Origin of the sequence: Pseudomonas sp. NPDC079086 (assembly GCF_044542155.1) — a bacterium.
Lineage (GTDB): Bacteria > Pseudomonadota > Gammaproteobacteria > Pseudomonadales > Pseudomonadaceae > Aquipseudomonas.
The window spans coordinates 115,344-172,515 of the sequence record NZ_JBITTY010000001.1; the positions used below are offsets into that span (position 1 = coordinate 115,344).

Genomic DNA, 57,172 nt, shown 5'->3' on the forward strand with positions numbered 1-57,172 from the left:
CCACTTTCGGTACGGTGAAGAAGCGAATGATTACGTGCGGCAGACCAGCAGTACCGATCATCAGCGACAGAGTAAACAGCACCATGTTCAGCTTGTTACTGACATCAGCTGTGTAGTCGGTAAAGCCCAGCTCACGTACAACTTCATTGAGCTTCTGCAGCAGCGGAAGACCTGACTCGACATGGTCGCCGAACATACCGAACATCGGAATCGGGTTGCCTGTCAGCTGCAAGGAGATGAAGACCGCAGGGATGGTGTAAGCAATGATCAGCACAACGTACTGAGCCACCTGGGTGTAGGTGATGCCTTTCATGCCGCCGAATACGGCATAGATGAACACCACGCCAGCCGCGATCCAGATACCGGTGGAGTTCTCTACTTCGAGGAAGCGCGAGAATGCCACACCAGCACCGGCCATCTGGCCGATTACATAGGTCACGCAGATGATGATCAGGCAGACCACTGCAGCCAGACGAGCACCATTGCTGTAGAAACGGTCACCGATGAAATCCGGCACAGTGAACTTGCCGAACTTACGCAGGTAAGGCGCCAGCAGCATGGCCAGCAGCACATAGCCGCCAGTCCAACCCATCAGGAAGGTTGAGTTGGCATAACCACCGGCAGCGAGCAGGCCCGCCATGGAGATGAAGGAAGCCGCAGACATCCAGTCAGCCGCAGTGGCCATACCGTTAGTAACGGGGTGTACACCACCGCCGGCGACGTAGAACTCTTTGGTCGAGCCGGCACGGGCCCAAAAGGCGATGCCGAAGTAGAGCGCGAAGGAGGCGCCCACAAACAGCATGTTGATTACAAACTGGCTCATGGGTTATTCCTCGACACCGAATTGTTTATCGAGTTTGTTCATTCTCCACGCGTAGAAGAAAATGATCCCGACAAAGGTGATGATCGAACCTTGCTGGGCGAACCAGAATCCAAGGTCGGCACCGCCAACAGGGATACCTGCCAGCAGAGGTCGAAGAAGTATGGCGAAACCGTAAGACACTAATGCCCAGACAACCAGGCACCAGGTGATCAGCCGGACATTCGCTTTCCAGTACGCAGCAGCGTTAGCTTTATCAGAAGTCATAAACTCCTCCGGTTATTGTTATTCTCATGCACCTTCAAGCTAGCAGCAGGTCACTAGGTCCGACAGATAGACATTGGTATTAGCAGCCTTAAAACACCCCGAAAACCAATGTTTATCTATCAATAACAGCTAGTTAGCATGAAACCGAACAAAGCTAACGCCGGCCATAGAACGGCATCGCAGCTGCGACCCGCCAAACGCCCTCGAAAAACACCTGTACGGCGACTCTTAAGCCCGCCTTTATCCAGAGCGCGCAAGCACTTCGCCAACCACCGCAGGCTTGCCCGTTGCGCGCTTACCCTGCTGACATGCCGCAGAGGCAAACAAGCGGGCAATCCGCCGCGCCAACAAGTGCCCGGCGCGCGACTCTTCGCGCAAGCCGACATGCCCGCTCATCGCGCATACCACAGACGAAAGAAGCCAAACGCCAACAGCAGCCCCACCTGGCCCAGCGCTGTGCACAGGCTGAGGAAGGACTGTACCGAGCGGTTCTGTGCGGCGTTGGCCAGGCCAGTCAAGCTCTCCCAGAACGCCTCCGGCAACAGCACCAGGCTCATCTGCGCCAGGGGTTGGCCGGTCAGCTGCAGGCCTTTGATCAGGTCAAACTGGCCACAGAACATCAGGCCCAGCAGCACCATAAAGGCCACCGCCAAACCCAGGGCGAAACAAGCAGAGAACTGCATAAATAAACGCATCATGTTCAACTCCCAAGCGGGTAAAAAAGCGGCGCAGGCTTGGCCCGCGCCGCTATTCGTCAAAGGTCGCTGGCCTGGCTGGCCAATGGCAGGCGACCGACGCCGTACCAGTCGAGTTTGCGGGTCAGCACCATCACTCCGGCGAGCACACCGAACACCAGCACCGAGCCCATCAGTAGTGCGTAATCCTCGGCCCCAAGCAGGCCGAATAACATGCCGTAAAGCAGCGCCAGCAGAGCGCCGAAACCTGCCCCGCGCAGGGCGCTGTGCAGCACATAACTGACGTAGAAACCAATCAGCAGCACACAGGCGGTAGCCGCAATGCCATAGGCCAGGGCAAAGCTCAGGTGCTCGGACAGCGACAGCAGCAGCAGGTAGAACAGCGCCAGCGACATGCCCACCAGGGCGTATTGCACCGGGTGCACGGCCATACGTTTGAGCACTTCAAAGAGGAAGAACACGGCGAAGGTCAGGCCGATAAACAGCAGCGCATATTTGATCGCACGCTCGGTCTTCAGGTACTGGTCCACCGGGTCGACAAAGCTCACTCCGAAGTTGCGTGCCGTCAGCGCATTGCAGCTATCGCCCCGCACACAATCAGCCAGCGCTTCCTCCAGATTGGTGGCGAAGAAGCTGGTCTGCCACTGCGCCTTGAAACCCTTGTCAGACACATCACGACTGCTCGGCAGGTATTCACCGACAAAACTTGGATGCGGCCAGGTGGACGTCAGCTCAACACGGCTATCACGGCCCACCGGGGTGATGCTCAGCTGCTCGGTGCCCTGCAGTTTCAGGTCGAAGGCAAACTCCAGAGTTTGCCCGCCCTGACTATCCAACACCGGCAGCGGCGCATGCACACCGGCACCGAAACGCTCCTCGGCGCTGCCTGGAGCGAAGCTCAGGTTGCTGCCGTTGAAGCGCAGCTGCAGGTCATTGCTGATACCGCGGATGTCGCTGATACCGACCGAGAGAAACGGCCGATCAAACTGATACAGGCCCAGATCATCGCCCAGCCCCAGACGGGCCGGCAGCTTGAATGCGCCACTGATCTGGTTGTCGCTGCGGTACAGCAGCGCCTTGTAGATGCCGCGTGAACGTTCCTCGGTGCTGACCTGGCCATTGAGCACAAAGCGCTCCGGCAGGAAGTACAGCCGACCACGACTCTTCTGCTCTTCCAGGTAGCGCTCGCCGGTTTTGGCGTGGGTTTTCCACTGGTTCCAGACCTTGGTGTAAGGCATTACCAGAATCGGCCCGGTGAGCTGCTGACGGTAGCTGGAACTGCGCGCGATGTCCTGCAGCACCTCGGCACGCTGATACTGCCGCTCGTCCACTAGCCCGTCGATCATCGACAGCGGGACCAGCAATAACAAAATCAGCAGGGCAATAGCGCCCAGCTTGAAACCCAGAATGCGGCTCATGGTGCAACTCTCCGATACGGTTTAGGTAGGCAGAGTCTGGGCGGCGCAGGTGGTGGCTTTATGGAGGGCAGATGGAGAGTGTGTGGAGATCAATCCACAGAAAGCACCCGTGATTGAGCACTCACAGCAGCGCGACCGTTCGTCAACTCCACTGGAAGCCAGAGTTTTCTGCACTAAAGTGCTAACTCACTTATTGCTCACAAGGCGACCGGTAAGCGGCTTCACCAAGATTTATCCAATCTGAAAAGGGACTGTCATGAATAAGCGCCAATGGATTTGCGCGGCCAGCGCACTATTAATGCTCGGTAGCAGCAACGTTTTCGCCCACGGCTATATCAAACAACCTGAAGCACGTGGCTATCTGTGCAAGCTCGGTGAAAACAGCCAATGCGGCGCAGTGCAATGGGAACCGCAAAGCCTGGAAGGCTACTCCGGCTTCCCACAAAACGGCCCCGCCGATGGCCAGATCGCCAGTGCCGGCCTGGCGCAATTCTCCCCCCTCAATGAACAGACCGTCAGCCGTTGGGCCAAGCGCCCAATCACTGCTGGCCCAACGAACTTCACCTGGCGTTTTACCGCCAACCACTCCACACGCAACTGGCGCTACTACATCACCCGCCCCGACTGGTTGGCCAATCAGCCGTTAAACCGCGCAGCATTTGAGCTGGTACCGTTCTGCGTGGTCGATGGTGGCATGCAACAGCCGCCACAGGAGGTCACCCATAACTGCGATGTACCGCCGCGCGAGGGCTACCAGGTGATCCTCGGGGTGTGGGAAGTGGGCGACACGCCGATGAGTTTCTACAACGTGATGGATGTGATGTTCGGTGATGTCACCACCCCGCCCGATCCGTCCGTCTGGCAAGCCAAGGGCATGCTCTACCCCTCGGTAGATCTGCAAGTCGGTGACCAGGCAATGACCCGAGTCTTCGATGCCAGCGGCGAACGCAATGACTTGCAGACGCGACTGCAAGTTGAAACCAGCGAGCAGGGCCAACGCAACCAGTGGACCTACCTGCTGGCCAGCCGGATCAACCAGCAACAGAGCCAACTCAAGGCTGGCCAGCGCGGCAGCGACGGCGCAATCCAGCCGGTATACGGCCAGAACAGCCTGTTCGCCCGCGCCGACAGTGGCATCCAGCGCATTGAGGTGCAGATCGACAAAGCCACGGCGCCGAACCACGATCTGCTGGTCGATGGCCTGCAGCCCAGCTATAGCATCCGTAACGGTCAGCTGCGCCTCGAATTCAACGTCACCGCCGTCGGCGCGCTGCAGATCAGCAGCTACGTCTACGACCACGGCGGCAATGCCAAAGGCTTTGCCGCTACCGAACTGGACAACAACAGCCAGCCCTTGAACATCAATGTCGAGAGCCCTGTGCCTGGTCATCACCAACTGGTTGTCAGTGGCAAGGTCGCCGGCAGCGAGCAGGTACTGCAGAAAACCTTCGATATGATGTTTGTCGCAGATGACGGTAGCGCCAGCTACGACTTCACCTTCCCAGACGGCCTGCGCAGTTACACAGCCGGCACCCGGGTGCTGCAACCCAAGACGGGACAGCTGTATCAGTGTCGTCCCTTTCCGCAGAGTGGCTATTGCACGCAATGGTCAGCCGCCTCGACCCAGTTCGAGCCCGGCATCGGTAGCCATTGGCAAGACGCCTGGATAGCCGACTGAGATAAGCGCCGCGCCCGCCGAGCTGTTTGGCCGGCGCGGACACCCCATCCCCCTGAACACACGTACGATACAGGCGCATGCACTGCGCCTTGGCGTATGTCTTTGTGGAGCCGCAGGTATGCCCAGGCACTGACGTATAGGCACTCACCCCCGCGTTGCGCGCAACACAACACTGACCCCGAGCCGGTATAGCGGCGCCCGGAGGCAGCTACCAAACGGTGCGCTTCACTACCCTTCTCGACAGCTGAATGGGCGGCACGCTATCGATTTAAATATTTGATTTTATTGATTATTTTTAATTAAAAAGCGACGAATGGCCTTGGCTTTTCAACACAGTCTCCTAGGGTTTTGGCAGCTGCACTACGCGGCACACAATTGGGAGATAACCATGCAAGGATTCCAACGCACCACTGCCTTACTGCTGTTGCTCAGCGCAGGTTGGGCCTACGCCCAGGCCGACGAAAAACCCAGCTTCTCGGCCCAGGCGCAGATCGCCGTCGATGATCAGCAGTCACCGCGCTACATCATCAAATACAAGGAGCTGACGCCCTCGCCGATGAGCCAGGCCAACCAGCCGCAACCTCTAAGTGCAGGCAAGTTCGAAAGCCTCGCCGCGCAGCGCCTGCTCAGCCAGGTGCAGGTACAACCGCTGATGCACTTGGACAGCCAGGCCGCAAGCGTGGCGTACCTGAGTCCGACGCAACTCAAACAACTGCAAGCAAACCCGGCAGTCGACTATATCGAGCTCGACCCACGCCGCTACCTGATGGCCGAACAGGTGCCCTATGGCATCCCGATGGTGCAGGCCGACCTGCTACCGGACAACGCCATTTCCAATATGAAGGTGTGCATCGTCGACTCCGGTTACGACCTCGGCCATCAGGATCTGCCATCAGCCGGCATCACCGGTAATGACGGCTATGGCAACGTCGACAGCGGCAACTGGTACGAAGATGGAGATGGCCACGGCACTCACGTTGCCGGCACCATCGCCGCACTGGGTGGTAACGATCTAGGCGTGGTCGGCGTCAGCCCATCGGGCAACCTCGGCCTGCATATCGTCAAAGTATTCAATAACAGTGGCAGCTGGGCCTATGGCTCTGATCTGGTAATGGCCATCCAGCAGTGCCGCGCGGCGGGCTCGACGGTGATCAGCATGAGCCTGGGCGGTGGCGCCTCGTCGGTAACCGAGCGTAATGCCATGGATGCGGCTTACCAGAACGGTGTGCTGGTCGTCGCAGCTGCCGGCAACAGTGGTAATAGCACCCTTTCCTACCCGGCCTCCTACGACTCGGTCGTATCGGTTGCGGCGGTCGACAGCAGCGGTAATCGTGCCTCGTTTTCGCAATACAACAATCAGGTCGAAGTCGCCGCTCCCGGGGTTGGCGTGCGCTCCACCCTGCCTGGCAACAACTATGCGAACTACAACGGCACCTCGATGGCTACACCGCATGTGTCAGCGGTCTACGCCTTGGTGTGGAGTCAGCACCGTCAATGCACCCCTGCGCAGATTCGCAAGGTGGTCAATAGCACCGCCGAAGACCGTGGCACGCCAGGCCGCGATCCCTATTACGGCTACGGCATCGTCAAAGCCAAGCGGGCCAGCGACCTGATCGCCCAACGCGGCTGTGATGCCACGGGGGATGGCAATGGCGAGGAACAGACCTACCCCAACCTCTCCGGCGCGCGGGACGCCTGGGTACGTTACAACGTGGTCGTACCAAGCGGCGCCCAGCGTCTGACTGTGCGGATCAGTGGCGGTAGCGGTGATGCCGACCTTTACACCCGCCTGGGCAGCCAACCCAGCACCAGCCAATGGACCTGCCGGCCCTACCTCGACGGCAATCAGGAAACCTGCACCCAGGAAAATCCTGCAGCCGGCACCTGGCATATCGGTATACGGGGCTATTCCAGCTTCTCCGGTGTGACCCTCTACTGGCGCTACGAGTAATTCGCCCGGCCCCGAGGCAGGCAACTGCCCGGGGCCTCTCGCCCTGTACAACTATCAATGCCTCAGCCAGGCGCGCAGGGAGCAGCGCTGAAAAGATCACAAGATTGCGCAAATCATCCAGGCGCAAATGGACAGTATTTACAGAAATGCGTAGCGTGCCGCTGATCGCCAATTAAGGATGAACGGCCATGACCCAGCACACCCCCTACGCCACCCCGCAAGCCAGCGTCGCCGATGCAGAATCACTGGTTTCCGACGAGCAGATCGCCGCACTCCCCATCTCGGATAAATGGAAGCAGCGCTTTAGCGCGATCCACCATGCCGGCGGCATCAGGATGCCCAAGTTCAAGGAGCTTCCCGCCGAGGAGCGGCGCAAGGCCTTCAGCTTCAACTTTCTGGCGTTCTTCTTCGGGCCGATCTACTACGCCACCAAGGGCATGTGGAAAAAGGGCCTGGCACTATTTCTGGTCTGCGCAGTGGTGGTGATCATCCTCGGCATCGGCCTGGATTACCTCGGTTACAGCAAGATCGCCAACGCCCTGGGCTACGGCATTAGTGCGGTCTTCGCCACGCGCGCCAATATCGATTACTACAAGAAGATGCTGCTGAACGATAACGGCTGGTGGTAAGCGCCCTACTCAACAGCATCAGGAGAATGACGTGACGGAATATGTCGCTGAGGTGATCTGGCAACGCGGTGAGCAGGACTTTCTCGGCAACCTTTACAGCCGCAAACATCTGCTGCGTTTTGATGGCGGCCTGGAAATTGCTGGCTCGTCCTCACCGCATGTGGTGCCACTGCCGATGTCGGATGCAAGCGCTGTCGATCCTGAGGAGGCCTTTGTCGCCTCACTCGCCAGCTGCCACATGCTGTGGTTTCTCTCCATCGCCGCCAAGCGTCGCTTCTGCGTCGATGACTACCGTGACAATGCCAGTGGGCTGATGCAGGCGAATGCTGCCGGCAAGCTGTTTATCGCCCAGGTAACCCTGCGCCCTGCGGTCAGCTTCTCTGGCGAACGCCTACCCAGCCGCGAACAGATTGAGCAGATGCACCACCAGGCCCATGAAGAGTGCTTTATCGCCAACTCGGTGAAGTCCGAAGTGCGCTGCGAACCACGTTTTAGCGAGTAACACCACGCAGGCTGCAGCGACTACAACGCGAAAATGCGGTTTAACCATAACGGTTGATGCGAGGGGATAAGGCGTGAATCTAACTGCATACGGCTGCCCCGATGGACAGCCACTGTTCTACTTCCATGGCGTGCCGGGCGCAGCGGTTGAGGCGGCGATGCTGCATCAGGCCGCCTTGGCGCACGGCATCAAGCTGCTGGTGGTGGAGCGTAATCTGACTGGCGAACTCGGCAGCGCGGCTTATCTGCAGCAACTGGCGCAACAGATCAGTGATCGCGCGGCGGGCCAGCCGATTCACCTGCTCGGTTTTTCTATCGGCGCCTGCCTGGCGTTGCGTGTCGCCGCGCTGCTGGGTGAGCGAGTGGCGGAGATCTACCTGTTATCGGCGGCCGCACCGCTGGAAATCCCCAGCAATACCGTCGGCATGGGCGCGGGGCGTTATACCTTCCTCTGGGCGCAGCATTATCCAAGGCTATTCCGGGCCTTTGCCTGGTATCAGGCGCTGCTGGCCAAAGTCAGCCCGCGCCTACTACTAAAGCTGCTGTTCGCCGGAGCAGGCGGTAAAGACTCCGAGTTGCTCTCTCAACCTGATACCCAGGCATGGCTGGCGGATATTCAGCGAGCATGTTTCAGGCATGGAGTGAGTCGTTATGTGCGCGACGTAAAATTCTATGTCGAGCCCTGGGCCACGGAGTTGGACAAGGTCACGGCGACGGTGAGCTTATGGCATGGCGAGGCAGATAACTGGGCGCCCATGGCCATGTCTACTTACCTGCAGGAGCATCTGCGTATGGCCAACGCAGTGACCCGTTGCGCCGAGCAAGCGCATTACTCCTGCCTGCTGGAGAATGCCGAAACGCTGATGGCAACGGTGCAACTCAATCTCTCTGCAACCCGAGTAGCCGAGTAATAACGCCCTAGAGCGCTCGCCTCTACTGACAACGCCCCAAGGATGGCCCCATGAAAAAGCTCGCACTGCCGCTGATCACCCTGCTGGCATTCAGCGCCTACACCCTCTACGTGATGCTGCATGCGGAGCAGTCACTGCTGCAATTTGGCCTGCAGTTGATGTCCAGTCCCGACACCGCCCAGGTGGTAGTCGACCTGTATATCCTCGCGGCGCTGGCCTGCATCTGGATGTACTGCGATGGCCGCGCACGCGGCAAGTCGTTGGTTTACCTGCTGCCGTTCTTTGCCCTGACGGCGCTGTTTGTCTCTGTCGGGCCACTGCTGTATCTGGTGCTCAAGGCCATGGATACAGGCAGTGCCTCAACGGCAGCCTAATGGTGAGGAGCAGCCCGGAGAGCCGGGCTGCTCGACACTTAAAAGCTCAGATTGAAATTACCGGTGCCGAAGATGCCGACCAGACCAATCACGATCAGATAAATCGCCACGATATAGTTCAGCAAACGCGGCATCACCAGAATTAGAACGCCGGCGATCAGCGAAATCAGTGGTGTAAGGGCAAGGGTCATAATCGTCACCTGAGGGTTATTGAAGCGCCAGTATGCGCGCCACGCCCAAACCGCACAGCACTATCCAACCGCTGAGCAGTTACCCAACACCTATTAAACAATCCGTGTATTAAAGGCCATTTATGTGCAGCGCTAGCTTGCTCGCCTCATTACTGCAGTACAAAGCCTGGGCCAACCAGGAACTCTTTGCTGAGTTGCTGCGAATCGATCCGCTCACCCGGCACAGCGAGTTGCACGCTGCCCTGCGCATTCTCAACCACATCCACGTGGTCGAGCGGATTTTTGTCGCCAACCTGCAAGGCATTCACCACGACTACAGCGCCACCAATACCCCGGAAACGCCCACGCTGGCAGCGCTGCAGCAGGCAGTGCAGGCGACTGATAGCTGGTATCTGGACTATGCCGCGGGGCTTAGCGCCGAACAGCTATCCGAGCGCCTGCACTTCAATTTCGTCGATGGCGATCACGGCTGCATGAGCCGTGAAGAAATGCTCGCGCATATCGTCACCCACGGCGGTTACCACCGAGGTGCGGTGGGCCGGATCATGGCGCAACTGCAACTGGCACCACCGCGGGATATCTACACGCGCTTTCTGCATCAAGATCAGCCGCAGCGCCGCGAAGCGAGCTAAGCCGGCGCCTTGGCGATAAAGGCCTGCTTGTCATGGCGATCAAACCCGGCAGTCTCATAGAAGCGCAGGATGGCTGGGTCTTTACTGCTGGTCATTAGCATGACCTTGTAACAGCCCTGGCCCCAGGCAAACGCCTTAGCGTGCGCCAGCAATGCCTGACCGTAGCCACGCCCGCGATGCTCGCTATGGGTGACCACGTTTTCGATCAAGGCAAAGGGTCGGCAGCCACGCGTCAGATTGGCCACCAGGCTGATGCTGCAACTGGCCACCAGCTGCGCATCGCGGTACAAGCCAAAACAGTGATGAGCGGGGTTGGTGATGATCGCCTGCCACACCGCCTCAACTTGGTCGTGCGCAGGCAGCGGCTGATCGTCAGGATGTAAATGCTTATAAAGGGCGAGCAGCGCATCCAGCTCGCCGCCCCCAACACTGCGGATGTCCATCAACCGATCCCTGTTGCGCGCGACCTTACTCGCCGCGGATGTACTGTTCCAGCTGTTGGATCAGGCTAGCCTGTTCGGCAATGGTGTGTTTGACCAGGTCACCAATCGACAGCAGGCCGATCAATTCGCCTTCGGCCAATACCGGCAAATGACGCAAGTGGCGATCGGTCATCAGTTGCATACAGTGCTGCGAGGTGTCGCGCAGCCCTACAGTCAGGACATCTGCTGTCATAATTTCGCTGATCGAAATATCAGAAGCGGACCGCTCCAACAGCACAATTTTACGTGCGTAGTCACGCTCGCTGACGATGCCGGCCAGGCGGCCTTTGTCATCCAACACCACCAGTGCACCAATGCCTTTCTCGGCCATCAGCTTGATTGCATCCAGCACCGAAGTACTGGGAGTGACGCTGTACACGGCGGCCTGGGGCTTGGCGCGAAGAATCTCGGCAACTGTTTTCATGCAGCAGCTCCTGCTCTGTTTCTTATTGGCATTGAGGATAGTGCGCAGGAAGGCCATTGCTGGCCATCCCGATGACCTGATCAGAGCACCTGTGCGGGCTCAGCGCAACCATTGCAAGCCAGCAAGGTCGGTGCCAAGCCACGCTTCAGTGGTCATGGAACAGCGGCAGGACCAGCCGCGCCTCGACTCCGCCCTCGACATTGCCGATGTGCAGTTCGCCGTCGTGCAACTGCATCACTTCTTCAACAAAGTTCAGCCCCAAACCGGTGCTCTTGCGACCGTTTCCGGGGCGCGGTAGGGAGTAGAAACGTTCGCTCAGGCGCGCCAGGGCGTAGTCAGGAATCGCCTCGCCCTGGTTGAACAAGCGCAGCTCGACCTGCCCAGCACGCATCTCGGCGTCGAAGCGGATCAGCCCGCCTGGCGGGGTGAAGTCCAGGGCGTTGTCCAGCAGATTGGCCAGCGCCTGACGCAGCAGAAAAGCCTCCCCGCGCGCACTTATTTCAGCGCCAATATGGTTTTCAATCTGTAGGCCTGCCGCTTCAATGCGCGCCATCTGCGCATGCAACAGAGAGTCGACCAACGCCTGCAGCGGCACTGCTACTTGTTCTTCCAAACCTTGACGCTGTTCGACCTGAGCCAGGTGCAGCAGGCGCTCGATCAGTTGCTGCATACGCGCACTTTCCTGCTCGATATTGGCCACGAAACGCTGCCGTTGTGGCGCGGGCATTTCGCTATCGAGCAATTCCGCCGCGCCGCGAATCGCTGCCAGCGGGCTTTTCAGCTCGTGGGTCAGGGTGTGTACGTAGCGCTCGACATAGGCCTTGCCTTCCAGCTCGGTGCGCATGCGCTCGATGGCTTCAGCCAGTTGCGCCAGTTCGCCACCGCGCACGCTGGGTAGTTCGGCACGCTGCCCGGCGCTGACCGCCTGGGCATAACGGGTCAGCTTGCGTAACGCGGCGCTGAGCCACCAGGACAGCAGCGCGCCGATCAACAAACCGAGCACGATCAGCCCACCGCCAAGCCAGGCCAGGCGCTGCTCGGAACGTTCGATATAGGGCTGCAGGGTGCGGTTGGGTTTGGCCACCGAGACCACGCCGATAATCTGCGCGCCATCCATGATTGGCGCCGCCACGTACATCACCGATGAATCGGGATCGTTCGGATCTTCCTTGGTCGAGCGCGCACCATACTCACCGCGCAGAGTGCGCAGCACATCGTTCCAGCGTGAGTAATCCTGGCCGACCGCCGCGCCGCTGGAGTCGAGCAACACAACGCCCTTGGCGTCGGTGACATAGATGCGGTGATTGACCTGAGTTTTCTCCACGCCCCAAATCTGCGCCTGTGGTTTGCGCTGACCATAGGCCTGTAATACCTGCGGCAAGCGGCCTTGTTGCAATTGCCCGGCCTTGACCTCATCGCGCAAAATCTCTGCCAGCAGGTTGGCGGTATCGACCAGGGTTTCCTCAGTGCTCTGGCGCACGCCGGGGCGAATTTCGTCCATCACCGTGCTCAGCACGAACCAGCCGGCTAGCCCAACAAACAGGAAATACACCAGAAAGATGCGAATCCCCAAGGGCATCAGGCGTGCCTCGGTGAGTAGCTGTAACCCAGGCCACGATGGGTTTGGATCGGCTCAGCATCAACGGCCACCTGACGCAGCTTGGCGCGCAGGCTTTTGATATGGCTGTCGATGGTACGCTCGTAGCCGCCATCGGCGGCCACCCCCAGGCCGTCGAGCAATTGCTCGCGAGAAAACACCCGCTCGGGCTGCGCCAGCAGGCTTTGCAGCAGACGGAATTCATGGCGGGTCAAACTCAGCAACTGGCCGTGGTAGTGGATCTGCACCCGTTCGACATCCAGTTGGAAGGGGCCAGTTGCAGGGCTTACGACAGATGCTTCACGCGGCGCCATACGCTTGAGGATGGCCTTGACCCGCGCCGCCACTTCACGCGGACTGAAAGGTTTGACTACGTAATCGTCGGCACCGATTTCCAGGCCGACCACGCGGTCGATCTCCTCGCTGCGTGCGGTGAGGAAGATCACCGGCACCTCGGAGAAGCGCCGCAAACGCTTGCAGGCCTCAAAGCCGCTGATATCGGGCAGCCCCACATCGAGAATCAACAGATCCGCCGGATTGCGCTGCTGTTCGGCCAAGGCCTGCTCGGCCAGGCTCAGCCAGGTGGTGGTAAAGCCTTCGCTTTGCAGGGCGAAGATCAGGGTGTCGGCGATGGCGGCTTCGTCTTCGACAATCAGAATATGCGGCATGGGCGTCCTGCTCGTGGCAACTCGGCGAGGAGCCTGCGGCAGGCCGCCCGCAGCGTCAAGGGCGAGACCGTGCTTGCAAACAGGCCGAACCCTTAGTCCCGATCAAAGATCTTGCGAGCTAGAGTCCTGCAAGGCGCTACGTTAGTAACAGCCTCCGGCTGGTCAAAACAGGCGAGGAAGCGGACTGGGCTCGCACGCGAGTGTACTGTTGTACATGAGCATTACTCGTTTCACTCGCCCCTTCGGGGTCACGCTGAAGCGCGTTAGCCACAAGTGGCTTTCCGAGCTTGTTTTTAACGCAGCAGGGCCGACGCGCAGCAGATCGTAGACAGACCCTCAGTCGAGCTTGAAACGCGCCGTGTTCTGCGCCAGCACCTGACTACCTTGGCGCAGCTGTTCAGCGGCGTTGCTCACCGCCTGCGCGCCCTCAAGCAAGGCACTGGCGGCTTGGTCGACCTGCTGGATATTGCCGCTGACTTCATCGGCAGTGGCAGCCTGCTGCTCGGCGGCGGTGGCGATCTGCGCCAGTCGATCAGTAACCAGTTGTACCGACTCGACGATGGCATTCAGGTCCTCGCCCATGGCCAACACGCTGCCGACATCACCTTCAGCCTGGCGCACGGCGTCTTCCATTTGGGTCACCGACTGGCCGACCACGCGGTGCAGGTTGGCCACGGTTTCGGCGATTTCCGCCGTGGAGTTCTGCGTTCGCTGCGAAAGGCTACGCACCTCATCGGCGACCACGGCAAAACCGCGACCTTGATCACCGGCACGCGCGGCTTCAATGGCGGCGTTGAGCGCCAGCAAATTGGTCTGTTCGGCGATGCCCTTGATCACATCCACCACTCGGGTGATCTGCTCGGTCTGCGTGCGCAATTGCTGCAAGGTAGTGGCGCTGTCGCCGAGGCGACTGCTGAGCTGGCGCATGCTCTCGCTGGTGCGCGCGCTGCGCTGGTTGCTCTGATTGGCGATTTCGCGGGTCTGGCTGGCTTCCACCGCAGCCTGCTCGCAGCTTTGCGCCACGCTTTGCGCGGTGGCGGCCATTTCAGTGGCGGAAGCGGCAATCTGGCTCATCTGCGCTTGCTGCTGCTCCACCGACTCCAGGGCATTACGCGCCTCGCCGTTGAGCATCTGCACAGTGCCGCCCAGTTGCTGGCTCTGCTGATTAACGCCCTGCATGGAGTCGCGCAACTGGCCAACTGCAGTATTCAGAGCCATGGCGATGCTGGCCAGATCATCCTCGCCGTGCACGTGCATGCGCACACGCAGGTCACCATCACGCAGGCCTTCGGCGGCCTGGATAATTCCGGCAGTACTTCGACGGATCGAGGCATTCAGGCAAAACAGCACATACAGCGCCAGCAGGGTGAGCAGGCTGAACACCCCAATCGCTTCGATCATCGCGGTCAGAGCCTTCTGCCGGTAATAGCCGAGGCTAGCGGCAAACTGTTGGTATAACGCCGCCTGTAGGCCAAGCAACTGCCCCTGAAGGACATCGGTACGCTGCACGAACTGCTCCGGAGTCAGAGCCATCGGGCTGGCCTCGAACATGTCGCGATCGATGCCCGCAAGGAAGGCCTCGTAGCCCTGCAGCGCCTCATCATAGGGCCCTTGCAGCTGGCGCATGGCGCGCGGAGCTTCGAGACCAAGGGTCGATTGCGCCTTGAGCAGCTGGCTGCGCGACTCATCCAGGCTGCGCCGCAGGTCACGAATCAGTACCCGACTCTGCAAGGTGAAATGTTGCGACACCACCGCGCCATGCCCCTGACTGACAAAGCTGCCCAATTGTTCAAGCAACCGCGGCAAGGTGTAGGTCAGCTGCTCCATCATCAGGTAGGTGTCGAGCTGCGGGTCGAGGATCAGACCACTGTCGGTAGCCACCTGCTCACGTAGGGCAAGCAAGCCCAGAAGGTTCTTTTGGTAACGTTCAAGGGCGTCGGGCAGTGCCAGCTTACCCAGCACGTCGATACTCAGCTCTGCCTGCCCGGCGCTGAGATTCTGTAAATGCTGGCGGGCCTGGTCGCTGAACAAATCAGATTGGAGAGGCTGCTGCAACGCCTGCAAGGCCGGTTCTAGGTCAGCTGCACGTGCACGCAATAATGCTTCGGCAGCTTTCTCCGTGCCTTTCCAGCGCGATAGCAATGTGCGCTGCTCAATCAACGTTTGCTGCACGCCGGCCATGCCCTGCAGGGCACTGATGCCTTCCAGTTCATGGTCGATGGAATTGAGTCGTTCCAGGTAATTGCTGCTGATTACCCACAATGAAAACCCCAACGGCAAGGCAAACAGAACAAACACCAACTGAAACTTGCGCGCGAAGCTGAAACGTTCCAGCAGCCGCACACCCGGCTTGAGTACTCCAGTCATACACACCTCAACCTGTTGAGCGCGCCAACTTCAGGGGCGCGCCAAAGCAAAACTTTAAGCAAGAAGCACGCCCAAGCAGCGCGCCTGCGGGCATTCATGGGTAATAAGCATAGTTGAGTGACCGGGCCACGACCCGTTACCCGCTCGACAAGTGAGCCATGGTGTCAGAAGAGCTACCTAGAGATGCCGCTCCAGAGCTCCTCGACATTGCGAAAGCCCCACTCCTCAGCGGACTCACGGCCGACAATCTTGTCGCGACCGACCAGCTTGCTGAGGTCAAGGGTTTCCTGTGGGATTGGGGTTTTCGACCGGGACGAAAAGAACACCTTCACCTTAGGTGCGAGCAGGGATTTGGCCTGCTGCTCCATCACCACGCCGATGCGCCCACTCTCCAAGCGCACCAGTGAACCCACCGGGTAAATGCCCACCGTTTTGACAAAGGCCTGGAACACCACAGGGTCGAAATGGCCCTTCCACTCGGCCATCTTGCGGATCGACTCAGCCGGATCCCATCCCTCTTTGTAAGGCCGATTGGAGGTGATCGCGTCATACACATCGCACACCGCGCCCATGCGCGCGTAAAGACTGATCTGCTCACCAGCCAGGCGATGCGGGTAGCCGCTGCCATCAACCTTTTCATGGTGGTGCAGGCAGACGTCCAACACCAAAGCACTGACCTGCTTGCTTTCGATCAGCATGCGCGAACCGGCTTCGGGATGGTCACGGACGGTGGCGAATTCGCTATCAGTGAGCTTGCCCGGCTTGTTGAGCACCTCATTGGGAATCGCCATCTTGCCGATATCGTGCAGCAATCCAGCCAGCCCTGCCTCGCGCACTTGACCCTCGTTCAGGCCCAGATTACGTGCCAGGGCAATCATCAGCGCGCAAACCGCCACCGAATGCATGTAGGTGTATTCATCGGCATTCTTCAGCCGCGCCAGGGCTGATTAGCGCATTCGGATGGCGCATGATCGAATCGGAAATTTCCTCAACCAACTCACCTGCCTGCTCGAACTGCAACGCCTGGCCCATGCGCGCATCACCAAACATGCTGACCACTGCAGCCTTGGAGCGCTCGCAGAGTTTGACCGCACGCTGCATCTCATCTTCCATCGACACCGCAAGGCTGACCGGCGGGCTCTGCACCGCAGCCAACAGCGCAGCCTCGGCTTCGGCGGCGACTTCCTCAGGGCTGACACTCACAGTGCCAACCTCGACATCCAGCCCCTTGCTGACATCAATCCACAGTTCGCCGATGCTACTGGCCTTGATTCGCTGCAAGTCTTTTTCGGACTTGAGCAAAAACTTGGACTTCCAGAACGGGTGGTCCATCCATGCGCCACAGAACTCGTGAACATACATACCGACGCGTACGTCAGTCACAGCAATACACTTCAACATGGATTGCACTCAGACGAGAAAGTAACCCGGCTATTGTCGGACAAGCATAGATGAACAATAGCCAGCATTAGGCTGACTTGAAACAACTAATGGCCATTGGACATCAATTGCAACTCAGCGGCTTGGAAGCCTTGGCACGACTGCTTATCATTGCCGCTAAAGCGCGCCATCAGGAGTTGCCATGCGCCGTCTGTTGACCGGTCTTAGCGTCATTATTCTGTTGTTACTCAATACGCTGATACTGATCGGCCCCTTGCTGCTGATCGCTCTAGGCAAATTCGTACTGCCCGGCAAAGCACTGAAAACGGCCAGCTCACGCGGGGTGATGTGGGTCGCGGAAACCTGGGCGGAGATAAATAAACTGATCTTCGCCAGCCTGCTCCCGGTGCAATGGGACATTCGCGGCAGCGCCGACCTGCGCCAGAGCACCTCCTACCTGGTGATCAGCAATCATCAGTCATGGGTCGATATCCCTGCCCTGGTGCAGGCGTTCAATCGCAAGACGCCCTATTTCAAGTTCTTCCTCAAGCAGGAATTGATCTGGGTGCCCTTTCTTGGCGTGGCTTTCTGGGCGCTGGATTACCCCTTTATGAAGCGCTATTCCAAGGCGTTTCTGGCCAAGCATCCGGCACTCAAGGGCCAGGATCTGGAAATAACCAAGCGCGCCTGCGAGAAGTTCAAAGACCTGCCGGTAACGGTGGTCAACTACCTCGAAGGCACCCGCTGCACCCCTGCCAAACAGACGCAGCAAGGCTCGCCCTATCAGTATCTGCTCAAGCCGAAAGCCGGCGGCGTGGCCTTTGTACTGGCGGCGCTGGGCGAACAGCTGGACACCGTGCTGGATGTGACGGTGGTCTATCCGGGCACGCGCACTCCCGGTTTCTGGGATTTGATCAGTGGTCAGGTGGACAAGGTGATTGTCGATATCCAGACCCGCGACCTCGACCCAGCGCTGTGGCAGGGCGATTACGAGAACGACCCGGTATTCCGCCAGTTTGTGCAGTACTGGGTGACGAAACTGTGGGAAGACAAGGATGCGCGGATTGCCGCCATTCGCGCCGAACAGCGCGCCTGACCCAATAACGCAGCAGGCCACTATTGCGGCAGCTCGCGGCGAATCATCCAGTGCTCCGGCGGTGGCATCAGGCGACTGATATCAAATTGCGCCAGGCTGCCCTGGTCGAGCATCTCGATCAGCGGGCTTACCCGCTGCGCATGCGAGCGCCCTTCCAGCGCGCGCACCGCCAGGTCTACCGCGATACGCGCCTGCAACACCGGGGAATCGGTGGGCGCAGCGACAATAAAGCCATCACGAATCTGCTCGACAATCCGCTCGGTGGTGTAGGTAGCCAGCACCTGCGCCCGGTAGTTCTGCCCGGAGGTCTGCACCAATTGCGCAGCAAAACCGGCGGCTTCAGCGTTGCCCAGCAGGAAGTCGAGGTGCGGATGCTGCCTGAGCAGTTCGCGCACCAGTTGCGCCTGGCTGGCGCGATCCACCGGGGCATAGCCGCCGTGTTGCACGGTCAGCGGCTTGACCTGTTCGGCTTGGCGCAGCGCCCTTTCCGAATCCAGCACCCACCCTGCACCCTGTGGCCCAGGCAGCCACCCCAGACTGAAAGCCCCCGAGGGCCGATGATTATCGATATACGCCAGGGCGGCGCCGGTCATATCAGCAAAGTCCACGCTGGAGCTGGCACTCAACCCCGGACAGTCGATACCGTTGACCAGATCGATAACCGGTTTGCCCTGTTCGACCAGTTGGGCAATTGCCGTACAGAGACCTTGGGCATCGATCGCTGCAATCACATAGGCATCGGCATTGCGTTGCTGACAGTTTTGCAACTGCTGCGCTTGCACCTGCGGGTTTTCATAGCCGCGAGCCTCATAGATGCCCAGTCGCACGCCTTGACGCGTCGCCTCTTCATCCAGCCCCCAGGCTACGCCCCACCAATAGCGATCTTTGCCGTGCGGCAACAAGGCGCATATACGCCAGGGTTTGGCTGCATTCGGTAAGGGTTGGTACTGCTGCGACACGCCATCAGCCAGGACGTCCACGGGGTACCAGTCAGTGGCCAACGCCTGGCCACTCATGCAAATCCAGCACAGGGTGAGATAGATCGCCCGCATAAATTCCTGCCATGGAAAGTAAGCACTGAACAGCCGCGCTGTGTACTTACTTTAGCCACTTTTCAGGTTCTATCGACGGAGCGAACAGAAGCCGGACACGCCTCGGCCTGATACCCATGCGTGCCAATACGGGCGGGCAGATTAACGCCCCGCCCGTATACCTGAGGCAGGTCAGCCAGCGCTGAACATTTTGTGCGGGTCGATGACGAATTTCTTCGGCACGCCGGCATCGAACTCACCGTAGCCACGCGGGGCATCGTCCAGGCTGATGACCTGCACGCCAACCACTTCGGCGATATTGATGCGGTCCCACATGATGGCCTGCATCAGCTGGCGGTTGTACTTCATCACCGGTGTCTGACCGGTATGGAAGCTGTGCGACTTAGCCCAGCCGAGGCCAAAGCGAATGCTTAGTGCGCCCTTCTTCGCCGCGGCATCCACCGCGCCCGGGTCTTCGGTGACGTAAAGGCCTGGAATACCGATCTTGCCGGCAACCCGCACCACCCCCATCAGCGAATTGAGCACGGTAGCCGGCGCTTCATGCTGCACCCCTTCGTGACCATGACCACGCGCCTCGAAGCCTACTGCGTCGATTGCGCAATCCACTTCCGGCTCACCCAGCAGCGCGGCAATCTGTTCGTGCAACGGGGTGTCCAGCGACAGGTCGGCAATCTCGAAACCCTGAGACTTGGCATGCACCAGACGCACCGGATTGACGTCACCAACAATCACCACCGCCGCACCCAGCAAGCGCGCAGAGGCCGCAGCGGCCAAGCCAACTGGGCCAGCACCGGCGATATAAACAGTGCTACCCGGACCTACGCCAGCCGTTACAGCACCGTGGTAACCGGTCGGCAGAATGTCGGACAGGCAGGTCAGGTCGAGGATTTTCTCCATGGCCCGATCGCGATTCGGCAGCTTCAGCAGGTTGAAGTCAGCGTAAGGCACCATGGCGTACTCGGCCTGGCCTCCGGTCCAGTCACCCATGTCGACGTAACCGTAGGCACCGCCAGGACGCGCCGGGTTGACCGACAGGCAGACGCCGGTGTGTTGCTCCTTGCAGCTGCGGCAACGGCCACACGCCACGTTGAACGGCACCGAGACCAAATCGCCGATTTTAAGGTTCTCGACGTCGCTGCCCTTCTCGATCACCTCGCCAGTGATTTCATGGCCCAGCACCAAGCCGGTTTGCGCCGTGGTGCGACCGCGCACCATGTGCTGATCAGAACCACAGATATTGGTGGACACCACTTTTAGGATGACCCCGTGCTCGATCTTCTTGCCGCGCGGATCCTGCATTTTCGGATAGTCGATTTTCTGCACTTCGACCTTGCCAGCGCCGAGGTAGACGACGCCACGATTACCAGACATAGGTGTTCTCCTTTGTTGTTGTGAGTACAAAGGCGCAGCCAGCGGCCACGCGGCCTTGCACGGGAGCGTTTAAGTCTGTTGCGAGGGAGAGACCGCTAAGGGCAGTGCGGTACTGCCTCTCCGGTTGTAGCCCGGCTGCGTTTAAACACCGGATCGAGTTGATGGGTATCGCTGTGCTCAACCCATCCTACGGATCATGCGTGCAGCACCACCGTGCGGCTGGCGTTGAGAAACACCCGCCGTTCAAGGTGGTAACCAATGGCCTTGGCCAGGGTTTGGCACTCGATATCACGGCCCTTGGCGATCAGGTCTTCTGGGTAATGAGCGTGGTCTACCGACTCCACGCCTTGAGCAATGATCGGCCCCTCGTCGAGGTCGTTGTTGATGTAGTGGGCGGTGGCGCCGACCAGCTTGACGCCCTTTTCGTAGGCCTGGTGATAGGGCTTGGCACCCTTGAACCCGGGCAGCAGCGAGTGGTGAATATTGATCGCCCAGCCATCCAGCTTGCGGCACAACTCAGGCGAGAGCACCTGCATATAACGGGCGAGCACCACCAGCTCGGCACCGCTGTCTTCGATTACCTGTAGCACCTTGCGCTCCTGCGCCGGCTTGTCAGCCGGGTCGAGCGGGAAGTGGTAGTAAGGGATATCGTGCCAGCGTGCCAGCGGCTCCAGGTCAGGGTGATTGGACACCACGGCGACCACATCCATGGACAGGTGGCCAATGCGCTGGCGATAGAGCAGATCATTCAGGCAATGGTCGGCCTTGCTGACCATCAGCACCACCTTGGCCCGGTAGCCGGGCGGCGTCAGCTCAACCTGCATACCAAAGCTGGTCAGACGCTCATCAAGGCCGGCGCGAAAAGCCTGCTCATCAAAGTCGTCCGGCTGGCGAAATTCGACGCGGATAAAGAAGCGTGAAGACAGCCGGTCATCGAACGAATGGTGCTCGGTCACGTAACAGCGCTGCTCGAACAGAAAGCGTGTGACCGCATCCACCGTGCCGAGCACGCTCGGGCAGTGGGCGGTAAGAATCCAGGTATCGGGGGTGCGGCTCATAACAAACTCCGTTGCTGTTCAGCTTTCTCCCTCAGGAGATAGAGCTGTCCGAGAACGCCTGTAGGAGCGGCCTTGGCCGCGAAAGGCTTCGCGGACAAGTCCGCTCCTACAGAAGACGACTGTTGTGTCAGGCCTTGATCGCCAAGCCGAATTCGGCGCTGGCATCCTGCAGCCACAACCAGAAGTAATCGGAGAAACTGCGACGAACCAGCAGTTCCCAGGTGTCTTCAGCGGTATGGCGGATCACCAGCTGCGACTTGGCAAAGTTGGTTCCCACCGCCTTGCCCACCGGGAAGTTGCTCGGGTGCACGTCGTAGCTGGTGGATTTCATCAGCACTTCGCGCACCTTTGCCCCGCTCAGTTCCAGCAGGGTTTGCCCGCCGCTGACGTTAACGATCGAGATGTGCAGGCCATCCAGGGCCGCACGCAGCTTTTGCTCCACGGCAAACTCGGTGCCGCTCGGCACAATCAGCAGCCACTCATCTGGCGCCAGCCATTGCAACGAGGTCTCGCCATTAGCTACCAGGCCCAGTGCAGAGGGCAGCTCCAGGCCGAGCGCCTTGTGTACGCCACCGGCGAAGGCAGGGTCTTTGCCGTCGCCGCGCAGGGTCAGGTGACCGAGCAGCTTCTTCTCGCGCAGGGTGACGCCAGCCTTGGCAGCGCCCTTACCCGCCAACTGGTCGAGCCCCGCATGGAACAGCGGCGACTCGGCATGCGCAGCGTCTGGACGCTGCTGATAGACATTGATCAGGTTAGACATTCTGGCGATCCCCTTTCGGGTCATAGAACACGGAGCTGACGATTTCGGCTTCGATCACGCTGCCATCCACCAACGGCGCGAAGACTCGCTCGCCGATGCGCTTAAGGCCGCCTTTGACCAGGGCCATGGCAATTGAGTGGTTCAGCGCCGCACTGGCGTAGCTGGAAGTGACATGACCAACCATCTGCATCGGAATGGCTTGTTTAGGATCGAACACCAGCTGCGCGCCTTCCGGCAGCACCTTGTTCGGGTCGATGGGTTTCAGCCCGACCAACTGCTTGCGCTCTTCACGCACGCAGTCCTCACGATTCATGCCGCGCCAGCCGATCCAGGAGAACGGCTTGGTCCGGCCAACACACCAGCCCATGTTGAGGTCGTCCGGGGTCACCGAGCCATCAGTGTCCTGACCGACGATGATGAAACCCTTCTCGGCGCGCAGCACGTGCATGGTCTCGGTGCCATAAGGCGTCAGACCGTGCTTCTTGCCGGCTTCAATGATTTTCTCCCACACGCCCAGGGCGTAGTCGGCCTGCACGTTAACTTCGTAACTCAACTCGCCGGTGAAGGAGATACGGAACACCCGCGCCGGCACGCCGCCGACCAGGCCTTCCTTCCAGGTCATAAAGGGGAAGCCTTCCTTGTCCAGGTCGATATCCGTGACTTCAGCCAGCAGCTTGCGGCTGTTGGGGCCGGACAGGGTCATGGTCGCCCAGTGATCGGTGACTGAGGTGAAATACACCTTCAGCTCGGGCCACTCGGTCTGGTGGTAAATCTCCAGCCACTCCATCACCCGTGCTGCACCGCCGGTGGTGGTGGTCATCAGGAAGTGGTTGTCGGCTAGGCAGGCGGTTACGCCGTCGTCGAAGACCATGCCGTCTTCTTTACACATCAAGCCGTAGCGCGCCTTGCCCACATCCAGCTTGGTCCAGGCGTTGCTGTACACGCGGTTAAGGAACTCGCGGGCATCCGGGCCTTGAATGTCGATTTTGCCCAGGGTCGAAGCATCGAGAATGCCTACCGCATTGCGCACGGCCAGACACTCACGGGCCACCGCAGCGTGCAAATCTTCACCGGCTTTCGGGAAATACCACGGGCGCTTCCACTGGCCAACGTCCTCGAATTCGGCGCCGTTCTGCAAATGCCAAGCCTGCATCGCGGTGTAGCGCTTGGCCTCGAACAACTCGCCGCAATGACGGCCGGCCACGGCGCCGAAGGTCACTGGGGTGTAGTTCGGGCGGAACATGGTGGTGCCCATCTGCGGGATGCTGATGCCCAGCGAACGGGCGGCAATCGCCAGACCGTTGATGTTGCCCATCTTGCCCTGATCGGTACCAAAGCCCAGCGCGGTGTAGCGCTTGACGTGCTCGACCGACTCAAAGCCCTCACGCGTCGCCAGTTCGATACCGGCAGCGGTTACGTCATTCTGCAGATCAACAAACTGCTTGGGCGCACGCGCCGTCGGCTTGTCGTGCGGCACCTGGAACAGCGCCAGGGAAGGCTCCTCCACGCGCGGCGCAACATGCGGCAGGCTGGCGGACACCGCCGCGAAGCCGGCTTCGGCAGCGGCTGACACACCGGCCTCGAAGCCATCGGCCAGGGCATCACCCAAGCCGAATACGCCATTCACTGCACCGGCGCAGAAACGCTTCTGCAAACCATCACCGGGCACAAAAGCCAGGATGTCTTCACGCCAGGTCGGCTTACCGCCCAAATGCGAAGCCAGGTGCACCACCGGGCTGTAGCCGCCGGAGCTGACAATCAGGTCGCAATCAAGCACCTCACCGGGGCTGGTCACCTTGTGGCTCTGCACATCAATGGCGCAGATGCGCGCTGCAGTGACTCGTTTGCTGCCGGCGGCTTCAACCACCGCGCTGCCGGTGAGGATGCGTACGCCACGCTTGCGCGCTTCTTCCACCCAGCTGCCGCGTGGGTTGCTGCGCACATCGGCAACCGCCACCACCTGCAAGCCAGCGTCGAGCCAGTCGAGCACAACGCGGTAGGCGTAATCGTTGTTGGTCGACAGCACCAGTTGCTTACCCGGCGCCACGCCATAACGGCGCACGTAAGTGGATACTGCATCGGCGAGCATATTGCCCGGCACGTCGTTGTTGGCGTACACCAGTGGCCGCTCGTGGGCGCCGGTGGCCAGCACCACGCGCTTGGCACGCACGCGGTGCATGCGTTGGCGCACCATACCCATTGGCGCAATCTCGCCGATGTGATCGGTGAGGCGCTGGTGAATGGTGAGGAAGTTGTGGTCGTGGTAACCGTTGACCGTAGAGCGTGGCAGCAGCGTAACGTTAGACAGGCCCAACAGCTCGGCAATCACCTGCGCCGCCCAATCAGCCGCTGGCTTGTCGTCGAGGGTTTCACGGGTGCTGAGCAGGCTGCCGCCGAACTCTTCCTGCTCATCGGCAAGAATCACTCGCGCGCCACTACGTGCGGCAGCCAAGGCAGCGGCCAAACCTGCAGCACCGCCACCAACGACTAGCACGTCGCAATGCTGATTCATGTAGTCGTAGCTGTCCGGGTCAACCGCAGTCGGCGCGCGGCCTAAACCGGCTGCTTTACGAATGTACTTCTCGTAGGTCAGCCAGAGGTTCTGCGGGTACATAAAGGTTTTGTAGTAGAAGCCCGGCGGCATCATCTTGCCGCCAACCTTGCCGAGAATACCCATCAGGTCGGTGTTGACGCTCGGCCAGCCGTTGGTGCTGCTGGCAACCAGGCCGGCATACAGCGCCTGCTGGGTGGCGCGTACGTTGGGGATTTGCGCTGCTTCAGTGCTGCCGATCTGCAGCACCGCATTCGGCTCTTCCGCACCGGCAGCGACAATGCCGCGCGGCCGCGAGTACTTGAAGCTGCGGCCAACAATATCCACACCGTTGGCCAGCAAGGCAGCGGCCAGAGTGTCGCCGGCAAAGCCTTGGTAGCTCTGCCCATTAAAGCTGAATGTCAGCGGCTGGCTGCGATCGACGCGGCCGCCTGTAGCAAGACGATTGACCTGGCTCATGCCGTTACTCCTTGGTCGATGGCCTTTTTCTCGGCAGCACCCGCAGCGGTGACGCTGGGCTTTTCGCCAATCTTGTAGGTTTCGAGAATTTCGTAAGTCACCGTATGACGGGTGGCGTTGAAGTACTTGCGGCAGCCGGCGGAATGCACCCACAACTCGTGGTGGATGCCGCGCGGGTTATCGCGGAAGAACAGGTAATCGCCCCACTCGGCATCGGTGCAGGCTGCGGGGTCCAGCGGACGTGGAATGTGCGCCTGACCCTTGGCATGAAACTCCTCTTCGGAGCGCAGCTCGCCACAGTACGGGCAGAAAATATGCAGCATGATCGGTACCTCCAGGAAAGCATCCGTCCTCTCCCGCAGGAGAGGCGTCAAAATCAGTGCGCAACCCCGGCTGCGCCGTGCTCGTCGATCAGCGCGCCGTTGTGGAAGCGTTCAATGGAGAACGCCTTGGCCAGCGGATGCATCTCGCCCTTGGCCAAACTGGCGGCAAATACGTGACCCGAACCCGGCGTGGCCTTGAAACCACCCGTACCCCAACCGCAGTTGAAAAACAGGTTCGGTACCGGTGTTTTTGCGATGATCGGGCAGGCGTCTGGCGTGGTGTCGACGATGCCGCCCCACTGGCGGTTCATGCGTACCCGCGAGAGCACCGGAAACAGCTCGACGATGGCCTGCAGCGTGTGTTCGATGGTCGGATAAGAACCGCGCTGGCCGTAGCCGTTGTAGCCGTCGATACCCGCGCCGATCACCAGGTCGCCCTTATCCGACTGGCTGATATAGCCATGCACGGCGTTGGACATGATCACGCTATCGATAATCGGTTTGATCGGCTCGGACACCAGCGCCTGCAACGGGTGCGACTCCAGCGGCAGGCGAAAGCCAGCCAGCCCGGCCAGGTGTCCGGAGTTGCCCGCAGCGACCACACCAACACGCTTACCGCCGATAAAGCCCTTGTTGGTTTCCACACCGATGCATACGCCGTTTTCTTTGCGAAAGCCGATTACTTCGGTCTGCTGGATCAGGTCAACGCCCAAAGCATCGGCGGCGCGGGCATAACCCCAGGCCACCGCGTCATGACGGGCGACGCCACCGCGACGCTGCAAGGAGGCGCCCATCACCGGATAACGGGTGTTCTTGGTGCAGTCCATAAACGGCACCAGCTCCTCGACCTGCTTGGCATTCAGCACCTCGCCGTCGATGCCGTTGAGGCGGTTGGCGCTGACCCGGCGCTCGATGTCGCGCATGTCCTGCAGGGTGTGGCCGAGGTTGAACACGCCACGCTGGGAGAACATGACGTTGTAGTTGAGGTCCTGGGACAGCCCTTCCCACAGCTTCATCGCATGCTCGTAGAGGTGCGCCGACTCATCCCACAGGTAGTTGGAACGCACGATGGTGGTGTTGCGCGCCGTGTTACCGCCACCCAGCCAGCCCTTCTCGATCACCGCGACGTTTTTCACGCCGAACTCTTTCGCCAGGTAGTAAGCCGTGGCCAAGCCATGCCCGCCACCACCGACGATGACCACGTCGTACACCGGCTTGGGCGTCGGGTTGCGCCACATACGCTGCCAGTTCTCGTGGTGACTGAACGCGTGCTTGAACAGGCCGAAGCCGGAATAACGTTGCATGGGATGCTCCTGAAACGAAAGCTGGAAGCTTGTATCCAGACGCGACAACTAGCGCGCCTGGTCGATCAATACGCTTAGCGATAGACCGGATAGTCGGCGCACAGCCCAGCAGCCAAGACCGCCACCTGGGCTTCCACGTCCGCATCGCCGAGGTGATCGAGGATGTTGCAGATCCACCCTGCCAGCTCGATGCTCTGCGCTTCCTTGAGGCCGCGGGTGGTGATGGCCGGAGTACCGATACGCAGGCCCGAGGTGACAAACGGCGATTGCGGGTCATTCGGCACGGCGTTTTTGTTAACCGTGATGCCGGCGCGCCCCAAGGCCGCATCGGCATCTTTACCGGTCAGGCCCTGACGGATCAGGCTGACCAGGAACAGGTGGTTATCGGTGCCGCCAGAAACCACGTCATAGCCGCGCTCGATAAACACCTTGGCCATGGCTTGGGCGTTTTTGATCACCTGTTGCTGGTAAACCTTGAATTCAGGCTCCATCGCTTCCTTGAAGCACACGGCCTTGGCCGCGATCACGTGCATCAGCGGGCCACCCTGAGCACCGGGGAAGACCGCAGAGTTGAGCTTCTTCTCGATATCCGCATTGGCCTTGGCCAGGATCAGGCCGCCACGGGGGCCGCGCAGGGTCTTGTGGGTAGTGGTGGTGACCACATCAGCAAACGGAATTGGGTTGGGATACAGACCAGCGGCGACCAGGCCGGCAACGTGGGCCATATCGACAAACAGCAGCGCACCCACCTTGTCGGCAATGGCGCGGAACCGCGGGAAATCCAGAGTCTTCGAGTAGGCGGAAAAACCGGCGACAATCATCTTCGGCTGGCACTCAACGGCCAGGCGCTCAACCTCGTCGTAATCGATCAAGCCTGTCGCGGTGTCGATGCCGTACTGCACGGCGTTGTACAGCTTGCCCGAGGACGACACCTTGGCGCCGTGGGTCAGGTGGCCGCCGTGGGCCAGGCTCATGCCGAGGATGGTGTCACCGGCATTGATCAACGCCAGGTACACCGCGCTGTTGGCCGACGAACCCGAATGCGGCTGGACGTTGGCGTAATCGGCGCCGAACAGTGCCTTGGCGCGGTCGATGGCCAGCTGCTCAACCACATCGACATGCTCGCAACCGCCGTAATAACGCTTGCCCGGATAGCCTTCGGCGTACTTGTTGGTCAGGCCGCTGCCCTGGGCTTCCATCACCCGCTGGCTGGTGTAGTTTTCCGAGGCGATCAGCTCGATATGGTGCTCCTGACGGCTTTCCTCGGCGTTGATCGCGTTGAGCAACTCGTCGTCGTAGCCTTGAATCTGGTCATGCTTGCTGAACATCGCTGATCTCCTGCGGCACCGGGATGTGGCGCATCTGTGTCGGAACGGGCTGTGCCCTTGTGAGCCGATGGTATGACTGGCCCTGATCAGTCAGATGCCTAGGCACGCCACGGGAGATTGCGTTTGCGACATGCACAGGTCGCAAATGCATAACTGGTCGGCCGGCTCTGCTCGGGGTTCGCCTGTGCGCCCGAGGATGTCGCCTCGGCATCTGTAAAATCAGGTGACCGCAGATACAGTAAAGACATCCCAGACAGCTCAACCCGACGGTTCTAAACAAGGAGCGCCACATGCCCGATCTCTCGCAGCAGTTCGCCAGCGACAACTACTCAGGCATCTGCCCCGAGGCCTGGGCCGCCATGGCTGAGGCCAATCAGGGCCACCAACGCGCCTACGGCGATGACGAGTGGACGGCACGCGCCGCCGACCACTTCCGTCGCCTGTTTGAAACCGATTGCGAGGTGTTCTTCGCCTTCAACGGCACGGCGGCCAACTCCCTGGCACTGGCCGCGCTGTGCCAGAGCTACCACAGTGTGATCTGCTCGGAGACCGCCCACGTTGAAACCGACGAATGCGGCGCGCCGGAATTTTTCTCCAATGGTTCCAAGCTGCTGCTAGCCAAAACCGAGAACGGCAAGCTGACCCCCGAAGCGATCCGCGAGCTCGCGCTCAAGCGCCAGGACATCCACTTCCCGAAACCCCGCGTAGTCACTATCACCCAAGCCACTGAAGTCGGCACGGCCTATAGCCCCGAGGAAGTCAGGGCGATCAGCGCGGTATGCCGCGAATTGGGCCTGCACCTGCACATGGACGGCGCGCGCTTTTCCAACGCCTGCGCCTTTCTCGGTTGCAGCCCGGCCGAGCTGACCTGGAAGGCCGGCGTCGATGTGTTGTGCTTTGGTGGCACCAAGAACGGCATGGCCGTGGGTGAGGCGATCCTGTTCTTCAACAAGGACCTGGCCGAAGACTTCGACTACCGCTGCAAGCAGGCCGGCCAGCTGGCCTCGAAGATGCGCTACCTGTCAGCGCCCTGGGTCGGCATCTTGCAGAACGATGTGTGGCTGAAATATGCCCAGCACGCCAATCACTGCGCGAACTTGCTCGCCAGGCTGGTTAGCGATATTCCTGGGGTCAGCCTGATGTTCCCGGTTGAGGCTAACGGCGTGTTTTTGCAGATGTCGGAACCTGCTCTGGAAGTTCTGCGCGGCCAGGGTTGGCGCTTCTACACCTTTATCGGCGCCGGTGGCGCACGCTTTATGTGCTCGTGGGACACCGACGAAGCACGCGTGCGCCAGCTGGCTGCGGATATTCGTCAGGCGATGACGGCAACGAACTAGAACCTGCTCAAGGGCTCGCGAGCTAGAGCCATGCAAGGCGCTACGTTAGTAACAGCCTCCGGCTGGTCAAAGCGGCGAGGAAGCGGAGTGTACTTTTGTACATGAGCATTACTCGTCTCACTCGCCCCTTCGGGGTCGCGCTGAAGCGCGTTAGCCGCAAGCGGCTCCGAGCCTGCTTTTAACGCAGCAGGGCCGACGCGCAGCAGACCTTGAGGTGGTTCTAGCGTGGCACCAGCGCCGGTAGCAACGTGCGCGAGATAGCCTCGCGCACGTTCGGCAGCAAGGTTGCACTCCCTCCGAGCAACTCTTCCACCAACCGTCGCAGCGCCACTGCCCGCTCTGGGCTGAGGCCGCTAACGGCATGCTCGCAAGCCTGCTCCGCCGTCACTCCTGACGGGATCGACAGGCCCAGCGCTACCAGGCGTTCGCGTAGATCTTCATGATCGATCAGGTCGGCGTGCATCATGGTCAATTCCTCCGGTGGTGGAACGTTAGCGCCGGCTCTTAGCGCAACACGCCTTCGTCCAATAACAACTTGAAGATAGCCTCGGCGCCAATCTCTGGCGAGACATCCTTGAGTACCTGTCCGCCACCGCCGGACGCTTTGGCGGTCGCAGCCTTCATCCGCTCGGCTCCGGTCTTGGCCTTGATCACTTTGAGCCGCTTGGGTCGTGGTTTAGCCGGTTGCAACTGCGCACTGGCAAACAGTGGATCAGCGACCCGCTCCACTTCTTCAGCACTCAACACGCCACGCCGGGCCGGACCGAACGCACTCTGTCGCGCGGTCGGTGCGGCGTTATCGACACTCGCGACAAACGGCAAACGCACCTGCAAGCGCCGACGCTGGCCACGCGGCAGCGCTTGCAGCACTTGGGCCACACCGTTTTCCACCTTTTCTACGGCAGCAAGCCCGACCACCAAAGGCCAGCCAAGCTGCTCGGCCAGCAGGTACGGCAGCATGCCGGAACCTTCGCCGGTTTCCGCCTGGCTGCCCGTCAGCACCAGCTGCGCGCTGGAGTCGGCCAGGTAATCGACCAGCACCGGCAACGCATCGCTGTGCGCCGGCTGTTCGAGAATTTTGATCTGATCAAGGCCCATGCCCAGGTAGGCACGCAGCGCCTCCTGCTGCGGATCGCCCGCATGCAACACCTGCAAACGCTCACCCGCCAGACGCAAACCCAGCTCGACCGCTCGAGCGTCCTGCTCGGCGCGGCGCGGACGACCGGAGGTTGGATGGGCGCCGACTGAGACCAGCGTAACTATCTGCAAATCAGTCATGGCACAGCTCCGTAGGGTGGAAAACACTTTTTTCTTCCACCATCGCGGTGTGGTTGGTGGATGAGTAAAGCGTCATCCACCCTACGAATTGGTTAGGCTGCATCACGTGCGCCTCCCTGCCGATAAGCGGCGACGCGCTCGATCAGCGCCTGCAAGATCGCAGCAGACTCGCCGATCACCGACAGATCGGCGCGTTTGATCATGTCGCAGGTCGGGTCGAGGTTGATCGCCACCACCTTGTCGCAGGCACCGATGCCTTGCAGGTGCTGGATCGCCCCGCTGATGCCCACCGCCACATACACCCGCGCGGTGACCCAGATACCGGACGCGCCGACCTGACGCTCGCGGCCCATAAAGCCATCGTCCACCGCGACGCGTGAGGCTCCTTCGGTCGCCCCCAGCGCGGCGGCCGTTTGATGAAACAACGCCCAATCCTTGACGCCGTTACCGCCGGAGAGAATAAATTCGGCCTCGGCCATGGGGATCTGCGCCGGATCGACTGCTACGGCACCCAAATCCTGAATACGTGGCAAGTGGCTGACCAGCGCTTCACTCAGCACCAGCGGCCGCACTTCATGACGGGTCTCGCTGACCGGCTCGGCACATTCCACCGCCGCCAGGATCAAGCGCGGCGCGGCCTGCACCAGGTCTTCCCGGCCGGCACCAGCACGCCCACTGGCCATGCCATCGGCCACCTGCCAGACCCGCGTGGCCGGACGCTCGCCCAGCTTGGCCGCCAGACGCCGACCCAGCTCACCGCCACCAGTGCGGCTGTCTGGCAGCAGCCAGTGACGCGGCGACAATTGCCGCTCCAGCGCGCCCAGCGCCAGCACCCGAGCTTCCGGCGAGTAACCGTCGTATCCCTCACCCCCGAACTGCAGCAAGCGGTCGACGCCATTGCAATCAAAGGCGCTCTCCTTGTGCTCACCGAAGACTACGGCCACAACCGCACCGTCATGACCGGCGAGCTTATGCGCCAGGCCCAGCAAGTCCTTGTCGTGAGCGCTGAGACGACCACCGACCATGTCCGGCACCACCACGATATGAAAGGCCGGTTGTTCAATCACATACAGCGGCAACTGCACCACGGCACTAGCCGTGCTGCGTTTCTGGCTGCCGCCCTGCTGAGTACCCGAGCGGTCTATGCGCTTGAGGCCGTTGGGGCCTATAAAACCGACAGCATGGGGATTCTTGCGGATGACCCCATTGGGGCCCAGCCAACTGACCTCTGCTGGCTGCAACGCAGCATGCAGTGGATGCAGGCGGTTACGGGCGATCCACTCAGCGCGCGGGTCACGGCGGATAATCTCGCTCATGGGTTCACCTCGGCGATATCACGCGGAGCCACGGTGGGCTTCTTGGCCTCGACAGCACCCTCGATCAATACATCAGCCACCAGCTCGGCAATGTCTTTGACCTCCGGCCGCTGGCCAACCACACCTTCGAGCATGGCCGTGCATTGCGGGCAACCGACGGCCACCAGCTCGGCGCCGGTCTCTTTGATGTCGCCCATGCGCATATCGGGAATACGCTGCTTGCCAGGGATATCAGTGATCGGCGCACCGCCGCCACCGCCGCAGCAACGCGAGCGAAATGCCGAGCGCTCCATCTCCCTGACCTCGATACCGATGGCCTTGAGCACCGCGCGCGGGGCTTCGTACTCACCGTTGTAGCGGCCCAAGTAGCACGGGTCGTGATAGGTAACCGAACCACCCTTGTGGGTGCCGAGGTTGAGTTTCTGGGCGCTGATCAACTCATCCATATAGGTGCTGTGGTGCAGCACCTGATAGTGGCCGCCCAGCTCGCCGTATTCGTTTATCAGCACATGGAAACTGTGCGGGTCGCAAGTGACGATGCGTTTGAACTGATACTTAGCCAGGGTGGCGATATTGCGTTTGGCCAGCAGCTGGAAGGTCGCCTCATCGCCTAAGCGGCGGGCCACGTCGCCACTGTCGCGCTCCTCCAGCCCGAGCACAGCGAAGTCGACCTTGGCCGCTTTCAGCACTTTGACGAACGCGCGCAAGGTGCGCTGGTTGCGCATATCGAAGGCACCGTCGCCGACCCAGAACAGCACGTCGACCTGCTGCTTTTCGCTCATCAGCGGCAGGTTCAAATCAGCTGCCCAGTTCAGTCGGCCACCGGGGTTGAAGCCGCCGGGGTTGTCGGTGGCGATCAGGTTATCCAGTACTTCAGCGCCCTTGTTTGGCGTGGCGCCTTTTTCAAGCGTGAGATGACGGCGCATATCGACGATGGCATCGACGTGCTCAATCATCATCGGGCATTCCTCAACGCAAGCACGGCAGGTGGTGCACGACCACAGCGTCTCGGCATCGACCAGGGCCTTGCCGCCCAGGTTGACGATAGGCAGGTGTGGGCCACCACTGTGTTCGCCGATGGCCTTTCCGGGGTAGGGACTGCCGGCGAACTTGGCATCAGTACCGCCGGCCAGGCCGACCACCATGTCCTGAATCAGCTTTTTCGGATTGAGCGGCTGGCCGGCGGCGAAGGCCGGACAGGCAGCCTCGCACTTGCCGCACTGCACGCAGGCATCAAAGCCGAGCAGTTGGTTCCAGGTGAAATCCGTAGGCTTTTCCACGCCCAGCGAGGCTTTCGGATCATCCAAATTCAGCGCCTTCAGCCCGGTCGAGCGACCACCGCCAAAGCGTTCGCTGCGGCGGTGCCAGGCCAGGTGCAACGCGCCGGCAAAGGCATGTTTCATCGGCCCGCCCCAGGTCATGCCGAAGAACAGTTCGGACACGCCCCAGGCCACGCCGACCGTCAGCAGCAGCGCCAGCACCCAGCCGCCAAAGTCCGCAGGCAGAATCCCGGCCACCGGCAAGGTGGCGATAAAGAAGCTCACCGCGAACATCAGCAGGCTTTTCGGCAGGCGCATCCACGGGCCTTTCGACAGACGCGACGGCGGATCAAGGCGGCGCTTGGCGACAAATAGCGCGCCGACAAACATCAATGCGGTTGCGCCCAACAAGGCGAAGCCGAGGATGCGACTCTGCAGGCCAAAACCATGCACCAGAATCGCCAGCACCGCCGCCAGGACAAAACCACCAGCCGTGGCCACGTGGGTGTTGGCGATATATTTATCGCGCGCGACCACATGGTGCAGGTCGACCATATAACGGCGCGGCATGGCCAGCAGGCCGCCCAGCCAATCAACCTGGCTCGGCCGACCACGCCGCCACATCAAAAAGCGCTTGCCTGCACCGATGACCGCAAGGGCCAGGGCGGCGAAGAGCAGCACGGGGAGAATGGTTTGCAGCATTCACATGCCCTCGTAGGGTGGGTTAGCCGAAGGCGTAGCCCACCATCGATGCGTCAGGCACAAACTTGGCCTGCCTGGTAATCCGACTGGTGGGTTACGCCGCTGCGCGGCTAACCCACCCTACGGGTTTCGTTAAAAATCCTTACACAAGCGCAGCGCGTCGTAGATCGCCGCGTGGGTGTTGCGCTGGGCCACGCAGTCACCGATACGGAACAGCAGGTAGCCGTCGCCGGTCTCGCTCAGGCAGGGCTGCGGCTTGATCGCGAACAGCGCCTCCACATCGACCTGGCCCTTGTTGCGCGAGCCTTCCTTGAGCGCGTAGTACAGGCGCTCATCCGGACGCACGCCGTTTTCCACCACCACCTGATCGACCACCCGCTCCTCTTTCGCACCGGTGTATTCGTTCTCCAGCACCGCCACCAGCTTGTCGCCTTCGCGGTAGACCTTTTCCAGCATCATGTCGCCGGTCATGATCACTTCTTTTGGGTACATGCTGCGGTAGTAGGTTGGGAAGCTGGTGCCGCCCATGGCCACACCCGGCTTGATGTCGTCGGTGACGATCTCCACTTTCGCGCCTTTGTCGGCGATAAAGTCGGCCACTGACATACCGCCGAATTCACAAATGGTGTCGTACACCAGCACGTTATTGCCCGGTGCAACCTTGCCATCGAGAACGTCCCAGCTGCTCACCACCAGGCCTTCAGCCGCGCCCCAGTGCTCGTTTTGCTCGATGAATGGGTGCCCGCCGTTGGCCAGCACGACGATGTCCGGACGCAGGTCGAGGATGCTCGCCTCATCAGCGCCGGTACCCAGGCGCAGGTCGATATTCAGGCGCGCCAGCTCCAGCTGGAACCAGCGGGTGATGCCGGCCATCTGGTCACGCTGCGGCGCTTTGGCGGCCAAGGTGATCTGCCCGCCGAGCTGGTCTTTCTTCTCGAACAGGGTCACATCGTGGCCGCGTTCAGCCGCCACACGCGCCGCTTCCATCCCGGCCGGGCCACCACCGACGATCACCACTTTGCGCTTGGGCCCAGTGGTTTTCTCGATGATGTGCGGCAAGCCCATGTATTCACGGCTGGTGGCCGCGTTCTGGATGCACAGTACATCCAGCCCTTGGTACTGGCGGTCGATGCAATAGTTGGCACCGACGCACTGCTTGATCTGATCGACCTGGCCCATCTTGATCTTGGCGATCAGGTGCGGGTCGGCGATATGTGCGCGAGTCATGCCGACCATGTCGACGTAGCCGCCTTCGAGAATGCGCGTGGCCTGGTTGGGGTCCTTAATGTTCTGTGCGTGCAGCACCGGCACCTTGACCACTTCCTTGATCCCGGCAGCCAGGTGCAGGAAGGGCTCAGGCGGGTAGCTCATGTTCGGGATGACGTTAGCCAGGGTGTTGTGGGTGTCGGCGCCAGAGCCAACCACGCCGATAAAGTCGATCAGGCCGGTGGCATCGTAATAAGCGGCGATCTGCTTCATGTCCTCGTGAGACAGGCCGTCCGGGTGGAACTCGTCACCGGAGATACGCAGGCCCACGCAAAAATCGGCACCGACCTCGGCGCGCACCGCCTTGATCACTTCCAGGCCAAACTTCATCCGGCCTTCAAAGGTGCCACCCCACTCGTCAGTACGCTTGTTGACGCGTGGCGACCAGAACTGGTCGATCATGTGCTGGTGCACGGCCGACAGCTCGACGCCGTCCAAGCCTCCGGCTTTGGCCCGGGCCGCTGCTTTGGCGAAGTCACCGATGACACGCCACATTTCCTCCGGCTCGATGGTCTTGCAGGTGGCGCGGTGCACCGGCTCACGGATGCCGGACGGCGACATCAGGGTTGGCCAGTCGAAACCATCCCAGCGCGAGCGACGGCCCATGTGGGTAATCTGAATCATGATCTTGGCGCCATGCTTGTGCATGGCATCCGCCAGGTTCTGGAAGTGCGGGATGATGCGGTCGGTCGACAGGTTCACCGAACTCCACCAGCCATGCGGGCTGTCGATGGAGACCACCGATGAGCCACCGCAGATCGCCAGGCCGACGCCACCCTTGGCCTTCTCTTCGTAATACTTAACGTAACGCTCAGTGGTCATGCCGCCATCGGTAGCCATAACCTCGGCATGGGCGGTGGACACAATGCGGTTACGAATAGTCAGCTTGCCGATTTGGATCGGCTGGAACATTGCTTCGAAGGCCATGGCGGCATCCTCATGAAACTAAGGCTTGTGGAGGGTCGTTAGCGACGACGCTGAAGCTATCGCGGCCAAAGCCCCTCCCACATACAGATGTTTTTAGAGTGGTTTGACCACAAACAGGCCATCGTCGTGGCCTTCTTCCGAACCGCCATAAACCTGTTCGGCCACGGTACGCACGGCACTGCCTTGGGCTTGGAGAATCTGGTCCATGGCACCGGCAAACCAGCCGGTAAACATGTAATCGACCTTGCGCCCGCACTTGCCATAGACGTAAACGAAGGCCGAATGCTTCAGCCGCACCGACGCGGTGCCAGCAGCCAGGTCAATGGCTTCAATCTCGAACAGCCCCCAGCCGCGCTGCGACAGGCGCTTCATGTAATGCTCGAACACCGCAACGCCCGACATGCCATGACACTCGGCTTCTTTCTCACACCAGTGCCAGGCGGACTTGTAGCCGGCCTTGTAGAGGATCTCGGCATAGGCCTCGGCGCCCAGCACATCCTCGATACCGATATGGTTGTTGACGAAGAAATGCCGCGGCACATAGAGCATCGGCAGCGCGTCGGTGGTCCAGACGCCGGTTTCGTCGTCGACCTGGATAGGCATTTCGGGTGCGTGGGTGGCCATGTGTTCAGTGCTCCAGAATTCGTTGTCTTGCGTATTTGAAAAGTGCCGATGGATGCCTGTGGAGCCGTAGCGAGCATGCCGAGAGCAAGGAGACCCACAGCGACAAGCGAGAGCAGTACGCATGTACGGCGAGCTTGTCGCGAGGACGCGACGCAGCTATCGGTGGGCGCAGTAGGCTCCAGAGGTATTCATCACTCGCCCCAGACGTCTGCCAGTACGCGCACCCAGTTCTCGCCCATGATCTTGCGCACCACGCGCTCGGAATGGCCGCGTTTGAGCAGGGTCTCGGTGAGGTTGGGGAACTCGCCCACGGTGCGGATGCCCAGCGGGTTGATGATCTTGCCGAAGCTGGTCAGGCGGCGGGCATAGCCCTTGTCGTGGGTCAGGTACTCGAAGAAATCCTGGCCGTGGCCTTGGGTGAAATCGGTGCCGATGCCGATGGCGTCTTCGCCAACGATGTTCATCACGTATTCGATGGCTTCGGCGTAATCGTCGATGGTCGAGTCGATGCCCTTGGCCAGGAACGGCGCAAACATGGTCACGCCGACAAAACCGCCGTGATCGGCGATAAATTTCAGCTCGGCGTCGGACTTGTTGCGCGGGTGTTCTTTCAGGCCCGACGGCAGGCAGTGGGAATAGGTGACCGGTTTTTTCGATTCGAGGATGACCTCTTCCGAGGTCTTGGAGCCAACGTGGGACAGGTCGCACATGATGCCGACGCGATTCATCTCGGCGACGATCTCACGGCCAAAACCCGACAGCCCGCCATCACGCTCGTAGCAGCCGGTACCGACCAGGTTCTGGGTGTTGTAGCACATCTGCACAATGCCCACGCCGAGCTGCTTGAACACCTCGACATAGCCGATCTGATCCTCAAACGCATGGGCGTTCTGGAAGCCGAAGAGAATGCCGGTCTTGCCCTGCTCCTTAGCCTTGCGGATGTCGGCAGTGGTGCGCACCGGCATCACCAGGTCGCTGTTCTCGCGGATCAGCTTCTGGCTGGCGGCGATGTTATTCACCGTGGCCTGGAAGCCTTCCCACACCGACACGGTGCAGTTGGCGGCAGTCAGGCCGCCTTTACGCATGTCTTCAAACAGTTCGCGGTTCCACTTGGCGATGATCAGCCCGTCAATAACGATGCTGTCGGCGTGCAATTCGGCTGGGCTCATCAGGCAGTCCCCTTAGCTCGGCGCGCCGAATCTTCTGCCGGCGCTTTGGGGTGAGCATATCCCCGAGGGGCTGGGCGACCCGGTGCAAAAACGACCGGGGGATTGCCGAAAGCGTCAAAGCCAAGTCGCCTATGGATAAGCCGCCGAATGTGCGGCCAACCGACTGCATGACTGAGAAAGTAGAGCGGTTAATGAGGGGAGGCGGTAACGGGGGCGCAGAAAGCACAAAGGGGAGCCTAGGCTCCCCTCTAATTGGGTGTGTGCTTTATTTTTATTATTGGGCGACTTTTATTGTTGTTTTAATCGCTTTCTATTGCTGTCATCGCGCTCGGCGACCCCAGATGGGATCAAGGGCAAACGTATTTTTTTGGTTGCTGATACAGCCATCGCCACTGCTTAAACAACTGCAATGATCCAACCGGCACACCGAGCTACCTCAAGGTAGTTTTATTCTTATCGGCCTGGTTGCGGGAAAACCCGGATCGCATACCCTTTCCAAAAAAATCTGTTTGCGACTCGTGGGTAATCTTGTTTTTGTTGTGCCTTGAGTCGGTACGATATTTCTGCAGATGCTTGTTATTGTTTTTGTGCAATAGACAAAGCATTTCACGTGCCAATTTTAAAAATTAATTATAAAACAATGACATATAAATAATATTCAAATTTCATGACGCAAGAAGACACAATTCTGGGGCGCTGCTACTCGTTTGTGTTCCCGTTCCCGGCTGAGCGGTAACACTTTGTGCAGTAAGTTGCGCACATGGGTAGGACTGAAAAAAATGCCCGCGGCAAGCCGCGGGCAGCAAGGTGGCCACGTGGGCCTGAGCGTGTAGCCGTTACGACGGGCGACCAACCCGCCAGCCACGTTACTTGGCCGCGACCCCCTTCAAATAGGGCGCGGGCGCAGCACCAAGGTTGTTAAGCATGCGCTCGCTGTACCAGTCGACAAAATTGACCACGCCGAACTCGTAGGTCTTCGAGTACGGGCCAGGCTGGTAGGCGGTGGAATTGATGCCGCGCTGGTTTTCTTCAGCCAGGCGACGGTCCTGGTCGTTGGTGGCGTCCCACACCTGACGCAGACGGGCCACGTCGTAATCCACGCCTTCCACCGCATCTTTGTGCACCAGCCATTTGGTAGTAACCATGGTTTCCTGGGCGCTGATCGGCCAGACGGTGAAAACGATCAGGTGATCGCCCATGCAGTGGTTCCACGAATGCGGCAGATGGAGGATGCGCATCGAACCGAGGTCCGGGTTCTGGATGCGCCCCATAAGCTTGTTGCAGCCCTGCTTGCCGTCCATGGTCATCGACACGGTGCCCTTGAGCAGCGGCATGCGCACAATACGGTTACGCAGGCCAAAGCTGGCGTGGGCGTATGGAATCTTCTCGGCCTCCCACTTGGCGGATGACTCGGCAACGTGGTCCTTGAATGACTGATTGGCGCGCGGATCAGTGACGTCGTCCCACTCCAGCAGGGTATTCAGCAGCTCCGGGTGCGAACCGTTGCAGTGGTAGCACTCGCGGTTGTTCTCCAGCACCAGCTTCCAGTTGGCCTTTTCCATCAAGGTGGTTTGCACCGCCACCTTGGTATTTTCCATGTCATAGGGCTCCATGTAGTGAGCCAGGGTGCTGAGAAAGTCGTCGATGGCCGGCGGGGTTTCTGCCAGCGAGATAAAGATATAGCCGCCCGCCACCTTGCAACTCACCGGTTTGAGGTTGTAGTCATTGAGGTCGAAGTCGGCGCCCATTTCGCTGCCGGCGAACAGCAAGCGCCCGTCGAGCTCATAGGTCCACTGGTGGTAATGACAGACCAGCTTGGCCACTTTGCCCTTGTCGCTGGTGCACAAACGCGAGCCACGGTGGCGGCAGACGTTATGAAAGGCGTGCACCACGCCTTCAGCACCGCGAATAACGATGATCGGGTTATCGCCAATTTGTAATGTCAGGTAATTGCCCTTGGCCGGGATCTCGCAGGTCATACCGGCGATCAGCCATTCCTTGTGGAAAATCTCCTGCATATCGATCTTGAACAGGCGCTCATCGTTGTAGAACGGCTGCGGCAGCGAAAAGGTGCGCTCGCGGTTCTGCAGCATCTCGGCGGTGGCCTTGCGTGCGGGCTCCAGCGGATCGCCCAGGCTCAGGGTGGAAGTGACGTCCATCGGTAACTCCTCAATGGCTGTCGTCTAAGACAACGGCCGTAAAAGTGGCTAATTCAGTATGGGTCTGCTGACCCTCACGCAAGGTGGCGTCGTTGCCCCATTCTGCGCCTGCCGATGGCGACTGGATGAAAGGGGAATTCGCTCGTGACCTTTTGCTTCGGCTGGCTGCGAGTGTGGCGCTGAGCGTAGGCGAAACCTTATCTACGGGCGACATGCCTGCATCCGTTTCCGACGCGGCAAACCACGGCCTATGCGGCAGGTCGCGATAAGCATGTAAATGTCGCTGGCAGATAAATGAGTCCGCCAGCCAGTACGCACAATCCGCTCCATACAAGGCCGATGTCCGGCCGTGCGGAGACGTCCATGACGACGAACGACTTCCTCAACCCGGTTACCACCCAGACCTGGAGCAACGGTCGGCATATGGTGCGGTGCGTCAAGGTCATCCAGGAAACCTGGGATGTGCGCACCTTCTGCTTTATGGCCGATCAGCCCGTGCTGTACTTCTTCAAACCCGGGCAGTTCGTCACCCTGGAACTGGAGATCGACGGGCAGCCAGTGATGCGTTCCTACACCATCTCCAGCTCGCCATCGGTACCCTACAGCTTCTCTATCACCATAAAGCGGGTGCCTGGCGGCAAGGTTTCCAACTGGCTGCATGACAACCTCAATGACGGCGACGAGCTGCCCGTGCACGGCCCGGTCGGGCTGTTCAACGCCATCGACTTCCCTGCTGACAAGGTGCTCTACCTCAGCGGTGGCGTCGGCATTACCCCGGTGATGTCGATGGCTCGCTGGTTTTACGACACCAACGCCAACGTCGACATGGTCTTCGTGCACAGCGCACGCTCGCCGAAAGACATCATTTACCACCGCGAGCTGGAACATATGGCCGCGCGGATCAACAACTTCAGCCTGCACGTGATCTGTGAAAAACACGGCCTGGGCGAGGCCTGGGCCGGTTATCGCGGCTACCTCAACCAGAAGATGCTCGAGCTGATTGCCCCGGATTACCTGGAGCGGGAAATATTCTGCTGCGGCCCAACGCCTTATATGAATGCAGTCAAACGCCTGCTCGAAAGCAATGGCTTTGATATGCTGCGTTACCACGAGGAGTCCTTCGGTGCGACGCCGCCGGAAGTACGCGCCGAGGTCAAGGAACTGGCCGCCGAAGCCGCCGATGCCGATCCAGTGCCAGCCGCCGACCAGCACCAGGTGGCCTTTACCAGCACCGGCAAGAGCATCCGCGTCGACCCGGGCGAAACCGTGCACGCCGCCGCTGCCAAACTTGGCCTGCATATCCCCAAAGCCTGCGGCATGGGCATTTGCGGCACCTGCAAGGTCATGAAAACTTCGGGTGAAGTGGCCATGGAACACAACGGCGGCATCACCGACGAAGACGTGGCCGAGGGCTATATCCTGTCCTGCTGCAGCGTTCCGCAGGGTGATGTGGCGATCGAGTACTAAGGACCACAGCGCACACAGCAAAACGCCGCACTCGCCTTCAAGGCCGGTGCGGCGTTTTTGTTTGCGCGCAATCCGCTGCGCTGGGCTGTTATAGGGTGGATGGGGGCGCCTAGCTGACGCTTTATCCATCCACCAATCCTGCGCACGCTATCGCGGGCAAGCCCGCTCCTACAGGTAATTCAGCGCGGCTTAGAGCCTGACACTGGCGTACGTTGACTCGCCCTGCGCGCGGGTCAATGCGGCCATGGCCGAGGATGGCGATGGGCGCATCAGGTCTTCCGGCATAGGCAGCAGCGCCACCACATTGCCGCCCTGCTGGCCGGCGCGCTCGTCACGCGGCGGAATACCGAAGTATTCGCGGTAGCACTTGGAGAAGTGCGGCGTGGAGACAAAGCCACACACCGAGGCCACTTCGATGATCGACATGCTGGTCTGCTTGAGCAGTTGGCGCGCGCGAATCAGGCGCAACTTGAGGTAGTAGCGCGACGGCGAGCAGTGCAGGTATTTCTGGAACAAGCGCTCCAGCTGACGCCGCGAGACATCGACATACAACGCCAGTTGGTCGAGGTCGATCGGCTCTTCCAGGTTGGCTTCCATCAGCGCGACGATTTCCTGCAGCTTTGGCTGGTTGGTGCCGAGCATGTGCTTGAGCGGCACGCGCTGGTGATCCTGCTCGTTGCGAATGCGCTCGTAGATAAACATCTCGGAAATCGCTGCCGCCAGTTCGCGGCCATGCTCACGGCCAATCACGTGCAGCATCATGTCCATCGGCGCGGTGCCGCCGGAGCTGGTGTGGCGATTGCGATCAATCGAGAACAGGCGGGTGCTGACGCCTGCGCGCGGGAAGGCTTCCTGCATCGAGGCCAGGCATTCCCAGTGCACGCTGCAATCGAAGCCGTCGAGCAGCCCGGCCTTGGCCAACGCCCAACTACCGGTGCATACCGCGCCCAGTTGCGCGCCATGGCGCGCCTGGCTTTGCAGCCACTGCACGTGCTCGCGAGTAACGCTGTGCTGAATGTCCACGCCACCACAAACGACCACCGCATCCAAGCGCGGTGCAGTCAGCAGACTGGCGTCCGGGGTGATCTGCAGGCCATCGCTGGCGCATACCGGCAAGCCGCTCTGGCTGAGGGTGTGCCAGCGATACAACTCCTTGCCGGACAGCTGGTTGGCCATCCGCAGCGGCTCGACGGCAGACGCCAGGGAAATCAGCGTGAAGTTGTCGAGCAGGAGAAAGCCGATGGACTGCGGCGCACGGCTCTGGGGTTGTGCCCCTTGAGTGAACTGTGACATCAGGTAAACCCTCACGCGAAGCAAAGCACGGTAGTGAGCCCCTCTATAGGGTGGCTCTTCTTATGGGTCTGGGACTGCACAACACCAGATCGACAACCAGCACAACGCAAAGGCCGTGCCTAAATTGATTGGGCGTTCAATTAAAAATAGCGACGTTAGTCCAAGACTAGTGCCACTAGGCGTTGGCAGGAGCGACAGAAGCATTCTGATTACGACCGCAAACGCCCGTTTTACGGGTGCTTGAGCATTTCGGTAGCACTGCCTAACCGGTGCTTTGTCACCCCGCTACGCAGGGTAAAAATGCAGCGGTAACGGACCAACGGTCAGGCCTTGCTCAGCGCCACTGCACCGCCCTTTTCAGCGCACCGAACACAGCTGCACCGCAATCGTGCACAGCACTCGCTACGCACCCACATTGGCCACACAAGCCTGCGTCCAACCCAGCAGGATTGCGACACAACCGGCCGTAAACCGACTCAGCACTCGACAGCGCTAACCGCCAGCCCACCGCGCGAGGTTTCTTTGTACTTGTCGTGCATATCGGCACCGGTATCGCGCATGGTGCGGATCACCCGGTCCAGGGAGATAAAGTGCTGGCCATCGCCACGCAAGGCCATCTGTGCGGCGTTGATCGCCTTTACCGCCGCAATCGCGTTGCGCTCGATACACGGCACCTGCACCAGGCCGCCGACCGGGTCGCAGGTCAGGCCAAGGTTATGTTCCAGGCCGATTTCCGCGGCGTTTTCCACCTGTTCGGGCGTTGCGCCAAGAATCTCCGCCAGCCCGGCCGCGGCCATGGCGCAGGCCGAACCGACCTCGCCCTGACAGCCGACTTCGGCCCCAGAGATGGAGGCGTTTTTTTTGCACAAAATGCCAATGGCCGCTGCGGCCAGCAGGTAGTCCACCACATTGGCTTCACTGACCGCCGGACTGAACCGCACAAAGTAATGCAGCACCGCCGGGATAATCCCCGCCGCACCATTGGTGGGCGCAGTAACCATGCGCCCACCGGCAGCGTTTTCCTCGTTGACCGCCAAGGCAAACAGATTGACCCACTCCATGCCGCTGAGGGTGGAGCCGATCACATTAGGCTTACTCATTTCCTGCAAGCTGCGGTGCAACTTGGCGGCGCGACGCTTCACATTCAGCCCGCCCGGCAGGATGCCCTCATGTTTGAGGCCCTGCTCCACGCACTCACGCATGGCCTGCCACAGGCGCATCAGTCCGCTGCGGATTTCCGCCTCACTGCGCCAGGCTTTTTCGTTGGCCATCATCAGTTCGGAAACGCGCAGACCGCTGCTCTGACAGAGCTGCAACAGCTGCGCGGCGCTGTTGAAGTCATACGGCAACACGGTGTGATCCTGATCCAGCTGGCCACTGGCGGCCTGTTCGGCATCCACCACAAAACCGCCGCCCACCGAGTAGTAGGTGTTCTCGTGCAACAGGCTGCCATCAGCAGCAAAGGCGCTAAGCGTCATGGCATTGGGGTGATACGGCAGATTTTCCTCGAGCAGGAGCATGTCGCGCTGCCAGTCGAAAGCGATGCCTACGCGACCGCCGAGCTGCAACTGACCGCTGGCCAACAGTTCGGCGATACGCGGCTCGATGCTGCTCGGGTCGATCTGATCCGGCCACTCCCCCATTAATCCCATGATCACCGCACGGTCGCTGCCATGACCAACACCGGTGGCCGACAGCGAGCCATAAAGGCGCACCTGTAACCGCGCCGTGCGCTCCAGCAAACGCCGCTCGGTCAATGCGCCGCTGAACAGCGCTGCCGCGCGCATGGGCCCGACGGTATGCGAACTGGACGGGCCAATGCCGATCTTGAACAAGTCAAACACGCTGATAGCCACGACACTCTCCTGCACGGTTGCTATAGGCAAACCATGATCAGGATTTACTCATGCCGCCGTCGCCCCACACCGACCCGCCCATGCCTAAATCCGTCAGCGCCTGACTCAGCAAGCCTGTGCGCCAGCGCGCAGTTTTAGCTGCCCCGGCAGCGAATCACGACAGCAGCATTCTGGTTGCGACGCCACGCATAGGCAGCCAAGGAAATCTGTCGGCATGATCGCGACGCCCACGGATCGGCCAGCCATCATTTGCTCTGCCCGTCCTGGTGCTCAATGAAGCGCCTGCCCCAGGCGCACCCTGACACCGCAACCGGGAGAGGCTTGATGAAACCGTATAGACGCTGGCTGCTGGCCGCCGCCATGTTTACCCCCCTGCTGGCCCAGGCTGCCGACCCGCCAAGTTGCAAGCTGGTCCGCTTCGCCGACGTTGGCTGGACAGACCTGATCACGACCAACGCCGTGACCCGCCTGCTACTCAGCGAGCTGGGCTATCGCTCGCAGGTCAAGAGTCTGTCACTGCCGGAGACCTTCAAGGCGCTGCACGACCGTGAGGTCGACGTGTTTCTCGACACCTGGCTACCCAGCTCAGAACAGGACATCCGCCCCTACCTGGACGACGGCTCGGTGGAACTGCTGACGGTCAATCTGGAAGGCGCCAAGTACACCCTGGCGGTCAACCAGGCCGCCTACGATGCCGGCCTCAAGGATTTCGCCGATATCGCCAAGTTCAGCAAACAGCTCGACGGCAAGATCTACGGGATTGAGCCTGGTAACGGCGGCAACCAACTGATCCAGCAGATAATCGATAAGAACGCCTTCGGCCTTGCCAACTTCAAGCTGGTGGAATCCAGCGAGACGGAGATGATCCTGCACGTCAAACGCGCGGATCACCTAAACAAATGGGCGGTGTTCCTCGGCTGGGAACCGCACCCGATGAACAACCAGCTGAACATGCGCTACCTGAGCGGCGGCGATGACTACTTCGGTCCCAACTTGGGCGGCGCAACGGTCTATACAACCGTGCGCAAGGACTTCGTCAGCCAGTGCCCAAATGTCGGCCGGCTGCTCAAGAACATACGCTTCAGCCTGGAGATGGAAAACGACCTGATGGAGGCCATCCTCAACAAAAACACCAATCCACGTCGGGAGGCAAAAGCCTGGTTAAAAGCCAACCCACAAATACGCGAGTCCTGGTTGCAGGGCGTAACAAGACTGAACGGTCAATCAATAAAAACCGCCGAAAACCTGGCCAGCGAAAATTAATTTGTCATTTTTTTCGAACAGCGCGCAGCCCCCTACTCATCGCGCCTGCGGCCATTTGAAAAGCTGCAAACCACGCCCGGCGTGGCTTGCAGCCTTGGCGCTGGGGGTAAAAAGTCTGTTATGGTTTTTTTAGCCAACGGGTATGTCGTCGCGCAACACGTCAGAGTCGTAAACCGACAATTGCGACAACTTGAAGACTATATCGTTGAGTCAGCCGATTTCGTCGCTGTCGCCTAAGCAGGGTCGACAGACCGGGAGCCCACAGCCCCGGACCGAAGAATATATAAGAGCTGGCTCACCACTTAATGGGTGCCAGCCCAACAAGAAATTTCGGATGTACGCGCACCTCGGGTCGAGGTGTGTAAAACCCAAGGATGGGACTTCGTAACACTGCCAGAGGGTTTGGAACGCGGTTTGCAGCACGGCATAGCAAGGTTGACTCGACAGTACGCCCCTATAGCGTCCATTGCCCACAAGGCGACTGGAGCGTTGCAGCGGTTGTGCCTGAGTGCCCTGAATATGTTGCGCGGCAAGGCACGGCCCCTACCCCGGAACCCAGTAAACCCACACAGGCAAGAACAGTCGGCATCACCGTAAGTACGCCAGCTGGCGTAGGCGCGGTTCCGCAGCACTGATCTGGATGTCTACTGAAGGGGAATCATCCCATGCAGTCTGGAAAAATCGTCGTCGAAAACCTCTACAAGGTGTTCGGCGCAGAGCCACAAGAAGCGATCGACCTGCTCAAGCAGGGCTGGAGCAAGGAGCGAATTCTTGCGGAGAAAGGCGCAGTAATCGGCGTCAGCGACGTGTCCTTCAGCGTCGAGGAAGGTGAAATATTCGTGCTAATGGGCCTCTCCGGCTCTGGCAAATCCACCCTGATCCGCCTGATCAACCGCCTGGTTGAGCCTAGTGCAGGCAACGTCTATATCGACGGTCAGAACGTCGCCAAGATGCCCAAGTCGGAACTCATCGATTTGCGCCGCCGCGACATGAGCATGGTCTTCCAGTCCTTTGCCCTGATGCCTTCGCGCAGCGTGTTGGACAACGCCGCCTTCGGCTTGGAAGTGGCCGGTAAGAGCAAGAAGGTCCGCGAAGAGCGCGCCATGCGTGTACTCGAGCAAGTTGGCCTGGACACCTTTGCGCACAAGATGCCGCATGAACTGTCCGGCGGCATGCAACAGCGCGTCGGCCTGGCCCGCGCCCTGGCGGTTGACCCGTCAATGATCATCATGGACGAGGCGTTTTCCGCCCTCGACCCGCTCAAGCGCCGTGAGATGCAGGACGTGCTGCTCGAGCTGCAGAAAACCGACCGCCGCACCATCATCTTCGTCTCCCACGACATCGAAGAAGCCATGCGCATCGGCACCCGCATCGGCATCATGGAAGGCGGCAAACTGGTTCAGGTCGGCACCCCGCAGGAGCTTATCGACAACCCCGCCAACGATTACGTGCGCAACTTCTTCAACACCGTCGACACCAATCGCTACCTCACCGCCGGCCAGTTGATGGCCAACAGCGTGCCGATCTACGTGCACAACGGCAAAGCCCCGGACGCGCAGACGGTTTGCCAGGAGCTGCAGGCGCTGGACAAGCACTACGCCTTTATCGTCGACGAGCAGAACAACTTCCAGGGCTCCATCAGCCTGGAAAAAATCGCCCTCCTGGTCGAAGGCGGCACCAGCTGCGGCCTCGACGGCGATGTCCTCAAGCAGATCAATCCAATCGCTGAAAACACCCCGCTGGATCAGGTGATCGAACGCCTGGTGGACAACGAAGGGCCGATTCCGGTGATTGATGAACATGGCCACTACAGCGGCGCCATCAGCAAGGGTCGCCTGCTGACTCGCCTGCAGGGAGAGTCCCATGAGTGAGAAAAAACTCGACCTGGGTAGCTGGGTTAATGACATCGTCCAGCACCTGCTGGACAACTACAGCGACGGCTTCGACAGCGTTGGTGCCGTAGTCAACGGCTTCTCCGAAGGCATCGAATGGCTGCTGATGCTGCCGCCGGCCTGGCTACTGATCGCCATCTTTATCGGCCTCGGGCTGTGGCGCATCGGCTACAAGTTCGCCATTTTCACCGCCATCTCCTTCGTGCTGATCGTGCTTACCGGCTTCTGGGAACAGACCGTGGTGACGCTCGGCCTGACCTTCTCCGCAACGCTGATCAGCCTGCTACTCGGCATACCGCTGGGTATCTGGGCGGCGCGCAGCGAGCGAGTAGCGACCATCATCCGGCCGATTCTCGACTTCATGCAGACCATGCCGGCGTTCGTTTACCTGATTCCCGCTGCCATGCTGTTCGGCCTCGGCCGTGTACCGGGGATCATCGCCACGGTGATCTTCGCCATGCCGCCGGCCGTGCGTCTGACCAACCTGGGCATCCGCCAGGTGAATAAAGAGATCATCGAAGCCGGGCAATCCTTCGGTTGCACCCCGCGTCAGCTACTGTTCAAGGTCCAGCTGCCCAACGCCATGCCGTCGATCATGGCCGGGGTTAACCAGACCATCATGATGGCACTGTCGATGGTGATCATCGCCTCGATGGTTGGCGCAGGTGGTTTGGGTAACGACGTATTGGCGAGTATCCAACGCCTGGATATCGGCCTCGGTTTCGAAAGCGGCATGGCCGTGGTGCTGCTGGCGATTATTCTCGACCGCATCACCGAAAGCTTCGGTACGCCGCAAACCGCCAAACGCAGCAGTCTATTCAGTTGGTTCAGCGGCAAGCTTCAACGCCAGTAATCTAAATTTAACCATCACAGGGAATCGCAGATGAAGACGATTAAACAGCTCGCAGGCGTTGGCCTGCTCTCCGTAGCCATGCTGCAAAGCGCCTGGGCGCAAGAGCCGGAAAGTTGCAAGATGGTGCGCTTCGCCGAAATCGGCTGGGCTGACATTGCCGCCACCACCGGCGTCGCCATGACCCTCAGCGAAGGCCTGGGCTACCAGACCCGCAAGATCATGGCCTCGGTACCGATCGCCTTTACCGGCGTACAAAAAGGCCAGATCGACGTATTCCTCGGTTACTGGGCGCCCTCGATGGACGCCGTGATCGAACCCTTCACCAAGGATGGCGGCGTCAAAGTACTGCCCAAAGCCAACCTCGAAGGCGCCAAATACACCCTCGCCGTACCGACCTATGCCGCTGAAGCGGGCCTGAAAAGCTTTGCCGACATCGCCAAGTTCAAAGACCAGCTGGACGGCAAAATCTTCGGCATCGAGCCAGGCAACGACGGCAACCTGCTGATCGACGGCATGATCAAAAGCAACCAGTTCGGCCTCGGCGAATTCAAAATGATCGAGTCCAGCGAAGCCGGCATGCTGGTCCAGCTGCAACGCGCCGTGAAAAAGAAAGAACCCGCAGTATTCCTCGGCTGGGCACCACACCCAATGAACACCCAGTTCGACATCACCTACCTGGAAGGTGGCGATGACGTCTTCGGCCCAGACTTCGGCGCGGCCAAGGTCTACACCGTAGTGCCGCCGGATTACGAAGCACGCTGCGCCAACGTCGGCAAACTGCTGAACAACCTGCAGTTCACTGTGGAAATCGAAAGCCAGCTGATGGAAAAGGTTCTGGATAAACAGAACCCCACCGAAGTGGCGAAGAACTGGATCAAAGCCAACCCAGCGATCCTCGACCAGTGGCTGGCCGGTGTAACCACTTACGACGGCCAGGACGGCGTTGCAGCGGTGAAAAAGCACCTCGGCCTGTAAGCCACACCGCGCCGCCAGCAGTGATCTGCGGGCGGCGCGGATAGTTGAAGCAACTTAATAAACACCTCACCAGCGAGGCCACACGGCCATCGTTTGGTTTGTTGCAGCCGCGATTTACCTTGCGGCGCTGTAGAAGCACTTGCAAGCAAGCCTTAACCACGCAACCCAGTACCAACCAGCTAGGCCCGCAAGAAGAACGCGCCAGTAACTCACTGAACTGCCACTCTCACTGACGGAGCAAAACCTATGCGAAATCTGAAGAACCTCTGCCTGCAAAGCCTCGGCGTCGCCGCCCTGGCCCTCGGCATGAGCACCGCCATGGCGGCTGACAAACCCACCCTGAAAATTGGCTACGTAAACGGCTGGGACGACAGCGTCGCCGCCACCCATGTAGCGGGTGAAATCCTCCAGAGCAAACTCGGCTACACCGTCGAGCTTAAGGCAGTAGAACCGGCCATCATGTGGCAAGGCGTAGCCCGTGGTGACCTCGACGCCACTCTCTCCGCCTGGCTGCCCGCCACCCACGGCGAATACTTTGAAAAACTCAAAGACAAGGTTGAAGTGCTCGGCACCAACTACGCCGGCGCTAAAATCGGCCTGATCGTGCCCGACTACGTACAAGCGAAAACCATCGCTGACCTGCAAACCTACGCCAAAGACTTCGACGGCAAAATCACCGGCATCGACGCCGGCGCCGGCGTAATGCGCCGTGCCGAAGAAGCCATCACCGAATACACCCTCACCGACATCAAACTGATGCCAAGCTCCGGACCAGGCATGGCCACCGCCCTGACCCGTGCCGAGAAGGACAAGAAAGCCATTGTCGTTACCGGCTGGATCCCACACTGGATGTTCGCCAAATGGAACCTGCGCTTCCTCGAAGACCCGAAAAAGGTCTTCGGCGATGACGAACACGTCGACACCGTTGCCAACCCAAGCATCACTACCAAGGCACCAGAAGCAGCAGCCTTCCTGAAGAAATTCTCCTGGAGCGGTGAAGAAGTCGGCGCCGTGATGCTCGCCATCCGCGACGGCGCCAAACCGGAAGACGCCGCCAAAGACTGGATCAGCAAAAACCCAGAGCGCGTAGCCGAGTGGCTTAAATAAGCCAAGGCTGCACCTCTATATATGAAGCGGGCTACGGCCCGCTTTTTTGTGCCTGCGAAATGACGGTGGGGAATGTTCTAGAACGGGGATGGGTCGAGTTATGCTACTGCACGCCTGCCAACGCGCGTGAGTCGCGTTGTAGATACATCCTTATAGGGACAGTTTTGGATCAGCCAGAAGACCCAGCCATTACGTTAAGCAGGCATACACATAAAGCCACTTGCACGTTAACCAACAGGGAGTTTGTTGAATGCGCTTACTTAAAGGAATGTTCTGCTCCGTTGCACTTATAACGATCTTCATTCTGCCAACGTTCGTTGAGGAGGCTGCCGCTCAATCTCCAGTACGTGGGAACTATGCATTGATCTATAACGGCGCAGGTGCAGATCCTGACAGCACAGAGGCGATTGCTGACATTGCAGGTAAGAGCGGCCTGAAAATCCAGTACGTGAGCAACCTGAGCGCACTGCCAATGCTGCTGGATAATGCGCGTGTTTTTATCCTGGGCGGGACGGATGATGATGTACAGCCATTGCTTGAAGCCTTTACACCCACTACGCGCCAAGCTTTAAAGGCATACCTGCAAAACGGCGGAAGGTACTTGGGCGTCTGTGGCGGGGCGTTTTTAGCATCTGCCGGCTGGCATGATGAAGGTGATTTTTTCCCAGCCTTGGGTCTTACCCCGGCAGAGTCTGATGCGTATGACGAAGACTTTGCGCCCAAGATTTACCCAATCACATGGCTTGGCGAAACACGCCGCATGTACTATCAGGCAGGGCCCGAATTTACGCTGCTGCCAGACGCTGAGTTCACCCAGATTATCGCAAGCTATGACAACGGCCAGCCAGCAGCGCTCGTGAATGCCTACGGTCAGGGCAAAGTGGCCGTTTCAGGTCCGCACCCCGAAGCGCCGAGCAGTTGGAAAAACGAGGCTTTTAACGGCCACACGATGCAAGACAACACCCGTTTGGCTGAAGCGTTACTGCAAGCACTGCTTTCGGATCAGCCCGTATCAATCGATCAGCGTTAGCCGACTAGGGTGAACTAAAGGGGACAGATTTATTTATCGCAAAATAAATCTGTCCCCTTTGCCACCACAAGCCTCACGGAGCAGTCTTGATCATCTTGCACACAACTCGCATGCGTCTGGAGCCGATTACCGAGCAGCACCTAGACGGTGTGTACGCAATGGACCAGATCCCCGAAGTCATGCGCTATATCAGTGGCCAGCCGGCGACACGTGAACAGACCGCGGCCTGGGTCGCCCGAGTTCAGCGATGCTGGGCTGCTTGGGGTACCAGTTGGTGGGCCTTCATCGACCCCACAAGCGGCCGTGTCGCTGGTGCTGGCTGCATTCAGTACGCCCGTCGCGAAGCCGACCTTCCCGACGACCTGGACAGCTTGCGGAGCAACCCACTCGAGATTGGCTGGCGACTGCATCCCGATTTCTGGGGCAAAGGCATGGCCAGCGAGGCAGCGCTGCGCATGGCTGAGTTCGCTTTCGACTCTCTTGCCGCCCAGGAACTGATCGCTGTGCGCCACCCTGACAACGTCGCGTCAGCACGCGTGATGGATAGGCTGCACATGCACTACCGAGGCCTAGAAACTTGGTACGGTACACTCGAGGCTACCCATGTGGTCACTCGCGACGAATGGCTGAAGACTTGACCCGAAACCCTCAAAGCCGAGCTGGAACCCGGTGATGCCTAAGGAAACTCTGAAAAAAAGTACAGGCGGATCAAGTAACCACAGAATCGTAACCGCGGTCTTCGGACTATTCTTCGTCGTGCTTGCGGTCGCAATTGTCGTCGTGTCTGACCGCACTGCCGCCCCCCTACTCGCCGCTGCGGTCGTTAGCGCCTTGGGCATTGATGCCATTGCCAGCGCATTCCGCAACAAGCCTTCGCTGCTTTCCCATATCGGGCCATTACCGTGACGACCATAGGCATGACGCCCAAGAAGCTAAAGTGCTCGGAGTGATTTATTTTTGATCTACTCAGAGCCATCAAACCGCTAGGCAGCTCGCCAAAACCGCTTTCTTTGTATACCCCCATTAACCAACCCGGCCTAAAACAATGAACCGCCGCAAAAAGATCAAACAGCTACTAGAAGCTCACGCCAAAAAAGCCAACGCCAAATTGGCACCAAAAAAGAAATCCACCTACATCAGCAAAGCCGACCGTTTAAAGCTGGCCGAAGAAGCCAACCAAGACTCAGAAACCATGCCTGAAAGCTGACTTATTTGATTTCAGCGCACAGGATGTGCCTGCATATTAAGCCGAATCACCAGTAGCTTTATCCAGCATGCAACCGCCTAGAAAACAGCAATAGTGTCGCCCGATAGCAAAAGGAAACTTGCCCATATGAACGTACTTATACTTCCAGGTATCGGAAACTCAGGACAAGATCACTGGCAAAGCCACTGGGAACAGACGAATAGCAACTATATACGCGTCAACCAATCGGACTGGGACAACCCCATCTGCGCTGACTGGATAGCGTCACTCGAAGACAGCGTCAAACGTTATGGCGCAGATACGATTCTGGTTGCCCATAGCCTGGCATGCCTGCTGGTTGCGCACTGGGCGGCGCAAACCAAACTGCCGATCAAAGCGGCCTTGCTGGTCGCCGTGCCAAACCCTAAAGGCCCAATATTCCCCACCCAGGCAATAGGGTTTGATCCATTACCAATGCAGCGTCTGCCGTTCAAATCTACGGTTATCGCCAGCACCAACGACCCCTACGGTGGAGTTGCATACGCTGAAGAATGTGCAGCTATTTGGGGCAGTGATCTTGTAAACATCGGCGCAGCCGGCCACATCAACAGCTCTAGTGGCTTGGGTGCTTGGCCCGAAGGGCACAGGCTCCTGCAGCAACTTAAAGCCGACTGACAACGTTTAATCTTGCTCGCCTCATGCGCAATTAATGAGTACAGCTCGCAGTTTAATAAACCGTGATGAACTACAAGGAAGAACGCTCATATGCCTGGCCAATACCCAAACAGAATCAAACAGCTGCCCTTATTCGACGGCCGCTTCGACGCCTATAAGCTTGAGGCCAAAGACAGCACCGTGCTGTTTGCCTCCTACCCCGCCGGCACCTCCATCCCGCCGCATACCCATGACACCGATAACCATGGCGTGATTACGCGCGGCGAATTGATCCTGAGCATGAATAACCAAACCATCAGGGTTGGCGTAGGTGAGTGGTATCACGTACCTGCAAACGTTGAGCACTCGGCTTTATTTGAGGTCGAGACCGATGAGGTTGAATTCTGGTATGTGTAAGGACTGAGCATTACGCCAAATACCGAAAGGAGAAAAGGGAATCGGTTCAGGTGCCATTTACCGGGGTGAATAGATAAATACGCCCACCCTTTTATTTAGTTCGACTGCTGGCCGGCATGTGCAATAAGCCTGCTTGAAGCCAGCCGTCGTTGGAAACCTCAATTATCCATGGATGGGCGCTGCACGTGATTAATCATACAAACACCCTTGCAGGGCAATTTGAGTTAGAACAAAGGAACCGTCTTCTCAATGTCGATGCGTTGCGCGGGTTTGCGCTGTTAGGCATTCTTGCAGTGAACATATGGGCGTTCGCAGACCCCTACTACACCACAACACAGTCCAATCCCGTTTATGCATCAGGGCTTGATCAAGCGGTTCGTTTTTTCATCTCGCTGTTTTTTGAAACCAAGTTCTACTTGTTATTTTCCTTCCTGTTTGGCTACAGCTTCACCCTACAAATGGCATCAGCCGAACGGGCTGAAAGGGCATTCTTCCCACGAATGCTGCGGCGCCAGAGCGGACTGCTCGCAGTGGGCTTGTTGCACGGCGCCGTTCTCTACTACGGCGAGATACTCTCCATCTACGCAATATTAGGATTGATCCTTTTGGCCTGCCGGGGCTTCCCACCTGGTCGCGCAGTGAGGGTCGGCGTCGGGTTAGTCGTGACCATGGGCATGCTGTGGATGCTGCTCGGGGTCGTTGCAATGACTCAAGACGCGGCGATGGGCTCAGACCTCACCAGTGTGAACGCGAAACTGGCTGCATTCAGTGACGACGCAATGGCAACACTTGGCTACCACACGAGCCACTTGCCGGAGACGGTTGCGACGCTGGTGATGCTGCAGGGGCCAAGTGCGATGGCAATGTTTTTCTTGGGACTAGCGGCCGGCCGTGTCCGCTTTTTCGAGAATCCTGATCGATACCGCATGTACACGCATCGGATCTTGCTGATTGCTTTGCCGATAGGAAGCGTCGGAGCACTCACCTACGCGCTGACAGCAACCTACGTTCCCGGCGGCGCCTATGAAATCATCGCCTTCGGACTCGGTCAGTTGACGGCACCTTTACTCACGTCATCTTACGTAGTGGCGGCACTTATGCTGTTTCGGACAAAGCCAGGGCAGCGTATTGAGCAGGCACTCGCACCCATGGGGAAAATGGCGCTGACGAACTATCTTGGGCAATCCCTACTTCTTGGCATCCTGTTTACCGGATACGGGTTTGGATTGATTGATCGACTCTCGCCGTTGATCGTTCTTGTGATTGTGCCTTTCGTTTTCGCCATTCAGTTGTTATTCAGCCGCTGGTGGTTGAAACATCATTTATATGGGCCAGGAGAATGGGTGCTGCGTGCGATCACCATTGCGGCGATTCCCGCTTGGCGGCGCAATCAAAATGCCGTCCAACAAACGCTTGCAGCGGGCGATGCTGCAACCGCCGCTGAACCGAAACCTAGTGGCCAGTCAGATCAAGGCGTTTCTGCAACAAGGCCATTTCAACCATGATTCCTAATGAGTGGCCAGTAGCGCGAATATCCGAACATGCCCATGACCAGCCCGCCCGATAAGCCCAAACCAAACCGCAGCGCCTTCTGGGCCAGACGAATTAATACGCTGGCGCTGCTTTGCCTACTCGGCCTGCTGCTGCCGCTGCTCTCGCACCTGCTCGCAGACTCCGCAGGCACGCTGGCCTGGCTGATCGACCTGGCCAGCCATTGGCAGTGGCTGTTCCTGTTGGGGCTAGTGGTGTTTACCGGGTTGGCCTGTTGCCGTGATAAGCGCTGGGCCATTTTGTTGTTAGCGCTGCCGCTGCCCTGGCTGACGGCATCCACGCCGGCACCGGCGAGCGATCCGCAGGCCCAGGTGTTTGCCGTGGCCAGTGCCAACGTCCATCTAGATAGCCGCAACACGCAAGGGTTAGCCACTTGGTTGGCGCAGGAAAAGCCGGATGTAGTGGTGCTGCTGGAGGTTTCCCCGGCCTATGCGCATGGCTTGCGCACGCTGCGCGATTACCCCTTTCAACACATCGTTGCCCAGGACAGCCCCTTTGGCATCGCCGTGCTGTCGCGCCATCCGCTGCAGCAGATCGAGGTGATTGAGGATGCGCAGGGGATTGCTCATATCGAGGCGCAGTTGCAGTGGCACGGCCAGCCGGTCGGGATTATCGCCCTGCACCCGATGCCACCGCTTTCGCCGCAGTATCACCGCGTGCGTAACACCAAGTTGGCAGCCCTGGCCAGGCAAGCTGCAGCCAGCGGCATACCGACGGTTTTAGCCGGCGACCTGAATGCCACGCCTTGGTCGTCGGCCTTTAGCGGGCTGGCGCAATTGGGTTTGCGCCGTGCCAGCGGTTTGGCCGCGACCTGGCCGGCCGCCTTAAAGGGCATACTCGGGTTACCTATCGACCATGTACTGGTTTCGCAGCATTGGGCGGTGGTGGCGCGCCAAGTAGGCCCACAGCTGGGCTCGGATCATTTGCCGATACTGGTACGCCTGGTGCCGGTGCTAGAGAAATAAAGGCGAGAGGTTTACCTTGCCTAACCGCCTGCCCCCACAGCATGCCATTCCAATCACTGAGGGACCACCATGATCACCTGCCATATCCGCTATGTGCTCGACCCGCGCAAACTCAAGGAATTCGAGCACTACGGCAAGCTGTGGATTGCCCTGGTGGCGAAGTTTGGCGGTACGCATCACGGTTACTTTCTGCCCTCGGAAGGTGCCAACAATATCGGCCTGGCGATGTTCAGCTTCCCCAGCCTGGCGGAGTACGAGCAGTACCGGCTTAAATCTTTTGCCGATGCCGAGTGCCTGGCGGCCTTTAAATATGCGGAAGAGACCCAGTGCGTGATCAGC

Annotated in this window: 53 protein-coding genes and 1 pseudogene (2 of these 54 only partly in view); 24 read left to right on the forward strand and 30 right to left on the reverse strand. The window is 59.6% G+C overall.

Annotation, left to right across the window (positions count from 1 at the left end):
* From ACIGEK_RS00505 to creD, 5 genes are all read right to left on the reverse strand, one after another.
* Nucleotides 1-823: the 5' portion of a sodium:solute symporter family protein gene (locus ACIGEK_RS00505; RefSeq protein ID WP_397491460.1), read on the reverse strand. 947 nt of this gene lie to the left of the window's left edge; the window shows 823 of its 1,770 coding nt (coding positions 1-823); the start codon lies at nt 821-823; its stop codon lies beyond the left edge, outside the window.
* Between the two features lie 3 nt (nt 824-826).
* Entirely contained in the window at nt 827-1,087 is a 261-nt protein-coding gene (locus ACIGEK_RS00510; protein ID WP_339411837.1) for a DUF4212 domain-containing protein, read from the reverse strand.
* A gap of 240 nt (nt 1,088-1,327) precedes the next feature.
* The gene (locus ACIGEK_RS00515) at nt 1,328-1,483 is read right to left on the reverse strand and encodes a hypothetical protein (RefSeq protein ID WP_397491461.1); all 156 of its coding nucleotides are present in this window, start codon (nt 1,481-1,483) and stop codon (nt 1,328-1,330) included.
* Nucleotides 1,480-1,785: a hypothetical protein gene (locus tag ACIGEK_RS00520; protein ID WP_397491462.1), complete on the reverse strand. Its 306-nt coding sequence runs from the start codon at nt 1,783-1,785 to the stop codon at nt 1,480-1,482. The genes ACIGEK_RS00515 and ACIGEK_RS00520 overlap by 4 nt, the downstream gene beginning before the upstream one ends.
* Nucleotides 1,786-1,841: 56 nt before the next feature.
* On the reverse strand, nt 1,842-3,200 hold the full coding sequence (gene creD, locus ACIGEK_RS00525) for a cell envelope integrity protein CreD (protein ID WP_397491463.1): 1,359 nt from the start codon (nt 3,198-3,200) through the stop codon (nt 1,842-1,844).
* A 256-nt stretch (nt 3,201-3,456) separates the two neighbouring features.
* Here creD and gbpA point away from each other — a divergent pair, with 256 nt between their 5' ends.
* The 6 genes from gbpA (at nt 3,457) to ACIGEK_RS00555 (ending at nt 9,244) form a co-directional block, all read left to right on the forward strand.
* Nucleotides 3,457-4,878 carry an N-acetylglucosamine-binding protein GbpA gene (gbpA, locus tag ACIGEK_RS00530; protein WP_397491464.1) on the forward strand — a complete coding sequence of 474 codons (1,422 nt, stop codon included), beginning with the start codon at nt 3,457-3,459 and terminating at the stop codon, nt 4,876-4,878.
* Nucleotides 4,879-5,266: 388 nt separating this feature from the next.
* A complete protein-coding gene (locus ACIGEK_RS00535; protein ID WP_397491465.1) occupies nt 5,267-6,829 on the forward strand; it encodes a S8 family serine peptidase in 1,563 nt (520 codons plus the stop codon).
* 188 nt (nt 6,830-7,017) lie between these two features.
* Entirely contained in the window at nt 7,018-7,458 is a 441-nt protein-coding gene (locus ACIGEK_RS00540; protein WP_397491466.1) for a DUF2628 domain-containing protein, read from the forward strand.
* A 31-nt stretch (nt 7,459-7,489) separates the two neighbouring features.
* Complete coding sequence (locus ACIGEK_RS00545) at nt 7,490-7,960, forward strand: OsmC family protein (RefSeq protein ID WP_397491467.1); 471 nt, start codon at nt 7,490-7,492, stop codon at nt 7,958-7,960.
* Between the two features lie 73 nt (nt 7,961-8,033).
* Nucleotides 8,034-8,870, forward strand: coding sequence for an alpha/beta fold hydrolase (locus ACIGEK_RS00550; RefSeq protein WP_397491468.1), 837 nt, complete (start codon nt 8,034-8,036; stop codon nt 8,868-8,870).
* A 50-nt stretch (nt 8,871-8,920) separates the two neighbouring features.
* Complete coding sequence (locus ACIGEK_RS00555) at nt 8,921-9,244, forward strand: DUF2834 domain-containing protein (RefSeq protein WP_397491469.1); 324 nt, start codon at nt 8,921-8,923, stop codon at nt 9,242-9,244.
* Nucleotides 9,245-9,282: 38 nt separating this feature from the next.
* On the opposite strand, the gene ACIGEK_RS00560 is transcribed toward ACIGEK_RS00555, so the two are convergent.
* On the reverse strand, nt 9,283-9,435 hold the full coding sequence (locus ACIGEK_RS00560) for a DUF3096 domain-containing protein (RefSeq protein ID WP_304871203.1): 153 nt from the start codon (nt 9,433-9,435) through the stop codon (nt 9,283-9,285).
* 137 nt (nt 9,436-9,572) lie between these two features.
* On the opposite strand from ACIGEK_RS00560, the gene ACIGEK_RS00565 reads away from it, so the two are divergent.
* A complete protein-coding gene (locus ACIGEK_RS00565) occupies nt 9,573-10,067 on the forward strand; it encodes a DinB family protein (RefSeq protein ID WP_397491470.1) in 495 nt (164 codons plus the stop codon).
* Here the strand turns inward: ACIGEK_RS00565 and ACIGEK_RS00570 are convergent.
* From ACIGEK_RS00570 to ACIGEK_RS00595, 6 genes and pseudogenes are all read right to left on the reverse strand, one after another.
* On the reverse strand, nt 10,064-10,510 hold the full coding sequence (locus ACIGEK_RS00570) for a GNAT family N-acetyltransferase (RefSeq protein WP_397491471.1): 447 nt from the start codon (nt 10,508-10,510) through the stop codon (nt 10,064-10,066). The two genes, ACIGEK_RS00565 and ACIGEK_RS00570, sit on opposite strands and share 4 nt — an antisense overlap.
* 25 nt (nt 10,511-10,535) lie before the next feature.
* Nucleotides 10,536-10,973, reverse strand: coding sequence for a CBS domain-containing protein (locus ACIGEK_RS00575; protein WP_304871207.1), 438 nt, complete (start codon nt 10,971-10,973; stop codon nt 10,536-10,538).
* A gap of 145 nt (nt 10,974-11,118) precedes the next feature.
* On the reverse strand, nt 11,119-12,552 hold the full coding sequence (gene creC / locus ACIGEK_RS00580; protein ID WP_397491472.1) for a two-component system sensor histidine kinase CreC: 1,434 nt from the start codon (nt 12,550-12,552) through the stop codon (nt 11,119-11,121).
* Nucleotides 12,552-13,238: a two-component system response regulator CreB gene (gene creB, locus ACIGEK_RS00585; protein ID WP_397491473.1), complete on the reverse strand. Its 687-nt coding sequence runs from the start codon at nt 13,236-13,238 to the stop codon at nt 12,552-12,554. The genes creC and creB overlap by 1 nt, the downstream gene beginning before the upstream one ends.
* A gap of 336 nt (nt 13,239-13,574) precedes the next feature.
* A complete protein-coding gene (locus tag ACIGEK_RS00590) occupies nt 13,575-15,605 on the reverse strand; it encodes a methyl-accepting chemotaxis protein (protein ID WP_397491474.1) in 2,031 nt (676 codons plus the stop codon).
* A 173-nt stretch (nt 15,606-15,778) separates the two neighbouring features.
* Nucleotides 15,779-17,006: pseudogene (locus ACIGEK_RS00595) on the reverse strand (HD-GYP domain-containing protein).
* Nucleotides 17,007-17,187: 181 nt separating this feature from the next.
* Between ACIGEK_RS00595 and ACIGEK_RS00600 the strand changes: the two are divergent.
* The gene (locus ACIGEK_RS00600; RefSeq protein ID WP_397491475.1) at nt 17,188-18,081 is read left to right on the forward strand and encodes an acyltransferase; all 894 of its coding nucleotides are present in this window, start codon (nt 17,188-17,190) and stop codon (nt 18,079-18,081) included.
* A gap of 20 nt (nt 18,082-18,101) precedes the next feature.
* On the opposite strand, the gene torT is transcribed toward ACIGEK_RS00600, so the two are convergent.
* The 8 genes from torT to glyA all read right to left on the reverse strand — a co-directional run bounded on the left by torT (nt 18,102) and on the right by glyA (nt 28,287).
* Nucleotides 18,102-19,133 (reverse strand): TMAO reductase system periplasmic protein TorT, encoded by a 1,032-nt coding sequence (gene torT, locus ACIGEK_RS00605; RefSeq protein WP_397491476.1) that lies wholly within the window; start codon nt 19,131-19,133, stop codon nt 18,102-18,104.
* Between the two features lie 171 nt (nt 19,134-19,304).
* Nucleotides 19,305-20,504 (reverse strand): formaldehyde dehydrogenase, glutathione-independent, encoded by a 1,200-nt coding sequence (fdhA, locus tag ACIGEK_RS00610; protein WP_397491477.1) that lies wholly within the window; start codon nt 20,502-20,504, stop codon nt 19,305-19,307.
* 194 nt (nt 20,505-20,698) lie between these two features.
* Nucleotides 20,699-21,562: a formyltetrahydrofolate deformylase gene (purU, locus tag ACIGEK_RS00615; RefSeq protein WP_397491478.1), complete on the reverse strand. Its 864-nt coding sequence runs from the start codon at nt 21,560-21,562 to the stop codon at nt 20,699-20,701.
* Between the two features lie 127 nt (nt 21,563-21,689).
* Nucleotides 21,690-22,322 (reverse strand): sarcosine oxidase subunit gamma, encoded by a 633-nt coding sequence (locus ACIGEK_RS00620; RefSeq protein WP_397491479.1) that lies wholly within the window; start codon nt 22,320-22,322, stop codon nt 21,690-21,692.
* Nucleotides 22,315-25,332, reverse strand: coding sequence for a sarcosine oxidase subunit alpha (locus tag ACIGEK_RS00625; protein ID WP_397491480.1), 3,018 nt, complete (start codon nt 25,330-25,332; stop codon nt 22,315-22,317). Before ACIGEK_RS00625 ends, ACIGEK_RS00620 begins: the two co-directional genes overlap by 8 nt.
* Nucleotides 25,329-25,655: a sarcosine oxidase subunit delta gene (locus ACIGEK_RS00630; protein WP_397491481.1), complete on the reverse strand. Its 327-nt coding sequence runs from the start codon at nt 25,653-25,655 to the stop codon at nt 25,329-25,331. The genes ACIGEK_RS00625 and ACIGEK_RS00630 overlap by 4 nt, the downstream gene beginning before the upstream one ends.
* Nucleotides 25,656-25,708: 53 nt before the next feature.
* Entirely contained in the window at nt 25,709-26,959 is a 1,251-nt protein-coding gene (locus tag ACIGEK_RS00635; RefSeq protein WP_397491482.1) for a sarcosine oxidase subunit beta family protein, read from the reverse strand.
* 74 nt (nt 26,960-27,033) lie between these two features.
* Entirely contained in the window at nt 27,034-28,287 is a 1,254-nt protein-coding gene (glyA, locus tag ACIGEK_RS00640) for a serine hydroxymethyltransferase (RefSeq protein ID WP_397491483.1), read from the reverse strand.
* 290 nt (nt 28,288-28,577) lie between these two features.
* On the opposite strand from glyA, the gene ACIGEK_RS00645 reads away from it, so the two are divergent.
* On the forward strand, nt 28,578-29,624 hold the full coding sequence (locus ACIGEK_RS00645; protein WP_397491484.1) for a low specificity L-threonine aldolase: 1,047 nt from the start codon (nt 28,578-28,580) through the stop codon (nt 29,622-29,624).
* Nucleotides 29,625-29,844: 220 nt separating this feature from the next.
* Here ACIGEK_RS00645 and ACIGEK_RS00650 read toward each other — a convergent pair whose 3' ends face one another.
* The 8 genes from ACIGEK_RS00650 to gbcA all read right to left on the reverse strand — a co-directional run bounded on the left by ACIGEK_RS00650 (nt 29,845) and on the right by gbcA (nt 40,324).
* Nucleotides 29,845-30,090, reverse strand: a complete 246-nt coding sequence (locus ACIGEK_RS00650) for a hypothetical protein (RefSeq protein ID WP_304871234.1) — start codon at nt 30,088-30,090, stop codon at nt 29,845-29,847.
* 38 nt (nt 30,091-30,128) lie between these two features.
* Complete coding sequence (locus ACIGEK_RS00655; protein ID WP_397491485.1) at nt 30,129-30,902, reverse strand: electron transfer flavoprotein subunit beta; 774 nt, start codon at nt 30,900-30,902, stop codon at nt 30,129-30,131.
* Between the two features lie 92 nt (nt 30,903-30,994).
* Nucleotides 30,995-32,218: an electron transfer flavoprotein subunit alpha/FixB family protein gene (locus ACIGEK_RS00660; RefSeq protein ID WP_397491486.1), complete on the reverse strand. Its 1,224-nt coding sequence runs from the start codon at nt 32,216-32,218 to the stop codon at nt 30,995-30,997.
* Nucleotides 32,215-34,179: a dimethylglycine demethylation protein DgcB gene (gene dgcB / locus ACIGEK_RS00665; protein ID WP_397491487.1), complete on the reverse strand. Its 1,965-nt coding sequence runs from the start codon at nt 34,177-34,179 to the stop codon at nt 32,215-32,217. Before dgcB ends, ACIGEK_RS00660 begins: the two co-directional genes overlap by 4 nt.
* 132 nt (nt 34,180-34,311) lie before the next feature.
* On the reverse strand, nt 34,312-36,372 hold the full coding sequence (dgcA, locus tag ACIGEK_RS00670) for a dimethylglycine demethylation protein DgcA (protein ID WP_397491488.1): 2,061 nt from the start codon (nt 36,370-36,372) through the stop codon (nt 34,312-34,314).
* A 93-nt stretch (nt 36,373-36,465) separates the two neighbouring features.
* Nucleotides 36,466-36,996, reverse strand: coding sequence for a DUF5943 domain-containing protein (locus ACIGEK_RS00675; protein ID WP_397491489.1), 531 nt, complete (start codon nt 36,994-36,996; stop codon nt 36,466-36,468).
* A gap of 191 nt (nt 36,997-37,187) precedes the next feature.
* The gene (locus ACIGEK_RS00680; RefSeq protein WP_339525470.1) at nt 37,188-38,165 is read right to left on the reverse strand and encodes a dipeptidase; all 978 of its coding nucleotides are present in this window, start codon (nt 38,163-38,165) and stop codon (nt 37,188-37,190) included.
* A gap of 866 nt (nt 38,166-39,031) precedes the next feature.
* Nucleotides 39,032-40,324 carry a glycine-betaine demethylase subunit GbcA gene (gbcA, locus tag ACIGEK_RS00685; protein WP_397491490.1) on the reverse strand — a complete coding sequence of 431 codons (1,293 nt, stop codon included), beginning with the start codon at nt 40,322-40,324 and terminating at the stop codon, nt 39,032-39,034.
* 363 nt (nt 40,325-40,687) lie between these two features.
* On the opposite strand from gbcA, the gene gbcB reads away from it, so the two are divergent.
* Nucleotides 40,688-41,791 carry a glycine-betaine demethylase subunit GbcB gene (gbcB, locus tag ACIGEK_RS00690; protein WP_397491491.1) on the forward strand — a complete coding sequence of 368 codons (1,104 nt, stop codon included), beginning with the start codon at nt 40,688-40,690 and terminating at the stop codon, nt 41,789-41,791.
* A 189-nt stretch (nt 41,792-41,980) separates the two neighbouring features.
* On the opposite strand, the gene ACIGEK_RS00695 is transcribed toward gbcB, so the two are convergent.
* Entirely contained in the window at nt 41,981-43,084 is a 1,104-nt protein-coding gene (locus tag ACIGEK_RS00695; protein ID WP_397491492.1) for a GlxA family transcriptional regulator, read from the reverse strand.
* 476 nt (nt 43,085-43,560) lie between these two features.
* Nucleotides 43,561-44,940: an L-serine ammonia-lyase gene (locus ACIGEK_RS00700; protein ID WP_397491493.1), complete on the reverse strand. Its 1,380-nt coding sequence runs from the start codon at nt 44,938-44,940 to the stop codon at nt 43,561-43,563.
* Between the two features lie 324 nt (nt 44,941-45,264).
* On the opposite strand from ACIGEK_RS00700, the gene choX reads away from it, so the two are divergent.
* The 14 genes from choX to ACIGEK_RS00770 form a co-directional block, all read left to right on the forward strand.
* Nucleotides 45,265-46,203: a choline ABC transporter substrate-binding protein gene (gene choX, locus ACIGEK_RS00705; protein ID WP_397491494.1), complete on the forward strand. Its 939-nt coding sequence runs from the start codon at nt 45,265-45,267 to the stop codon at nt 46,201-46,203.
* A gap of 665 nt (nt 46,204-46,868) precedes the next feature.
* The gene (locus tag ACIGEK_RS00710) at nt 46,869-48,074 is read left to right on the forward strand and encodes a glycine betaine/L-proline ABC transporter ATP-binding protein (protein WP_397491495.1); all 1,206 of its coding nucleotides are present in this window, start codon (nt 46,869-46,871) and stop codon (nt 48,072-48,074) included.
* Entirely contained in the window at nt 48,067-48,948 is an 882-nt protein-coding gene (locus ACIGEK_RS00715; RefSeq protein ID WP_397491496.1) for an ABC transporter permease, read from the forward strand. Before ACIGEK_RS00710 ends, ACIGEK_RS00715 begins: the two co-directional genes overlap by 8 nt.
* 30 nt (nt 48,949-48,978) lie before the next feature.
* The gene (locus tag ACIGEK_RS00720) at nt 48,979-49,923 is read left to right on the forward strand and encodes a choline ABC transporter substrate-binding protein (RefSeq protein WP_397491497.1); all 945 of its coding nucleotides are present in this window, start codon (nt 48,979-48,981) and stop codon (nt 49,921-49,923) included.
* Between the two features lie 246 nt (nt 49,924-50,169).
* Entirely contained in the window at nt 50,170-51,030 is an 861-nt protein-coding gene (locus tag ACIGEK_RS00725; RefSeq protein ID WP_397491498.1) for a glycine betaine ABC transporter substrate-binding protein, read from the forward strand.
* Between the two features lie 250 nt (nt 51,031-51,280).
* Nucleotides 51,281-52,060: a BPL-N domain-containing protein gene (locus ACIGEK_RS00730; protein WP_397491499.1), complete on the forward strand. Its 780-nt coding sequence runs from the start codon at nt 51,281-51,283 to the stop codon at nt 52,058-52,060.
* An 86-nt stretch (nt 52,061-52,146) separates the two neighbouring features.
* Nucleotides 52,147-52,698: a GNAT family N-acetyltransferase gene (locus tag ACIGEK_RS00735; protein ID WP_397491500.1), complete on the forward strand. Its 552-nt coding sequence runs from the start codon at nt 52,147-52,149 to the stop codon at nt 52,696-52,698.
* 34 nt (nt 52,699-52,732) lie between these two features.
* On the forward strand, nt 52,733-52,966 hold the full coding sequence (locus ACIGEK_RS00740) for a hypothetical protein (protein WP_397491501.1): 234 nt from the start codon (nt 52,733-52,735) through the stop codon (nt 52,964-52,966).
* A 139-nt stretch (nt 52,967-53,105) separates the two neighbouring features.
* On the forward strand, nt 53,106-53,267 hold the full coding sequence (locus ACIGEK_RS00745; RefSeq protein ID WP_397491502.1) for a DUF2986 domain-containing protein: 162 nt from the start codon (nt 53,106-53,108) through the stop codon (nt 53,265-53,267).
* A 126-nt stretch (nt 53,268-53,393) separates the two neighbouring features.
* On the forward strand, nt 53,394-53,921 hold the full coding sequence (locus ACIGEK_RS00750) for an RBBP9/YdeN family alpha/beta hydrolase (RefSeq protein ID WP_397491503.1): 528 nt from the start codon (nt 53,394-53,396) through the stop codon (nt 53,919-53,921).
* 90 nt (nt 53,922-54,011) lie between these two features.
* On the forward strand, nt 54,012-54,317 hold the full coding sequence (locus ACIGEK_RS00755; RefSeq protein ID WP_397491504.1) for a cupin domain-containing protein: 306 nt from the start codon (nt 54,012-54,014) through the stop codon (nt 54,315-54,317).
* Between the two features lie 149 nt (nt 54,318-54,466).
* Nucleotides 54,467-55,822, forward strand: a complete 1,356-nt coding sequence (locus ACIGEK_RS00760) for a DUF418 domain-containing protein (RefSeq protein WP_397491505.1) — start codon at nt 54,467-54,469, stop codon at nt 55,820-55,822.
* A gap of 42 nt (nt 55,823-55,864) precedes the next feature.
* On the forward strand, nt 55,865-56,833 hold the full coding sequence (locus tag ACIGEK_RS00765; RefSeq protein WP_397491506.1) for an endonuclease/exonuclease/phosphatase family protein: 969 nt from the start codon (nt 55,865-55,867) through the stop codon (nt 56,831-56,833).
* Nucleotides 56,834-56,902: 69 nt separating this feature from the next.
* Nucleotides 56,903-57,172, forward strand: the 5' portion of a protein-coding gene (locus ACIGEK_RS00770) for an NIPSNAP family protein (protein ID WP_305592764.1). The gene runs 39 nt beyond the window's last position; 270 of the gene's 309 nt are visible here — the first part of the coding sequence; it begins with the start codon at nt 56,903-56,905; the stop codon falls past the right edge of the window.

Excerpts from the sequence above, each read along its gene's own strand:
- ACIGEK_RS00740 (WP_397491501.1), top strand. The coding sequence starts at position 52,733 with ATGCCTAAGGAAACTCTGAAAAAAAGTACAGGCGGATCAAGTAACCAC.
- ACIGEK_RS00650 (WP_304871234.1), bottom strand. The coding sequence starts at position 30,090 with ATGATGCACGCCGACCTGATCGATCATGAAGATCTACGCGAACGCCTG.
- creD (WP_397491463.1), bottom strand. The coding sequence starts at position 3,200 with ATGAGCCGCATTCTGGGTTTCAAGCTGGGCGCTATTGCCCTGCTGATT.
- ACIGEK_RS00660 (WP_397491486.1), bottom strand. The coding sequence starts at position 32,218 with ATGAGCGAGATTATCCGCCGTGACCCGCGCGCTGAGTGGATCGCCCGT.
- dgcB (WP_397491487.1), bottom strand. The coding sequence starts at position 34,179 with ATGCTGCAAACCATTCTCCCCGTGCTGCTCTTCGCCGCCCTGGCCCTT.
- ACIGEK_RS00695 (WP_397491492.1), bottom strand. The coding sequence starts at position 43,084 with ATGTCACAGTTCACTCAAGGGGCACAACCCCAGAGCCGTGCGCCGCAG.
- gbcB (WP_397491491.1), top strand. The coding sequence starts at position 40,688 with ATGACGACGAACGACTTCCTCAACCCGGTTACCACCCAGACCTGGAGC.
- gbcA (WP_397491490.1), bottom strand. The coding sequence starts at position 40,324 with ATGGACGTCACTTCCACCCTGAGCCTGGGCGATCCGCTGGAGCCCGCA.
- ACIGEK_RS00570 (WP_397491471.1), bottom strand. The coding sequence starts at position 10,510 with ATGGACATCCGCAGTGTTGGGGGCGGCGAGCTGGATGCGCTGCTCGCC.
- ACIGEK_RS00620 (WP_397491479.1), bottom strand. The coding sequence starts at position 22,322 with ATGTCTAACCTGATCAATGTCTATCAGCAGCGTCCAGACGCTGCGCAT.
- ACIGEK_RS00555 (WP_397491469.1), top strand. The coding sequence starts at position 8,921 with ATGAAAAAGCTCGCACTGCCGCTGATCACCCTGCTGGCATTCAGCGCC.
- ACIGEK_RS00755 (WP_397491504.1), top strand. The coding sequence starts at position 54,012 with ATGCCTGGCCAATACCCAAACAGAATCAAACAGCTGCCCTTATTCGAC.
- ACIGEK_RS00575 (WP_304871207.1), bottom strand. The coding sequence starts at position 10,973 with ATGAAAACAGTTGCCGAGATTCTTCGCGCCAAGCCCCAGGCCGCCGTG.
- ACIGEK_RS00750 (WP_397491503.1), top strand. The coding sequence starts at position 53,394 with ATGAACGTACTTATACTTCCAGGTATCGGAAACTCAGGACAAGATCAC.
- ACIGEK_RS00560 (WP_304871203.1), bottom strand. The coding sequence starts at position 9,435 with ATGACCCTTGCCCTTACACCACTGATTTCGCTGATCGCCGGCGTTCTA.
- ACIGEK_RS00645 (WP_397491484.1), top strand. The coding sequence starts at position 28,578 with ATGCCCGATCTCTCGCAGCAGTTCGCCAGCGACAACTACTCAGGCATC.
- ACIGEK_RS00675 (WP_397491489.1), bottom strand. The coding sequence starts at position 36,996 with ATGGCCACCCACGCACCCGAAATGCCTATCCAGGTCGACGACGAAACC.
- creB (WP_397491473.1), bottom strand. The coding sequence starts at position 13,238 with ATGCCGCATATTCTGATTGTCGAAGACGAAGCCGCCATCGCCGACACC.
- ACIGEK_RS00540 (WP_397491466.1), top strand. The coding sequence starts at position 7,018 with ATGACCCAGCACACCCCCTACGCCACCCCGCAAGCCAGCGTCGCCGAT.
- creC (WP_397491472.1), bottom strand. The coding sequence starts at position 12,552 with ATGCCCTTGGGGATTCGCATCTTTCTGGTGTATTTCCTGTTTGTTGGG.
- ACIGEK_RS00520 (WP_397491462.1), bottom strand. The coding sequence starts at position 1,785 with ATGATGCGTTTATTTATGCAGTTCTCTGCTTGTTTCGCCCTGGGTTTG.
- ACIGEK_RS00765 (WP_397491506.1), top strand. The coding sequence starts at position 55,865 with ATGACCAGCCCGCCCGATAAGCCCAAACCAAACCGCAGCGCCTTCTGG.
- fdhA (WP_397491477.1), bottom strand. The coding sequence starts at position 20,504 with ATGTCTGGTAATCGTGGCGTCGTCTACCTCGGCGCTGGCAAGGTCGAA.
- purU (WP_397491478.1), bottom strand. The coding sequence starts at position 21,562 with ATGAGCCGCACCCCCGATACCTGGATTCTTACCGCCCACTGCCCGAGC.
- ACIGEK_RS00745 (WP_397491502.1), top strand. The coding sequence starts at position 53,106 with ATGAACCGCCGCAAAAAGATCAAACAGCTACTAGAAGCTCACGCCAAA.
- ACIGEK_RS00515 (WP_397491461.1), bottom strand. The coding sequence starts at position 1,483 with ATGAGCGGGCATGTCGGCTTGCGCGAAGAGTCGCGCGCCGGGCACTTG.
- ACIGEK_RS00600 (WP_397491475.1), top strand. The coding sequence starts at position 17,188 with ATGCGCCGTCTGTTGACCGGTCTTAGCGTCATTATTCTGTTGTTACTC.
- ACIGEK_RS00725 (WP_397491498.1), top strand. The coding sequence starts at position 50,170 with ATGCGAAATCTGAAGAACCTCTGCCTGCAAAGCCTCGGCGTCGCCGCC.
- ACIGEK_RS00730 (WP_397491499.1), top strand. The coding sequence starts at position 51,281 with ATGCGCTTACTTAAAGGAATGTTCTGCTCCGTTGCACTTATAACGATC.
- ACIGEK_RS00535 (WP_397491465.1), top strand. The coding sequence starts at position 5,267 with ATGCAAGGATTCCAACGCACCACTGCCTTACTGCTGTTGCTCAGCGCA.
- ACIGEK_RS00715 (WP_397491496.1), top strand. The coding sequence starts at position 48,067 with ATGAGTGAGAAAAAACTCGACCTGGGTAGCTGGGTTAATGACATCGTC.
- ACIGEK_RS00510 (WP_339411837.1), bottom strand. The coding sequence starts at position 1,087 with ATGACTTCTGATAAAGCTAACGCTGCTGCGTACTGGAAAGCGAATGTC.
- gbpA (WP_397491464.1), top strand. The coding sequence starts at position 3,457 with ATGAATAAGCGCCAATGGATTTGCGCGGCCAGCGCACTATTAATGCTC.
- ACIGEK_RS00635 (WP_397491482.1), bottom strand. The coding sequence starts at position 26,959 with ATGCAACGTTATTCCGGCTTCGGCCTGTTCAAGCACGCGTTCAGTCAC.
- ACIGEK_RS00655 (WP_397491485.1), bottom strand. The coding sequence starts at position 30,902 with ATGACTGATTTGCAGATAGTTACGCTGGTCTCAGTCGGCGCCCATCCA.
- ACIGEK_RS00625 (WP_397491480.1), bottom strand. The coding sequence starts at position 25,332 with ATGAGCCAGGTCAATCGTCTTGCTACAGGCGGCCGCGTCGATCGCAGC.
- dgcA (WP_397491488.1), bottom strand. The coding sequence starts at position 36,372 with ATGGCCTTCGAAGCAATGTTCCAGCCGATCCAAATCGGCAAGCTGACT.
- ACIGEK_RS00710 (WP_397491495.1), top strand. The coding sequence starts at position 46,869 with ATGCAGTCTGGAAAAATCGTCGTCGAAAACCTCTACAAGGTGTTCGGC.
- ACIGEK_RS00590 (WP_397491474.1), bottom strand. The coding sequence starts at position 15,605 with ATGACTGGAGTACTCAAGCCGGGTGTGCGGCTGCTGGAACGTTTCAGC.
- ACIGEK_RS00680 (WP_339525470.1), bottom strand. The coding sequence starts at position 38,165 with ATGAGCCCAGCCGAATTGCACGCCGACAGCATCGTTATTGACGGGCTG.
- ACIGEK_RS00630 (WP_397491481.1), bottom strand. The coding sequence starts at position 25,655 with ATGCTGCATATTTTCTGCCCGTACTGTGGCGAGCTGCGCTCCGAAGAG.
- torT (WP_397491476.1), bottom strand. The coding sequence starts at position 19,133 with ATGCGGGCGATCTATCTCACCCTGTGCTGGATTTGCATGAGTGGCCAG.
- glyA (WP_397491483.1), bottom strand. The coding sequence starts at position 28,287 with ATGTTCAGCAAGCATGACCAGATTCAAGGCTACGACGACGAGTTGCTC.
- choX (WP_397491494.1), top strand. The coding sequence starts at position 45,265 with ATGAAACCGTATAGACGCTGGCTGCTGGCCGCCGCCATGTTTACCCCC.
- ACIGEK_RS00720 (WP_397491497.1), top strand. The coding sequence starts at position 48,979 with ATGAAGACGATTAAACAGCTCGCAGGCGTTGGCCTGCTCTCCGTAGCC.